Raw genomic sequence first — 57,671 nt, 5'->3', positions numbered from 1 at the left:
TCACAACAATGAAAACCTAGAGCCAAAGTCCTAACTCCATCTTCGCTGCACCATAAAAAAAGCTGCAACAAAAGTGGTTGCAGCCAAGTCCAGTCATACATTAAATAATACTGATCATCTATCCAAGAGAGCCAATAATGGTTTATCAGTGCTACCAGAAACCGGGCAGCCACAGCACTATACCTGGAAGCAGGGTGTAGAGCCCCACCGCACCCAGCAATATCAGCCAATAAGGTAAAGACGCCCAGGCCGCCGATGTCAGGCTGACCTCATTCTTGGTAATTGAGGTCAAAACGAAGAGGTTGAGGCCTACTGGCGGTGTAATCATACCGATCTCCATCAACAGGGTGACGATGATGCCAAACCAGATCGGATCAAACCCCAATGCCATCATCATGGGAAATGTAATTGGTAGGGTCATCAGCAGTAGCGAGATACCATCAAAGAAACACCCAAGTATGATGTAGACCATAATAACCATGACTAGGATGCCATAGCGATTGAAGCCCAGATCAGCGATAAAGGCTACAGCCTCTCTTGGCAATGCCAACAGGCTGACTGCCTGAGAAAGAATCGCCGTACCCAGCATGATAAATGCGATGGCGCTGAACATAATAGTGGCATTGACAAAGGCAGACCAGAGCTTCGATAAAGTTAGATCACCCCAGGTAAAACCCATGAAAACACTGGCAATCACACCCAGTGAAGCCGCTTCCGTGGGGGTGGCGACTCCCATATAGATGGTGCCCAGAACGAAGAAGATCAGAATCGGCAGCGGCCAGACCTGAAGCAACCCTCTTAATATCTCGGACCGTGAGACGGGCTCTTGCTCATCTGGCACCACAACACTACCAACTTTGGAACGAATCATGATCCAGATGGAGAAAGTAGCGGAAATCATCAGGCCTGGAACGATACCCGCCAGAAACAGCTGGCCGATTGACACGTTCTGAGTAGCCCCATAGATGATCAGCGCAAGGCTGGGAGGGATTAACAAGCCCAAGGTACCCCCCGCTGCCAAAGTACCGACCACCATACTGGGTGAGTAGCCACGATTCTTCAGTTCAGGATATCCGATCGACCCAATGGCGGCAGCCGTGGCCGAACTAGAACCACTAACGGCGCTAAACAGTGTGCAGACGGCAATATTAGTATGTAGCAGCCTGCCAGGAACGCGCCGGAACAGGGGGGTCAGGCCATTATAGACCTTGGTTGACACCCCGCTGGAAAGCAGAATATCACCGAGAAAAATGAAAAGTGGTACCGCAGTGAGAGAGAAGCCAGTCAACAGATTCCAAGCCGAATTGATGGCGAGCGACGAAGACCCACCCGCCTGGAAGTGAAGCAAGATGAAGCCAATTAGCCCCAGAGCGGCGCCCAGCACGGCCCCGCTGCTCAGCAAGGTGAACAACCCCACGCTCAGGATGACCCAATTCATGAGGTCACCTCCGCCGGTACCGTATTGCTCTTGCTGAGCTCGGGTGACCTCAGCCCGTGACGGATCTGCACCAGAATGCAGAGTGTGAAGGAGAGTGGCATCAGGATCATCCACGGCCAAAGCAGTATGCCGCTAATATCCGAGCGTGCATCGATCATCAGCGAGAACCGCATGAAATCCCACGACTCATAGATAAAGATCAAAGAAAAGGCGATCAGCACAAAGCTTGAAAAAAGACCCGTCACTCGCTTCATTGGAGGTCGGAGAGAATTGACCGCCAAATCAATACGGATATGCCGTCCAATGTTCAATACATGGGGAATGGTCAAGAAGGTCAGCGACAGGAAAAGCAGGCCAGCCAGCTCATTGGAAAAATAGATGGGTCTCCCTATCACATAGCGCAGCACAGTACTGACGAAGACCAGCAGCGTCATGCCGATACCGCCCATTACTCCAATTAAGAAGAGGCTATAAGTCAATTTATCAATCAATTTGCCAAAAATATGCATGAGACTACCTCCAAGGAAGACAAGGCCGGCATGACACCGGCCTCTCCGTATCAGTCATGAATCTCTTGGAGATATTCGGTGACAGTGGCATAGTTTCTAGTGCCCTCGTCACCGGCCCTTTCGGCGATCCGCTGCCACGCCACCATGGCGGCTTCCTGGAAGCGACTGACATCCTCTTCGGAAAAATCGTCAAGTATCGTCACGCCCAGCGACTCGCGCCGCTCCCTGGCAGCCTGCTCCCGCACAGGATCCACGGCGGCATCACCGGTCTTCTCCCACATGTACTCACCGGCCTCGATCAGCACTTGGCGATGGTCATCGCTCAGCCGCCCCCAAGTCTGCTGGCTGACTCCGAACATGGCCGGCACGGCAGCCCAAGGGTGAAGATAAGCTTCATACTCGGCCACCTCATGCAGCGATACCGTTTCGGCGACGGTAGAGAGGTAATAGGCGCAATCCACGACACCTGTCTGCAACGCCATATACATGTCGTTCTGCGGGATCACCTCGGCAGAGATACTGAGTCTGTCGAAGGCGTCGACCAGTTGAGATGACCAGACCCGAATAGCCTTGCGCTCCAGCTGTGCCAGGGAATTGATCGGCTCCTTACAGTGAATGCCGACACTGAAGACCGGAGACACAATACCGCCAATGGTCTGGATGCCCCATTTGCTGAAGCCCTCCTCGTAGATCTCGCGAATGATGGGAAGGATCTCCATGTGCTGGCCGGGTTCGGTGATGGCACCCTGGGCATAGACGGCAGCCAGTGCAGGGGCGTCACGGGTATAGTACTCACCATACAGCAGCGCCATATCCACATTTCCGCGCTGCAACACACGCAACATGTCCGGCTCACTCAATCCAAGGGAGCCGGCGTGAAAGACATCGATCTTCAACTCGCCACCCGACAGTTCATCGACGTAAGCCGCGAAATCGTTCAAGTGCTGGGCCTCCGGCCGGGATTCGGCATAGCCACTGTGGAAGCGCAAGGTTGTCGTCGCCTGAGCGAATTGTGAGGCGACTGTCAGTGCGGCCAGGGACGTCACGAGTAGGCCGGTTCTGCAAGTTCGGTTCAACATCTTATCCACCCATTATCAGAGTTATGATTGATTCAGATGTGAATGGCATACCACCAGAGTGCGAATCGTTGTCGTTATACTAAGGTCTGTTCATTGTCACTAGACTGATTAAAGCCTATGCTGCGTATCAATTGCCGTCTAATGCCGTTTTTTCCTGGATTGATAACATTGTGAGCATGAATTTCCGATTCGACCTGCGCCACCTCAGGGCCTTTCTAGCTGTCGCAGAAGCCTTGCACTTCAAGCGAGCTGCCGAGACACTATGCATAACTCAGCCAGCACTCAGCCGCTTGATCAAGGGGTTGGAAGAGAGCATCGAGGCCAAACTGTTCTCTCGCACCACCCGGCAGGTAGAGCTGACCGAGGCCGGGAGGTTGTTTCTGGCGGAATGCCAGCAGGCCTTCACCCACTTCGAGCGTGGGATCCACCTTGCACAACGCGCCACGGAGGGTGACATCGGACATATTGCGGTGGCCTACAATGATTTTTCGATCAATGGCGTGCTCCCGCGGATTCTAGATCTGTTCAAAGAAAAGCACCCCGACATCTCGATCGAGCTTGTCTACATGCCATCACATGAGCAGCACAACGCCATCCAGAACCATGATATCGATGTCGGCTTCCTCATTGGCCCCCTGGCGCTCGAAGGCATCGAAACCCACCGTTCCGCAAGAGAGCGAATTGTCGTCATCCTGCCGAAGCGCCATCCCCTAGCAGAGAGGGGAAGTGTGAGGATGGAGGAGTTGGCAGATGAAAAATTCATTCTTGGAACTGAGAGCGGCTGGCGGGAGTTTCGCGACTATGTCTTCCGGATGTGCATGCAGGCGGGCTTCACTCCCAAGATCCTCCAGGAGGCCAGCACCAGCAGCGGCATCTTTGGGCTGGTCGCCGCCAACATGGGGGTCTCCCTCTACTCTGAATGCGTGGAGAAGTTCAAGCGTGAGGATATTGCGATCGTTCCCCTGGCGGAGCGAGAGCATACCATCGAGACCATAGCGGCCTGGAACACCGCCTATATCAGTCCGAGCTTCAGCTTGCTGCGCGACCTGCTGCAAAGTGAGCTGAAGATCTGACAGCGCTGGAGCTCTCAGGAACCCCAGCGCGATCATGAGCAGTAACAATTGATGCTAAATGCCTTGTCGCTCCGCCACCCGAGGACGAATCATGAGCGATACGCCGATATAGCACGTAGCCGAGACAACACACCCCGTCAATGGCCCGATCAGCCAGCCCACATCGGCGAACAGCATCATATAGCCACTAGTGAAGAAGCCCACCAGCATGGCCGTGAGGGCCCCCCAGGCACTACCCTGCCAGAAGGTGGAGATGAACACCGGCCCGATCATGCTGGCCAGCAGAGTGCCGGAACCCAGGATGCCAAGCCAGGAGAGCATGAAAGGCGGGGCGTAGAGCATCATCGTCAGGGCCACGATGCCCAGCCAGCTCGCCCCTAGCAAGCCCACGGCCTTGATCTGACTGACCAGGAAGACCAACAGCAAAAGAATGGTAAGGAAAGCCGCCACCCCCTGCAGTACTCGCCCCATGGAGCCGCCACCGTGAATCTGTGCGATGTACTCCGGAATGGTGTTGCTTTTCATCTCGATGGCCCGGCGCTGCAGAAAATGGGCGAAGTAAAGTACGGCGATCACCATGGCGGGCGCGAAAAAGAAATTACCCAGCACTTCGATGGCACCGAACTGGTAGGTTACGCCAGGCGACCCCATGAACCCCCAGCCGCTGAAACCCGTAGCCACGATAGTGCCTGCAGACACGAAGGCACCGAGGGATCGCCCCGCCACCAGGAAGCCCCCCTCGTCGCCCCTTTTCATGTAGCGAGATGAGAGGTAACCGAGGTATATCATCAGACCAAAGGTCATGAACAAAAGACCCCAGTTGAATAGCGTGTATGCATCCATGTCTATTTCCTCATTGAGCCATTAGTGGATTTTTTCTTCAGCTCTCTTCGGAAGTAGGCTGCACCAGAATGAATGATCATGTAGCAGGTCAGCACCAGAAAGGTGCTCAACACCCAGGAATTCATTTTCAGACCCTCTTGTTGTCATTGAAAGAATTGGCCTCCTGCCACTGCATTGCCTAACCTGGCACTTTCAAGGTAATTTATGGCTATTAAATCGGGCCAATTTGAAAGCCAAATACCTCCATAAGCCACAACAATAGGCATGAAATAATGAAGAATATACCGACAGACCTTCTGCGCACTTTTGTAACCATCAAGGATCTGGGCGGCTTTACAAGCGCCGGCGAGTTACTGGGACGTTCGCAGCCCGCCATCAGCTTGCAGATCAAGAAACTTGAGACGCTACTCGATACGCAAATTTTTTTAAGAGGGTCCAGCCTGGAACTTACAGAAGATGGCGAATACCTTTACCAAGTCGCAAAGCAGTTACTTGAAATAAATGATAGGATTGTTGACCGGCTCCGAGGAGACAGCGTGTCGGGTAGGGTCAGACTGGGGATTCCGAATGATTTTGAACTGGCTTTTCTCCCAAAAGCACTTCGCAATTTGTCGCGAACCTATCCTAATATCATGGTTGAAGTAGACTGTGATATCAGCAAAGTCATCTATCAACGCTTCCAGAAACACCAATACGATATTTGCCTGGTCATGGAGCCGGAAAAGGAGCATGAGGACCGGGATAGCCGGGACTACCGTCTGGATCATCTGGCCTGGGTAATGAGCCACGACAACGTATCAGACACTGGAGCCACCCCTCTAGTGGCTTACCCCCAGGGGTGCCTGTATCGCACAATGTTGGAAAGAGTCCTTGAAAAAGCCAGCCAGCCCTATCGTATCGTCTATACCAGCCCTAGCCTGACGGGCATAATGTCTGCCGTTGAAGAGGGGCTAGGCATGACTGCCATGGCTTCTTCGGTGGTTCCACCACACTTGGCCACTGCGCTCAAAACAGATCGGCTACCTCTACTCGGGTCGGTCAGCATTGGCCTTTACTACCGAGAGCAGGAGCTTAGCGTGGCAACCCGTCACGTTCTCGATTTCCTGCGTGCAGGATTAGCAAATCTTACGCCCCCACCCTCTCTGGCCACCTGTTAACCCCTACCTGATGATGTTGTGCTCAGGACCATACGGGAACCCGGTGATGTTTTCGGCTCCGTGCTCGTTGAGCACCAGAATATCATGCTCGCGATAGCCCCCGGCACCTGGGCGACCTTCTGGAATCATGATCATCGGCTCCATGGAGACCACCATGTTGGGCTCGAGCACGGTCTCGATATCTTCGCGCAGCTCGAGGCCCGCCTCGCGGCCATAGTAGTGGCTCAGGGTACCGAAGGAATGACCATAGCCAAAGGTGCGATACTGCAGTAAGTCATGTTCGGCGAAGATGGCGTTGAGTTCATGAGCAATGTCGCAGCAGCGCACGCCTGGCTTGATCAGCTCCTGCCCACGCTTATGGACCTTGCAGTTGACCTCCCAGAGTCGCAGGTGCTCGTCGGAGGCGTGCTCGCAAAACAGAGTACGTTCCAGGGCAGTGTAATACCCCGAAATCATGGGGAACGTGTTCAGGCTTAGAATGTCGCCGGGCCGCACACGACGACTGGTCACCGGATTATGCGCGCCGTCTGTGTTGATGCCGGACTGAAACCATACCCAGGTATCCATCAGTTCACTGTTCGGGAACGTCTTGGCGATCTCACGCACCATCGCGTGCTGGCCGGCCAATGCCACCTCGTACTCCGGCACACCGGCCACGATCGCATCACGCACGGCCACGCCGCCCACATCGGCAATGCGCGCCCCCTGACGAATCAGCGCAATCTCCTCGGCGGACTTGAGCATTCGCATCTTCATGGTTGGCGACCCGATATCAACCAGCTCTACGTCACCGAGGGCCGTCAGGAGCTTCTGCTGATTCTGTAGCGTCAGGTGATCGAACTCAACGCCAACGCGCTTGCGGCCTTCGCAGAGCTGCTTGACAGCCTTGAAGACGTTGTCTTTCTGCCAGTCGGTATAAACAATATTGTCGCCCAGCCGATTGCGGCGATAGGGCTGCCCACCATCGATGTTGGCGGACACTGTCGTGAACCGATCCCGGGTAACTACCAAGCCATAGTCGCGTCCGAACTTACAATAGACAAAGTCACTGAAATAATTGATGTTGTGATAGGATGTCATGACGACCGCATCGATATCGTTAGCTGCCATGTACTCCCTTAGGCCCATCAATCGTTTCCGCATCTCGTCATCCGAGAAGGTCGGCGTTACCTTCTCTCCATTGGGAATCTCGATAAGTGACGGAAGCTTCATCTTCTGTTCTCCTTTTTTATAAGCCAACGATTTTTTCCACCTATGTTGCATATCACTCCCTTTTGGTGGTGATAACGACTATGGCTAGAGATAGCTTCCTGGGCCAATGACTAGTGCAAATACCTCCATTGATGAGGGAAATGTGGATGAAGTGCCGACAATCGTGCCCCACATGTTGATCCCAGAGCCCCATCCCCCAGAGGCGCCCCACAGGGCTGCCGATCAGGTAGATCATGGCGATGAAGTTGGCCTTGTTCCGGTAGCCACGTACGCGTGATCTAGCCGCCTGGAAGAGACCGTTCATGCCTTCCAGACGAGCGTTGATCAGGCCCGAGATCCAGCGCCTTGGTGAACGTCTGCCCGATAGGGAACCCGTCGACCGTGACCTCGGCGTTAGGCAGGTTCTCGGCACAGGCGCCTGTCGGTGATCTCCAGCTGCCGGGAAACAGCCAGCACGGGCATCTCCTTGACCAGCGACATGGTGGCCTGCTCGAACAGCAGGGTGAAATCACTGCCAGGTCGCGCCCTTGCTTCGAGCGCCGACTAGCCTACCTTGTTAGTCACGATTCCCATGGAGCAAGGATGCTACGATGGCAACGCCACCCCCTGTCACATCGCCCAGGCGCTCCCTCTGGTATGCCGTGCTGGTAGGCGCCGGGGTCATGGCCGGTATCGATGAGATCCTGTTTCATCAGATCCTGCAGTGGCACCACTTCTTCGACCATGCCACGCCCGCGGTGGGCATCCTGTCCGATGGGCTGCTGCATGCCGCAGAGCTGCTGGCCATCGTTGCCGGCTTCTTTCTGCTGACGGACCTTGCCCGCCGGCGTCAGCTGGCCGTGAGCTGGGCCTGGGCCGGCGTCTTCCTCGGCATGGGTGGCTTTCAGCTCTTCGACGGCATCGTCAACCACAAACTGCTGCGTATCCACCAGATCCGTTATGGCGTCGACCTGCTGGTCTATGACCTGACCTGGAATCTGTCCGCGCTGGTATTGCTCGGGGTTGGGATCTGGCTCTATCGCCGGGCAAGCCGCCTCGAACGGAAATAACCATGCACGAACCGAACGGCACCACGGCCGATATCTCGCTGCTCGCCGTGCTGCCGCTTATCCTGCTGTTGTTCATTACGCTTGCTTATCTGAGCGCCGCCTATCGCCAGCGGCCTGCCACGGGTGGCTGGAGTGGGTGGCGCACCGGCTTCTTCATCGCCGGAAGCCTGCTGCTGGGTGTGGCATTCGCCCCGCCGATCATGGCCTGGGCCCATCACGACCTGCGCCTTCATGTGGTGCAGCATCTGCTGATCGGGATGCTCGCGCCATTGGCTTGGGTGCTGTCGGCCCCCGTCACGCTGCTGTTGCGCACGCTGCCGCCCAGGACCTCACGTCATGTCGTCATGGTGTTACGGAGCCGGCCCGTGCGGACGATCTCCCACCCACTAAGCGCGCTGCTGCTGAATATCGGCGGCATGTATCTTCTCTACCTGACGCCCCTCTACGCGGCGACTTTGCAGCACCCTGCATTGCATCATTGGATGCACCTGCACTTTCTAGTCGCCGGCTACCTGTTCTGCTGGTCGATCCTCGCCGGGCCGGATGCCGCACCTCATGCCCCCGGCATGCGCTTTCGGCTAGGCGTGCTGTTCGTATCGATGGCCACCCATGCCATCCTCGGCAAGTTGATGTACGGCTATCTATGGCCGCGGGGCACCGGGCATGACGTGGAGGAAATCCAGGCCGCCGCTCAGTTGATGTACTACGGCGGCGACCTGGCCGAGGTGTTGCTGGCCATCGTGCTGTTCACGATGTGGTTGCGCACGTCGCCCTCGCACCGGAGTGCTTTGACACCGTATCAGCCCGAGCCCCCGCCCGTGACAAAGGAGGATATGCCGACTCCTCGATCACCTCGCCATCGGTGGTCGAAGCGACTGCCGTGACAGGGACAGTCCCAGGTCGATTCGGCCGCGTTCCAGTGCACGATGCATTTCATATACGGGCAGTCGGCAGACAATTTGAGGCGTTCTGTTCGCTTGTCTACGCTGACAAGACCCCAACGGACGAAGGCCGAAGCCATGCCTTTCACCCTTTCAGGTTTCGTGGCGCTACGTATCGAACGTGGAAGAGAAGCGGACAACAGAGAAGCGGAAGTTCCCGCGGATGCGTTTACCTACCAAGAGGGCGGCATACGACTCCTCGACGATGAGCATACTCGTCATGAGGCCACCTATCGCTACACCGGCGATGCCGGGTATGACCTGGTACTGATCACCACCGCGATCAACGGCATGGCCGAGCCCACCGAACTTGCTGTCGAAGGAGAGAAAAGCGGCACCGTCCAGATCGTCCAGAATGCCATCAAGGCGGATTTCCAACACGACCCGGACCTGGACGATGAGCCGCTGACGCCCGTCTCCAGCAATTGATTCATCCGTTTTACACAAGCCAACTTTTGGCGACCGCTCTTAACAACTTTCCTGCCGTACGGCGCCTCTCTCTCGCCGTATGCCTGCTATGTTGAAAACAGCTCATCTGAGCATGGAATGCAATCGCGAAAGGGAGCAAAACATGGTTATCAAGAGTGCAAATGAGCTTTTCGTCCGCCTGCTATCCGAAACCAATAGTGCGGAAAAACAGATGACCCGCGCGTTGCCCAAGATGGCGCGAGCGGCCGACGACCCCAAGCTGTCCGATGCCTTCAAGGAGCATCTCGAGGAGACCCAAGGTCAACTGGAGCGAATCGAGAAGGCGGCAGACTCCATTCCGGACATACGAGTCAAGCGCATCAAGAGCTATGCGATGGAGAGCCTGATCGAGGAAGGACAGGAACTGATCGAGTCCACCGAGAAAGGACCCGTTCGCGACGCCGGTATGATTGGTGCGGCGCAGAAGGTGGAACACTTCGAAATCGCCACCTACGGCACCCTCTGCGAGCTGGCCGAACAGCTCGGCTATACCGAAGCCAAACAGCTCCTGGCCGAGACGCTCAAGGAAGAGAAAGCGGCTGACGACAAGCTGTCCAAGCTGGCCAAGGCTGACATCAATCGCAAGGCTGGCTGAGCCGTCCCGTCCGTGGCCGCTTGAACATCCTTGGCGATAGCCAATGTAGCCAGTCAACCCCGGCTGACGTCATCGCACACGTTCGCGCGCAGCCGGGTTTTCCCGGGCTATGCTCTCCCGGCAGATGAAGCGACACCCGCCTACGTCACGCCAAAGGCATTCTTGAGGTAGCGGACGTAGCCCTCGTCACGGCACGTGGTCTTGCCCGAGGAATCAGAAATCTTGGCCACCAGTTGCCCATTGAAGTCGTGCAGAAAGGCATCCAGGGTGATCGTATCGGTCAGCGCGATACCCAGATAGCCACGGCACTCCTGCACCCAGGCTTCCAGCACGGCACGCTGGCTGTCCTCTCGGCCTATCGATGCCGAGGCTTACGTCTTCGCCCCGGTGATAGCGCCCGATCCTGATGAGACGCCATAGCATGACGCTGTTGCCTAACTATGCATTTTGAAGCGCAGGGCGTAGTTGTTGAGCAGCGCCGGCATCGGTTCGCTGTCGAGCAGCCGATGCGAGGTCAACTCCAGATTCCTGCCCTCGATCAGCCTCGCCATCATGTTGCTGGTCAGCAGTAGCACCAGGTGACGCCCCGGGCAGATACCGGTGCCGCCACTGAACGGCACCAGAGGCCAGTCCTCATGTGTGCGTGGGCGCAGCATGCCGGTGGCAGAATCGAAGTTGGCAATGGGAGATGTCGCGCTCGATCGCATGATTCACTCCTTTCTCACGACCATGGTCAGACTCGCTGCTGACATGCTACACCTTCTAGGGAAAGGAATGTCCGAGAGGCCCTTTTGGAGAAGGGAGAATGCTATGCAACGTCTGTATTTCTTGATACCCGATAAAGAAACCACCTCCACCATTGTCAGCGAACTCAATGAGATGGGACTGACCAAGGATGACATGCACGTCATGGGCAAGGACTGGAGGCCCTTGGAGAAGGAAGGGGTGCCGACAGCCACCTTGATCCAGACCACCGATGTCGTCAATGCCTCGAAGCGAGGAGCCATCGTCGGGGCCGCACTAGGTCTAGTGTTGGGCGTGATCTCTCACTTCATCCTCATCGACACGAATATCGTCTGGATCACCCTGGGGATGATGGCCTTTGGCACGCTGGCCGGCGTCTGGACCAGCACGATGGTCGGCGTTTCAGTGCGCGACATCAAAGTCAGCAAGTTCGACAATGCGCTCAAGCGTGGCGCAACGCTACTGATCATCGACGTTCCCGACGAGAGGGAAGACACGTTCAGAACAGCGATCAAACGTCACCATCCCGAGGTAGTGATCGACAAGGTGGGCACCCTGGAAAGGAAGAAAAATGTGGGAGAGGGTCATTGACCCCCCCGCTCCGCCTGAGTGCTCGGCAAGGCGCTACAGCCACCACCTTGCCGGCTCGGTTTCCACCCGGAGCGCTCCTGCGCCAATTGTCGGCAATGGCTTACAACAAACCACGCCTTGTCGCACAGCCACTCTCATATCGCCTTACTACGCTTTCTGTGAGCACTCCTAGGGAGGGGGCGGATATGAAACGACGCACATACAACCTGTACGAAACCGATATCGAACTAGTTCTCACACGAGATCCCATCACGCTGCAATGGCTAGCCGTAGCCTGCTGGCACTTGCCCGGTGCGACCGAACCCATCATGCGCCCCATGCCGCCACTCGCCGCAACGGCAGTCGAGGAAGAAGCGTGGACGGATGCGAGCCAGTGGGCCAAGAACCTCCTGACAGCGGAGCGGGCCGACTCGGCAGGCATCAACGCCACACCGACAGGCTCCCGGTCCACGGGCTACGTTCTGCGATAACAATAAGTTAGAGATAGAGATACAGATAGGATAGAAAGCGGGGGAAGGAGGACCCTCCGTGGTCCTATGGTGCCTGAAAGGGAAGCATCAGGGGATGTAAGCCACGAGTGCCTCGTGCGCGGCTTGCTGGGCAAGCGCATGAGACGCCCAGTGACTAAACACTTCATTATTCAGGGTGACAACGATCTGTTGAGTTGGCATGATTTTTCTCCAGTCGGTTGACCACTGGGATAATGCCCCATCAATTTCGATATTTCACCCATATTACGATTATTTGCGCTTTCTTTTCTTCATGTCATCCTGCAAGAAGCCTGTGCAGCGCGATCCACACTGCTGGGCAAACCACAGATCGGACAGGAGGATGACATGCGCAAGCGACTCGTGGCCTATGGCCGCCTCAAGCCTCATCACATCGCACAACTACAGCAGGACTTCGAGCTCGATCATTTCATCCAGCTCGAATCCCTGGAAGACCCGGCCTTCCTGACGGCGCTGGCAAACGCCAATGGCCTGATCAATTCGAGCCTTAAAATTCCCGTTGCCCTGCTCGACAAGGCACCAAAGCTGGAAGCCATCGCGACCATTTCGGTTGGCTACGACAACTACCCCGTCGATGCGCTGACCCAGCGCAACATCCTGCTCTGCAATACGCCGGACGTACTCACCGAAACCACCGCCGACACCGGCTTTGCCCTGATCATGGCCACCGCACGCCGTGTGCTGGAACTGGCCGACTACATCAAGCGCGGCGAGTGGCAGGCCAGCATTGGAGAAGCGCAATTCGGCACGGACGTGCATGGCAAGACACTGGGCATGATCGGCCTCGGCCGGATCGGTGCCGCTATCGCCCGCCGCGGCGCCCTGGGCTTCGGCATGAAAGTGCTCTACTCCAATGCCGCCCCCAAGCCACACCTGGAGACCGAGCTCGGCGCCGAATACCGGGAGATGGACGCGCTGCTTGGCGAAGCGGATTTCGTTTGCGTCACGGTTCCGCTTACCCCCCAAACCAAGCACCTGATCGGCAGGCGTGAGTTCGCCCTGATGAAGCCCTCCACCATCTTCGTCAACATTGCCCGTGGCAAGGTAGTCGATGAACCCGCGCTGATCGCCGCGCTGGAAAAGGGCGAGATACAGGCCGCCGGCCTGGACGTGTTCGAGCAGGAGCCGCTGTCACCCGAATCGCCCCTGCCCCACATGGCCAACGTCGTGGCCCTGCCCCATATCGGCTCGGCAACCCATGAAACCCGCGATGCCATGACCCAGCGCGCCATCGACAACATTTGCCTGGCGCTGCAAGGCGAACGCCCCATCAGCCTGGTAAACGAAGCCGTCTGGTCACAGCGGCAAGGAACCAGCTCCCAGACGGGCTAACGCCAGGAAAAGCCGGGATCGGAACACCTTCGGGTCAAAAGCAGGTCTGTAGGCTTTCCTTCACCTGCAAGGCATCGTCGACCAGCAGCAACTGGCGCCACTTGTCGAAGGTCAGGCAAGGATGCGACGCACCGAACGCCACGATATCGCCGACGCGAATCTCATCCCACCTCTCGCCGGCCTCATGGTCGTCCATGGGCAAGCGCACGAAGGCATGCTGATCCATCAGCCTGGTGACCCGCCAGCCTTCGACGGAGAGCACCGCACCGGCGCGACCACCCTCCCGGTAGCGCCGCAACGGCTCCGGCAACTGGTCGAAGGCGATATCACGCTTGCCCAGCGCGATGACAGCAAGACCCGGCTCCGGCAGCGACTGAACCTGTGCGAATACCTCGAGGGCCGGCCTCAGCCCCCGATCGAGGTCGGGCCTGCGCGCCAGCAGGCCACGCTGGGCATCGCGATAGATGCCGTGGTCGTGCACCACGTAACAGCCGGGACGCAGCACCGGCACGAAATGCTCGCCCAGGCGGGCCTCGGCGAACACCTGGGCGATCACGTCATACCAGGCCGAGCCGGAAGCCGTGATGATCGGTGCCGGCGACTCGAACAAGCCATCGTGATCCAGCGCCTGCGCCACTTCCACCAACTGCCAGGCATAGCCGCGCACCCTCGACTCAGGGTCATTCCCATGCACGACACCCTCATACCCCTCCAGCCCGGCAAGCACCAGAGCCTGCTCGCTGTCGATCAGCTCAGCCAGCGCCATGACCTCATCATGATCGCGACAGCCGCAGCGTCCGCCTTCGACCCCCAGCTCGATCAGCACCTGCAGACGCAAACCCCGTGCCGCGAAATAGCGCCCCAGCTGGCTCACGTTGGCGATGCTATCGACCACGCAGTAGACATGGGCACCCGCCTCGATCAGCTCCGCGACAATCGCCATGTTGGCCTCGCCGATGAGCTGGTTCGCCAGCAGCAGGCGCGTCACGCCATGGGCGAAGGCGGCCCGGCACTGGGGCGCCGTGGCCAGGGTAATACCCCAGGCGCCGGCCGCCAACTGGCGGTGAAACAGCGCCGGCGCCATGGTCGTCTTGCCATGGGGCGCCAACCGCGCCCCGTGCGCCTCGGCAAAACGCTGCATCCACGCCAGGTTGTGCACCAGGGCCCCTTCGAATACCACGGCAGCCGGCAAGCTCACCCCCGAGAGCAGATCCCCGGTCAGTTCCACGCCGCCCTTCTCGCCGTGCCGGTGCTCCGGCCCCGCCTGTCTATCATCCAACCCCTTTCCTCCGCTCATCCGCTCTCCTCCCTCGCACCGTATGACCAATGGCATTGTTGGATTTTCACGATAACTTGATGACATGGCCAAAGCCGGCGCGGTGGCCACCTCCCACAACGGTCCGTCTCTCCTTGGTGGAGAATATCACTGTTGGAACGCTGGTCCTCATCGCGACTGGCGCCGCCAGGCGCCCCGGCGGAGGTCGCCCACGCCGACAACCACCGATATCTCCAATCACGGAAGGGAGGCTTCCAGTTGGGAAATGTCCTGCTCATCGATGTTGTCAGCCAGAAAATCGAGCAAGGCACGAACCGAGGGCAGCAGCCCCCGACGGGATGGGAACACGATATGCAGGATGCCGCCGCGGGGGCGCCAGCCAGGCAACACATCGATCAGGGTGCCATCATGAAGATCCCGACCGCCCACGGCCAGATCCAGCTTCACTATCCCCAGCCCTGCCCTCGCGGCCTGGTGCAGAGTCTCGGCATTGTCCGTCACCAGCCTTGGATGATGCGGCACCTTGGCGGTCACGCCGTCCGGACCGTCGAGGTCCCAGACGTGCTGCTTCTGGTCGAAGTCCAGGCTTGGCAACCCATTCAGATCGCCGGGGGAACGCGGCAGCGGGCGACGCTCGAACAGCGCCGGGGCCGCCATCAAGCGTTGCGGGCTATTCGACAGTACCTTCATGGTCAGGTCACTGTCCTCCAGCGGCGGGAAGCGAACCCGAATAGCCATATCCAATCCTTCCCTGACCACGTCGACACGGCGGCTGGTGGCCTCGACCTGAATCTCCACCTCCGGGCACTGCGCCAGGAAGCGCACCAGCAAAGGCGAAATCAGGTAATGCAGCAGGCTGGGCGGACAGCTCAGCCGCACGGTGCCGCGGGGTTCGGCCAGGTTACGCTTGATCAACTCATCGGCCGCCTCGGCCTCCACCAGCATCGCCACGCAGTGGCGGTAATACGCCCGCCCCAGTTCGGTAATGGAAATGTGCCGTGTCGAACGATTGATCAGTCGAGTCTCCAACCGCTGCTCCAGTTGGGCAATACGTCGGCTCAACTTCGATTTGGGAACGCCAAGGGCACGCCCCGCCGACGCGAATCCGCCGTGATCGACCACCTGAACGAAGTAGTAGAGGTCATTGAGATCCTGCATACAATCGTCTCATGAGTAGAACGATGAGTCCGGATTATACCCCCTACTGCTCTCCGCGTTCCTTATCTAGGCTTCACATATCAGGGCCTTGTGCCCTCTCGATAAAGCAGGAGCCTCGACATGAAGACACTCAAGGGGGTATACAGCGCGGCACGTGGCCACTGGGTCGGCAATGGCTTCCCAGTCCGCTCGCTTTTTACCTACGACCGCCTGGGCGCCGAGCATCTCAGCCCGTTTCTGATGCTCGACTACGCCGCACCCTTCGACTTTTCCGCTGGCGGTCAACCGCGCGGGGTAGGACAGCACCCCCACCGCGGGTTCGAAACGGTGACGCTGGTCTACCAGGGCGAACTGGAGCATCGCGACTCCACCGGTAGCGGCGGGCTCATCGGCGAAGGTGACGTACAGTGGATGACGGCGGGCGCCGGCATCGTGCACGAGGAATTCCACTCCCGGGACTTCACCGAACAGGGCGGAACCCTGGAGATAGCGCAGCTGTGGGTCAACCTGCCCGCGCGCGACAAGTCCGCGCCGCCGGCCTACCAAACCCTGCTGGCGGATGCGATTCCCGAGGTGACCTTGCCCGACCACGTGGGCCGAGTACGCGTGGTGGCGGGCAACTACGCCGGGCATCAGGGCCCCGCGCATACCTTTACCCCGATCAATGTCTGGGACGTGCGCCTGCAACCGAAGGGGGTCGCACGACTTCCCGTGCCCAGCGGCCACACCACACTGCTGGTGGTGCTGAGCGGAACCGTGCTGGTCAACGGGGTCGAACTGATCCGCGAGCCGAGCCTGGTGTGCTTCTCGCGTGACGGCGACGAACTGCAGGTAGAAGCCAACAACGAAGCCAAGCTGCTGCTGCTCAGCGGCGAGCCCATCGACGAGCCGGTGGTCGGCCATGGCCCCTTCGTCATGAACAGCGTGGAGGAGATCCAGCACGCCTTCACCGACTTCCAGCGTGGCAAGTACGGCGCCCTGAACGACACAAGGAGCACCCCATGAGCAATCTCGTCAACGATGGCGACTTGTCATCCTCACTGGACTGCCCGGTCATCGAGGGCAAACGCCAGATTCAACGCGTATCGCCACGCACGGCTGATGTCGGCGGCATTCCCGTCAACCGCGTCCTGCCCTCACGACAGCGCCGACTGGTCGGCGCCTGGTGCTTCCTCGACCATGCCGGACCCGCAATCTTCAAGGGAGACAGCAGCGGCCTACAGGTTGGACCTCACCCCCACATCGGCCTGCAAACCTTCACCTGGATGATCGAAGGCGAAGTCCTGCACCGGGATAGCCTGGGCAGCGAGCAGGTAATTCGCCCTGGCCAGGTCAACCTCATGACGGCCGGGCGGGGTATCAGCCATACCGAAGAGTCGGTCGAAGGCGAGCGTCACCTGCATGCCGCGCAGCTGTGGATCGCCTTGCCCGAGGCGCACCGCAACACCGCACCCCGTTTCGACCACTACCCCGAATTGCCCCGCTGGCAAGCCCAAGGGGCCGAACTGACGCTGCTGGTCGGCGAGCATGCCGGCTACCGCGCCCCAACCCTCACGTTCTCCCCTCTGCTGGGTATCGATATTGCCGCTGGTGAGAATACGACCCTCAGCCTCCCGTTGCGGGAAGACTTCGAGTACGCCCTGCTGCCACTCGAAGGGGAACTCTCCATCGATGGCGAACGCTTCGCCACCAACGAGCTGGCCTACCTGGGCCGGGGACGCGACACGCTCGAAGCGACCCTGCCGGCCGGTGGACGGGCGATGCTGGTCGGCGGCGAACCCCTGGGCGAGAAAATCCTCATCTGGTGGAATTTCGTCGGCCATGGCAAAGCGGAGATCGCCGAGGCCCAGCGTGACTGGGAAGCGGGAAGCGAACGCTTCGGCACCATTCCGGCCTATCGGGGAAAACGCATGATGCCCCCACCGCTGCCCTGGAAAATCTGAGCCCATCGATATACTGGGGTCGCCATCGAGGCGCCTGACGGCGCCAGTCGCGATGGGGACCAGCGCTCCGACAGGGTGGTAAAAGCAGGTTGTGGGAGATAGCGTCAGCTCGCGACCGCGGTGCCATCAGCGTTGGCGATGATCTGAGCTGAATAATGCTCAAAAATCTTCTCAAGGTAATTTTCTGAGCATTATTATTCTCAAAAAAGCAGTTATCGCCTATGATGTGAGCAGAATAGTTCACATGGCAACGAATCAATGGAGCTAACCCTACAGATCTATCACGGCCAATGCTGGCACGATGCCGCCTTGCTGGAGGTGCCTCAACCGGAGCAAGGCACTCACGGGCCAGCCCGGCTAGCCTATCTGCAGACGTATGCGCTGGACTGGATGTTTCGAGACGATGAGCATGCCTGCAGCCTGACGCTACCCGTTGAGCTGATGCTGAAGCAGCATGGCCAGCGCTGGTTCGGCTTCATGGAAGACATCATGCCTGCTGGCGCCAGCCGTCGTTACTGGATCGAACATCTCGGATTGCAAGGCATGCCGACAGGCCAGCAGGACAGTGCACTGCTGCAACACGGCACCATAGCCCCAGTCGGCAACCTTCGCATCAAGGAAGCCGTACCGGCACGACCGGCCGGCACACGATTGCACGAGCGCCGCTTCACCCTCGATGACGTCATCGAGCGCCATGGCGACTTTCTCGAATACGCCCAGCAGATGGGAGCGGCCAGCGGTGGCGCCACCGGCGCAGGAGGCGAAGCGCCAAAACTCTTGCTGCGCTGTAGCCCGGACGATGCCATCTGGATCGACACCTGGCAGGACGACCCCTACAACAGCGATACCCACTACCTGGTGAAGTTTCCTCGAGGCAGACGCAACCAGGACGACTGCGACATACTCCGCACCGAATATCACTATTACCACGAGCTGGCCGCCCTGGGCATCGACACCATCGATACGGCCACCATGCGGCTGGTCGAAGGCCAACGATACCCCTCGCTTTGGCTGCCCCGCTTCGACGTTGAAATGCGCCCCGAAGGCCTGGCCCGCTTCGGACTCGAATCCGTCTATGCCCTGCTCGGTGCCGCTCCTGGCACCCACCTGGATCATTTCCAGGTCATCCGCCGTCTGGTCGAACTCCTCGAGCACCAGCACCGAGTCGTGGAACTCGAAGAAACGTTCGATCGCGAAGCCTTCGTCGTGGAATGGATCAGGCGCGACTTGCTCAATGTCGCGTTCGGAAACTCGGACAACCATGGCCGAAACGCCGCCCTGCTCAAGCGCCCGGCAGGGATCTGGCACGCCCCCGTCTATGACTTCGCCCCCATGAAGGCCGACCCCGAGGGCGTAACGCGCACAACGCGCTGGGGCTCGCCTTTCGAAGAGGGTGGCGACTTCGACTGGGCCGCCATAGCCCACGCACTGAACGACCTGGCACCGGCTGAACGCATCATGAAGGATCTGCAAGCCCTAGCCGAACGCCTGACCGGGCTACAAGAACGGCTGCGTAACCGCGGCATACCCGATCGCATCCTCACCATGCCCGCCGTCGGACTCGGGTCGCTGGATGCCAGGCTCAAACGCTGGGGGTTGATATGAAGCAACGCGAACTCACCCCGGATGAGCGTGAACGGAAGCTCATCGAGGCCGCCCGAAAACTGCTCACCGGCGAGATCAGTGAAGGCCAGCTCCTGCGCACCTTACGGCGTGACGCGCTGGGGCTCTCGCAAGAAGACTACGCCCGCCTGGCTGGCGTCAGCCGACGCACGCTGTCGGATATGGAAGGCGACAAAGGCAATATCTCGTTCACCGTCATGAATCGCGTCTACCGCCCCCTTGGATTCAAGGTCGGACTCATACCACGCCAACCCGCCCTGCTGGAACAGGCGCTGCAACCGCAGGAGTGAGATAGCGACTATCGCAACCCCGCGGTCGCGAGCTGAAGCTATCTTCAACAGCGGCTTGCTCCGCCTGGGTGGAGAGTATCGCTGTGGGAGCGCTGGTCCCCATCGCGACTGGCGCCGTCAGGCGCCTTGGCGGGGCCGCTGCGCTGGCTGATGTGCATGGTGCGGTCCACCGAGGACTGGAACTCCCGCAGGATGTAGAGGAACACTCGCTGCGCCACGCCTTGCCAGTGGATCTCCACCGACCAGACGACATCCTCGAACTTCTCCTCGAACAGCGGGGTGATGTAGTTGCCGCTGTAGCCCTCCACGAACTCCTGCCTCAGAATTCTGAGGCGGGAGTTCGTGGATCTGGCTGGCCTTGTGTGTCGGCAGCCGTTCCAGTACGTCCTTCAGGTAGGCATAGGGATCGTGGCCGTTGAGATGCGGTTACCCGGCAAGTTTCCCAGCACACGGTTCAACCATGCCAATACAGCGAACAGTTGATACCGGCAGGGATGTCATCCTCGGGATTATCGAGTACCAGGCCAACTCCAAAGGTACCGCTCGAGACATCGATCACGCCGTCGATACGCTCGACATCGGCCCCCACGTCACGTTCAGCGGGCGCATGTAGCCTGACGCCGAGCGTATCGCCCACCGCCAGTCGCCCATAGGCCGTTAACGGCAGCACGGCTTCGATCCGCAGCGGATCGAGCTGCACCAGATCGAGCACCGGGGTAGCGTCGATGTATTCACCCTCCTCAGCGTACAGGCGCGTTACCAGGCCACTGAAGGGGGCAGTGGTGCTACGCTGCCCAAGCTGAGCATTGGCCAGATTGACTTGCATGCGTGCCAGGCGCAGTTCGGTATCGAGTTCATCGCGCTCGCTATCGCTGAGCATCCCCTGCTCGATCAGCCGCTGATTGCGCTGTAGACGGCGCCCGGCATACTCCGCGCGCGCGCCCTCGAGGGACATGCTGGCCCGCTCGACGTCCTGCGCCTGACGGAACAGTTCCTGCCCGGCCTCCACGTCGTCTCCGGCCCTGACCAGCAGTTCGGCGATGACGCCGGGAATTTGCGTGGAGAGCGTGGCCTGGCGGCCCGGCTCGACCAGGCAACTGATCTCACCAAAGCCCAGGGCGACCGAATCCGGCTCCTCGGCGCCGCCGGGGCTCACCAATAGCAGAACACCAAGCGCGGTGGCTAGAGGATAGATGGGATGCATGATGGCTCCTGTAATGCCGAGGTGCGTCTCAGGCGATATTACTCACCCTGACCGCTGAAACCGAGTAGCTCACCCTCACGCCAGTCAGCGGCCAGTAAACGCGCCCGTTCCCGTGCATGGCGCGCCTCCCGGATGGCCTGGGCGCGATGCAGCCGCGCCGGCAGCTTGCCCATGTGCCGGTGCCAGCCGTCGAGTTCCTCGAGCAGGAGTTCATCGTCGGCGACCACGAACTCCACGCTACCGGGGTCTCCTTGGCGGGCGCTGCGCCCGGCGATCTGGCGGTCGACCCGCGAGGCGTCGTGGTGGCCGGCGATGATCACATGTAACCCACCCGCCGCCGTGGCGGTATCGTCGAGGGCGATATCGGTGCCTCGCCCAGCCATGCTGGTGGCCACGGTGATCGCGCCGGCGGTGCCCGCACGGGCGATCACCTCGGCTTCTTCGGCATCCTGCCGGGCACTGAGCATGGCGTGCTCGATACCGTCGGCACGCATCGCGTCAGATAGTGCCTCGGCATCGGCCAGCGTCACCGTGGCCACCAGTACCGCACGCTGCTCGGCGGCCAGTTGGGCGGCACGCCGGGAGATCAAGCGCCACTTCGCTTCGCGATCGGCCACACAGGTGGTACCCAGATACTGGCGCTTGCCGGGGCGGTGCGGGGGAATCGCGACGACCCGCCGACGGTAGGTGACCCATAGCTCCTGGCGTACTTCGCGGGCGGTACCGGTCATGCCGGCCAGATGATGGTAACGCCGAAAGAAGCGCTGATACGTCAGGCGCGCCAGAGTGACGTTGGGGTCACTTGGCTCACAGCCTTCCAGGCGCTCGATCATCTGCTGCAGGCCCTTCTCCCAACTACGGTCGGCCATCACCCGTCCGGTGTGCTCATCGATGATCTGCACCTTGCCGTCACGCACCAGATAGTGCTGATCACGCTGGAAATGGTGGTGCGCCACCAGCGCCTGCTGGATCAACCATTCACGCCGCGAGCGCCCCACCCAGCCGCTGCCGGCCCCCTGGCCTTGCATCAGTTGCTCGCTCTGCTCGGCCAGCCGAGTCTTGCCAGCCTCAGTGAGATGCAATTGGCTACGTTCCTTGACGAAGTGAACGCCTTCGACGAAGGTGCCCGCCAGGGCGATGGCCTGATCGATAAGCTCGACATCGAAGGCCTCATGCGGTGCCGGCCCGGAGAGAATCAGCGGCGTGCGGGCCTCGTCGAGCATCACACTGTCGGCCTCATCGACAATCGCGAAATGCAGGCCACGCAGCAATAGCTGCTGATGCTGCAGGTCGCCGCGCAGGCGAGCGGCGTGGGCGAGCATGGGCTGACGAAAGCGCCCCAGTACCTGGCTGTCGCGCAGGTAGTCGAATACCAGTTCCTTGTTGGTGCAGTAGACCACGTCGGCGGCATAGGCCTGGCGCCGCTCATCGGGTGTCATCTCATGCACGATGGCGGCGACGTTGAGGCCCAGCCGCACATAGACCGGTGTCATCAACTCGGCATCCCGCGCGGCGAGATAGTCGTTGACGGTGATCACATGCACCGGCGTGCCGGCCAGGGCCGCTGCGGCGGCCGGCAAGGTAGCCGTGAGGGTCTTGCCCTCGCCGGTTTGCATCTCGGCGATATGCCCGTCCAGCATGGCCAGGCCGCCCATCAGTTGCACGTCGTGGTGGCGCATGCCAAGCTCGCGACCCGCCGCTTCGCGCACTGCGGCCAGGGTCTTCAGCAGCAACGCACGTGTCAGGCCACGGTGAATCAAGGCTTGACGCAGGGTCATCACCTCGGCGTCGAAGCGTGCGTCGTCGAGGTTCGCCCACCAGCGAGCATGGCGATGGATGCGTCCCAGCGCCAGCCCCATGGCCAGCCGTCTCACCCGTGCCGGGCGCGTGACCCGAGCACGCAGCCAGTGCCAGGGCTTCTCGAGACTGGTCGGTGCCTCGAGCCGGCGTTCGGGCCGCGCCATCACATCACGCGGTAGCTTTAGCGTGGTCATACATCGAACAGCCGGAGAAAGGAGCGCCGCGTATCGCGCCATAACCGGAACCCCGCCGGTTCGGGTGCATGCGCCACTCGCACGTGAACCCGTTGCCCCAGCCGTACCGAACGCTCGCCGGCAATCAGTGCAGCGGCATCGAAATCGGCCAGGTAGTGGCGCCGAAAGGCGGTCAGCGGTGCCTCGGCCTGAGGGTCGAGGGCTATGCTACCGCCCCCTTCCACACTTAACACGTCGCTGGGAATCTCATAGGACGAACTCGGCGCCATCCAGGCCAGTCGCGAGCTTACGCTGTCGTCTGCCCCTGGCAGGCGCAGGGCCACCGACTGGGCGTCGTCACGCACACGATCGGCACGATGGGTAGGCACCAGCGTGCGCACCCGTAGGTCTTCAGGCCTGACGACCACGGCCAGCGCCGTGCCACGCTCCACGAAGCGGCCCAGCAACGGTGTCCCTTCCGGCATCAACAGCAGGCCGTCACGAGGGCTATTGAGCACGGTGGCCGCAGCGCGTTGGCGGGCATCGTCGAGGCGCTGCCCGGTCAACGCCAGGGTCTCACGCAGCAGGCTGGCTGCCTGGGCGTTACGCACGCTGGCCAGCAATTGCTGCTCGATCTCGCGTACCTCGGCTTCCAGCAATTGTACCTCGGTGGCAAGCTCCGGTGCCTCGAGCCTCAGCAAGGGCTCACCGGCCGCCACCTCGCTGCCGTCCTCGACCCATAGCTCAGCCAGAGTGCCGCTGGCGCCGACACGCAGTTGCGCCGGCTCGCGGCTATCGACCACCCCATGCAGCGTCGTGGCATAGGGTATGGGCATGGCGAACAGCAGCACGCCGACAAGCCCCGTCGCCGTAACGAACCACCCCCAGGCTTTGGCGCGAGAGCCTTCCAGTGCGTCATCCATGGTCATCGCCTTGAACATTTTCGCCAGTGGAAGTAGCAGGGTCATGCTCACCGACCAAAGGGCAAGGAGGATCCCTACGAACAGGTAACGGGTTGCGACGAACACGGCGATCGCCACCATGATCATCAAGCGATAGCAGAACGAGGTGACCGCGTAGCCGACCAGCCAGCAGGCTTCACGCCTGGACCCGGCATGCGAGGTTACCTCGCGACGGCCCAGCAGGTAGCGCTTGACCACATAGCCGACCTGCTGGTTGGCACGACTGAACAGGTTGGGGATTTCCAGAAAATCGGCCAACACGTAGTAGGCATCGAAACGCAGCAGCGGGTTGCCGTTGAACAGCAGCGTGGACACCCCGGCAATCAGCATCACGTTGAAGGCAGCGGCCCTGATCAGGCCCGGCTCCGCCATCACCCAGACCAGCATTGCCAGCGAGGCAAGAAACAGCTCGACCATGATGCCTGCTGCGCCGACCAGCATGCGCCGATACTTGTCGGGACAGGCGGCAGCGGCACTGGCGTCCACATAGGGCACCGGGAAGAACACCAGCAGCATGATGCCGACCTCGTGGACTTCGCCCCCGGCGTCCTTGGTAGCCCAGGCATGCCCTAGTTCGTGCAGTGCCTTGATCAGCGGATAGATCAGCGCCAACATCACCAGATTACCCACGCCCAGCACGCGGTCGGCAAGGTTGGCGGTCAGCGATGACCAGTGAATGCCCATCAGCAGCAATGCCGAGAGCAGCGTGACCAGCCATATCAGTCCGCCCAGCGGGCCGATCAGCGGCCGTACCAACGGGTAGCTGGCGGCCACGAAGCGCTCCGGGTCGAGTAGCGGGATGCGAATGCCCAGCGGCGAGCGAATCATCTGTAGCCACTTGCTGCGCCGCTGGGTGGCCTGTCGCCGCGAGAGTTCATCGATGTCGATCTCGCCCTGTCCGGCCAGCACGTTGGCATTATGCAGCCGGCCGATCAGCTCAATGAGCTCCTGCTGGGTGGGCATGGCATCGCCCAGCGAGGCGCTGACCTGATCCCATATCTCGCGCACGCTACGCTTGCCATCCAACCGACCGATGACCTGATAGGCTTCTGGAGTGAAGCGATGCACCTGACCGGTGAGGCCGTCATGAAGCACATACCAGGGCTCACCGCGATATTCATGGCGATGCAGGCTGGCGTGGCCGCGTAGCCGCAGGCGTAGCTCGGCCACGCGGTGCCAGTGCTGGCTGAACAGCGGTCCCGCCATACGCTAGCCCCACCAGCGCCAGGCCGACAGCCGCAACCAGTCGACGAGTTCGCGCGTCCAGATCTCGAGCCGGCGGCGCTCGCCGATCTCGATACGCCCAACGCCCTGCATACCGGGCCGCAGCACTTGAATGCGCTCTCCCAGCGCCGCCTCGTCGAGACTCGCCTCGACCACGAAGCGACTGCTGCCCTCGGCACTGCGCGTCTGCGGGGTCAGCCGCTCGATCTGCAACGGTAGCCGCGCTTCGGTCATCGCCGCCAGGACCAGTTCACCGCGCTGGCCCACGGCGATGTCGTTGATGCGTGCCTCTGGCACCTCAAGCTCGACGCGTAGCCCCTCCAGCGGCGAAATACGATAGAGCTCCTCACCGGCTTCGACGCTGCCGCCAAGCCGCTGGGTCAGATCGCCGGAGACCAGCACCCCATCGAAGGGCGCCAGCAGAGTCGCCCGCGCCAACCGCGATTCGACCAGCGCCAGGCGTGCCTCTGCCTGGTCACGCTGGGCGGCAATCACGTTCAGCGCGGCGCGGTCGCCCATGGCACGCATCTCCTGCTCCTGGCCGGCAAACTTGGCCAGTTCGCTCTGCCACTGCAGCCGCTCCAGGGCGAGATCGCGGGCATCCATCAACGCCAGTGGCTGACCGGCCTCGACGCGGTCGCCGGGACGCACCAGGATCTCTTCGATATAGCCGCGGAACGGCGCAGCCATGATCCGCTGTTCGCGGCTTTCGAGCGTGGCATCGGCGGCTACGCTGTCGGTGCCCGTGGCCAGGGTGCCGAAGGCTACCCCGCCTGCCAGCAGAATCAGCGCCAGCTTGACACCCAGATGCCCGGGGCCCACGACCTTGGCCAGTTGATCGCCCCCTGCGGCGAACAGCTTGACCGGTAGCGCCCGATCATTGAGCCGCTTCTCCTCCAGCGTGCGGGTACACAGCGCCATGAGGCTTTCCAGGGCAATGATCTCGTCATGGTCGATGGCCTGCTCACGCTCGATGGTGATGGCCCCCCGCGGCAGGGCCTCATCCAGGCACGGCAACGTCAGCACTGCCGCACCACCGGTCATGCTCAGCAGGTCGGCATGCGCCCGGCTGACCACGCTACCGTGACCGAGAGCCGCCTGCTGCTGGTTGTCGGGCCTCGGCAGTATCACGCTGGCACGCTGGTCAATGGCTTCGTCCATTGCCGCTTCCGTGGCACGAATGCGGTTCATCTTGCGATTGAACTGGGCGCTGTGCGACACCTGCACGACGCGGGTGGAGGTTCCTCGCCGCCAGCCCAGCGTGACTCGCTCGGCGTCCAGGCTCACCGCCAGGCGTGTCACCAATTGCATACCCGCACTGACGAACTGGCGCTCGGCGAGCACGGCGGCCAGCAGTTCGAGGTGGCCGGCCAGTTCATGCTGGGCTCGCTGTATGCGCCGGTGATGACGCTGCAGGGCATCGCGTTCGAGCACGGCCACGCCATCCTCGAGCCTTGCCATCAGGGCCATCAACGCCGGCTGCAGCACCCCTTGCGACGAAGGCTTGTCTGCCGGTAGCACCACACGCAATGCCACGGCTCCCAACAAACCACCGGCCTCCCTCTGTGCATCGCCTGAGGTGGAACGGTCGTTGCAGCCGGCATCGTCATGACTCACATCACGCACCGGGTAGCCCAGGCCGATATGCTGCTCGTCGAGCTGAGTCACCATGCCGCGCCCGGCACGACGCACGTCATCGGCCAGCGTCAGCAGCGCGCTGCCCTTGGCCTGCGCCGGCCACAGCGCCACCGGCAGCCACTGTCGCTCATGCTGCCACAGAACTACCCCTTCACCGACCCGTACACCTTCCGGGGTCGGGGCTCGCTCACAGTGGCGGGTCAGCCAGGCCTGGGCCCCATGGGTGTTTTCCTGCCATGCCTGAATCGCCAGGCTGCTGTTATCCGCCAGTTGCATTAGGCTGTGCTGCCCCCGTGATCATGGTTCGGCATCGCATTGCCTACCTTCCGTCTTCGTCACTGACGCGGCTAATACGGTGCCAGTCATCAGCGGCCCGCTCACGGCGCAGCGTCTTGAGCCGCGTATCGTCTGCGACTCGACCCGCCCTGGTCACGCCCCAGCCACTCATGCCGGCCAGTGCAATCGCCAGGCCCGCCGCGGCACCATCCTCGTCATCTTCGGCGACCGGTGCGTCGATGTCGGGCTCGGCATCCGCTTCAACACCGTTGCCGCCCCCTTCGACGTCACCCTCATCGGTATCCGCTTCCTCGGGCGCATCGACAATGGCTTCTTCCTCGTCGTCGGGCAGCATGGCGTCCAGGCCATCGCCCGTGGCGACGGCGGTGCTGGTCGTCGTGGCCTGGCCGGTGCCGCTGGCTCCCTGCTGCTGGCTGACCCAATCGTCGATCAACTGACGCAGGCCTGCCATGCCGGTGATGGCACGCTGTGGCATGTCGCGCTCGATCATATTGCTGGTGGCTCCGATGAGGCTTCCCGGGGTCATGTCGAGCCAGGCCTGGACACTACCCGCGGACTCACCCTCCTCGGTATAGAGTTCCTGCTGGGCCTGACGGATCAGGTCCAGGCGGCCTTGGGCCAGAGTGACGATCGAAATGACATTCTCGATCTCATTGTCGCCGCTGAGCATGATACGAATACGCGCATATTCACCGATCATGATGTCATGGTTGAAGTCACCGTCGAAACGATCGAAGCCCGCGCCACCGATGGCGATATCGCGCCCTGGTCCGGTGATCAGGGTGTCGTTGCCACCCTGGAAATGGTCGGTCGTCTCCACGGTGATCATCGTCGGCGTCCGGGTCACCCGCCCGAAGTCGCCGAGCAGGATGTCGTCGCCGGCACCGCCGTCGAGGTAGTCATCGCCACGGCCACCGAACATGATGTCGCGATCGCTGCCGCCGATCAGGCGGTTGCTGCCGCCGAGTCGGGGATCACCCGTTTCGGCCAGCGTGTAACGGCCCTCGGTGTCGCTGAGAATCCGCCCGACGTCACCGATGATCACGGTTTCTCCCGACACGTTGGTGATCCAGTCGCTACCGACCCCGCCGATCACCTGATCATTGCCGGTACCCAGGTGGATTTCGTCGTCGCCCCCCGTGGTCTCGCCGGTGTCCAGGCTTTCGACACTGGCTCGAATGCCATTGACGGCGGTAATGCGACCGTTATCGCCGATCACCACATTATCGCCCGCCGTGGTACGAATCACATCGTTGCCGTAACCACCGATGATCCAGTCGTTGCCCGCACCGCTCACGATCGTGTCGTTGCCGCCATGGGTGACGTGTAGCGAGGTGAAGGAAACAATGGTGCCATTGGCATCGAAGATCGCCTCCGCGTGATCACCGGCCAGCAGGTCGTTGCCATCGCCACTGACGATGACGTCATCGCCGTCGCCACCGATCACCAGATTGCCGCCATTGCCGACCGTGATGCTGTCGCTGCCCCCCCGACCGGGGTCGGTGGAAACGGCTCGCGTCAGGATACCGCGCGCATTCCACTCCAGCCTGCCCAGGTCGGCCAGCACGATACTGCGCTGGTCGCCAGTGGCAATCACGTCGTCGCCGGCACCGGCGATGATGGCATTGCGCCCGGCATTCAGCGTAATGCGGTCGTTGCCAGCCACCTGCGGCGCGGTGCTGACCATCTCGCGCAGGACACCGTTGTCGTCCCAACGCATCCGGCCATTGTCGCCCAGCAGCACATGTTCGCTACTGACGGAGGCATGGGTGATCTCAAGGGTGTCGTCGCCTGCACCGCCGATGAACAGCACATCCCCCGATTCGATAGTGACGGTGTCGTCACCGCCCAGGGCGTGATCGATGCTATCGGCGGCGATCAGCACGCCAGCGTCGTTCCAGCGCAGTTCGCCACGATCACCCAGCACGATCTGACGAGAAGCGTGGCCACCCTGGAGGATCTCGATATCGTCGCTACCGACACCGCCGATCACCAGGTTGTTGCCCCCCTTGAGGCGTATGGTGTCGTTGCCGCCACGCGCCGCCAGAGTTTCGTCGCCGGGCGGATCACCGGCGTCCACCGCGAGCCGCGACGTGGCTTGCACCAGTACGCCGGCGGGGTTCCAGACCAGGGTGCCATGGTCGCCCAGTACGATGGTGTCGAGCGGCGACGGGTCGGCTTGCTGGTCGACATCGCCATCGGGACCGGCGGTGATCAGATCGTCGCCTTCGCCACCGACCAGTACGTTGCGGCCGTCGCCGCCATGCAATTCGTCGTTGCCGCCGCGCCCACTGGGCAGGGTACGCAGCTCGCGTAGCTGGCCATCGACGAAAATCAGCTCGGCAAAGTCGCCAATCAGGATGTCGTTCCCGGAATCGTCGCCACTGTCGGCGGTACCGCCGTAGAGGATATCGCTGCCACCCCCGCCGAGCAGGATGTCGTCGCCGCTGCCACCTTCGAGGATGTCGTTGCCGTCATAGCCCTCGTCGCGCACGATGATACGCGCCACGTCCCGGAAATCGTTGGTGCTGGCGAAAATCACGTCGCCATGGTCACCGATCAGGATGTCGTCGCCGCTGCCACCCATCAGGCGATCATCGCCGCTACCGCCGATCAGGATATTATTGCCGCCACTCACCGACAGGTGGTTGCTGCCGAAGGAACCCGGGTCCGTGCTGCGCACGGCAACGACACGCTGGCTGTTGAGCAGCCGCAGGTTGTCGCTGCCCCCGGCCTCGGCCAACTCGATCACACCGTGATCGCCGATCAGGATGTCGTTGCCGTCGCCACCGACCAGGATGTTGTCGCCGGCCTCCAGGCGATCGCCGGTGGCATGATCGACATCGCCGGTGGCCGAATGGAGCGTCATCACGGCATCGGCCAGGCTCAGGCGCGTGGAGATGTCGACATCGATGCTACCGTTGCCGTACAGGTGGTTGTTGCCGCCGAGGCTGGCGTCCAGCAGGTTGTTGCCGCCACCGCCGAACAGTTGGTCGTCGCCAGTTCCGCCATAGAGCTTGTCATTACCCTTGCCACCGACCAATACCACACCGCCGACCGCACCGCTGGCGTCGAGGATGTTGTTGCCGTGTTCGGTGAAGGGTTGGCCGTGCCGATTCGGCAGCCCGCCCGAGGCGCTGTAGCGCTCGCCATTTCTGGACGTATCGCCAAACACGATCAGCGGGACCTGGGCCTCGTAACCGCCGCTGATGACGATATGATCGTCACCACCGCCGCCGTGGACCACGGTCAACGGCATTTCGCGGATCACCTCGTGCCGCCCGCCCTCCCACAGCGGCAATACATCGGCCTTGGGTCGGTCGAGCAGCATGCCCCCATCGCCGATGAACCCGGCGATCAGGAAGCGTTCGCCACCGATCAGCAGACTGTCACCACGGCGGAAACCGTCATCGCGCCAACTGCCGCCATCGGAGCGTTGCAAAGCGGCCTGGCCATCGATCTCGTCGAGCGTCCAGTCGCCGGCATAGTGGATCGGGTCGAGGTCGATCTCCAGGAAGTCGTCGCCGCTGCCCAGCAACAGTTCGACCACCTCGAAACCATGAAAGTGGATGCCCCGCTCGGTTACGATCGTGCCATCGTGGCCGTCATCCTGTTCCAGCGTACCCTCGCCCAGGCCCAGGCCGGTGATGTGGTTGGCGGTCAGCTTGCCGACCAGGTCGGCAACGCTGGCGTCGGCGTGCAGGATCAAGGTGTCGGTATCCTCGGTCTCATCGCCGCTCCCCAGGACCGAATCGATCTCGCCGTCGCCGTCCTTGTCGAGGTAGGCCGAACGTTCGCCGGGCAGCATGATGGCGGCGTTGATCGAGCGGTCGATGTCGCCTACGCCACCTTCGAGGATCAGCGGCCCCTGGATGCGATCCAGTGCGTTGGGCTGCGGCGCGAAGACCATGTCGTCGATGCTGTTTTCGGCGGCCACGTAGTGAACGTCGGCAGCGACCACGATCTCCACCGGCTGGTGCCAGTTGCCGGCATCGAAGGTCACCGCCGGCGTGCCGACATGGGTCAGGATCAGTTCGCCCTCGGGCAGGTCGGCGGCGGCGGTGAGATGCAGCCGGCCATCGGCATCGACGTTGTTGACCTTGAAGGTGCCGTCGAGCTCGTTGCCGGCGCCATCGGTCAGGGTCAGCAGCATGCCGACGGTGACGCCGAGCTCCTGCCAACTGCCGTCGGTGAGCTGCAACACGGTTCCGGCATGCTCGGCGGGCAGCGCCATGACGCTCATGCTGCCGCTGAACACCTCGTCGAGAAAGACCCGTTCGCCGAGCCGGAAGTCGGTGAAGCCATCGGTGTTGAGGCGCACGGTGACCGGTGCCTCGGGCTGCTGGGTGAGCCGCAGGGTATAGCTGTCGGTACCACCTTCGGTAGTGACTCGGGTTCCACCGTCGCTCTGCACCACCAGCGAGGCACTGTCATTGTCGTACACCGTGACCCGCACCATGCCAGGCTCGGCATCGGCGTAGACCGAATCCCCATGGTCACTTTCGATGGTGAAGCCGAGCATCGCATCGAGGCGGTTCTCGACCCGGTCGTTGTCGACCGCCGTCAGCGTCACGGTCTGGGCCTGATCCCAGTTATCCGCTGTGAACGTCAACATTGTTTCACTCGCGACCACCCGGTCGCCGAAGGCCGATAGATCGAGCGTGACCGTCACGGTTTCCCCCGCCAGGGGCGGAGACGAGAGGCGCACGTCGAAGCTGCCGTCCTGGCCGGTTTCCGCGTCACCCTCGATGAGCTGAAGCCTGTCGTTGGGTACATCGAGCACCAGATCGCCGAGGTCGTTGTCGTAGACGGTGATCATGGTGTTGTTGATCGACTGGTCGAGCAGTGCCGCCAGCGCATCGGGCAGCTCGCCGTCATGCCCTGCCGGCATCTGCACCTGGGCCAGATAGCTGATGGTGACCTCTCGAGTGCCCTGCACCACGTCATCGTCCGGCGCCTTGACGAAGATCTCCTGCGCTGGTGTCCATTCACCATCCTGGAACACGAAGTCGACGGTGATCGCCTGGGCGTAGTCGCCATGCTCGTCCAGCGACAGCAGCACGGTTTCCGCGCTGCGCCCACCACTGGGCGTGCGGTTGCGGTCGTTGGTGGACGCCATCGCCGCCGAGACGGTCAGGGTGACCATGGCACCGTCGGCGATGCCGTCGGTCGACAGCGCCAGCGACAGGAAGTAGGCGCTGGCGCTGCCACCCTCCACTACGCGGGTCTGCCCACCTGGCTGGTCGACCACCACCGCACCGCGGCTCTCGTCGGCAATGCTGATCGGCAGGCCGTCGGCCAGCAGGTTGGCGTAGGCTTCGTCCTCGGAGGCGACCCCATGGGTCACCAGGCTGCTGCGCCCTTCCGGGTCGACTGCCACCACTCGCCCGGTGACGTCGCCACCGATGATGAAGGTGTCGCTGCCCACGCCGCCGATCAGTTCGGTGACCACGTCGAAGCGCGTGCTGAGCACGAAGAAGGTGTCGTCGCCCTCCAGGCCGTCGACGCGCACCCGCTGGATGTTGTTGAAACCGATGTTGAGGCCGGCGCCGAACACGCCATCCTCGGTAATCACGAAGTTGTCGTTGGCCTCCGTGCCCAGCACGGTGACGGTGTTGTAACCACTGCCGCCATCGATACTGACCGGCGCATTGATGTTGTATTCAATGAAGTCGTCGCCGCCACCGCCGAACACCTCGATTTCGTCGCCGGCGACGAAGGCGCGAATCACGAAGTTGTCGTTACCGCCCTCACCCTCCAGGCGCAGCAGCGCCCTGTTGCTGTAGACGATGAAGTCGTCGTCACCATCGCCGCCGTAGATCACCATGGCCTCGCTGTTGCCGTAGCTGAGGTAACCCAGGGTCGTCTGGGTAACGCGGATCTCATCGCCCACACGTACGCCGGACGCGTACACCCCATCCACCGCCGTGCCTTCGGGATTGGGGTGATCCTCGAAGATCTGCCCGACCTGGAAACGGTCGTCGCCGTTGCCACCGTCGAGGGTCATCAATGCCGAGGTGTCGTCGACGATGAACACGTCGTCGCCGTCGTGGCCATTGACCGTGACACGCCCGTTGATGTCGGCGCCATAGTTGATGCGTTCGACGTTGTTGCCCGTCACCCCGGCACCGGCATCGCCGTCCAGGCGTGCAATGAAGTTCTTGCGCACAAGGAACAGGTCGCTTGTGTTGCCGTCAACGTAGTCGCTCAATCCACGCTCGAGCACGTTGGTGTAATCGTCGAAGCCGCGCCCTTCGATGAACAGGAAGTCGACGCCGTCGTTGATCGCGCCGCTGTCGGCCACGGTGATCTCGTAGTTGGCGTTCCCGCCCTGGTGAGTGACGATGCGGTAGGTATCGCTGCCTGCTCCGCCGTCCAGCGTCAACAGGTCGTCGCGGCTGTTGAGCTCGACCACGGTGATCAGGTCGTCGCCCTCGCCGCCGAGCACGACGATCTCGCCGATCAACTCGTCGGCATGCAGCATCAGGTCGTCGTCGCCGGCGGCGCCATCGAACAGCATGCCATCGGCGGCATGAAGGGTACCGTGCACGCGCAGGGTGTCGTCGCCGTCGCCGAGCCCGACCTCCAGGCGGCCCAGGCCGTGAATGCCGTCGAAGGTGACATGGTCGTCGCCCGCACCGCCCTGAACCCGAACGTGGTCGGCCTCGATCTCGCCGGACAGCCACAATACGTCACCACCATTGCCACCGTTGAGTTCGACATCGTTGCCCTGGATCCGGCCCTGCAGCTCGAAGCGATTATCCCCATCGCCTGTATCCAGTTGCACGGCAGTGGCGATGAGCAGGGCGTCGTCATCGATCAGCCAGTCCTGGCCTTTCTCGTTGCCACCGACCATATGAAGGGTATCGCCGGCTTCCAGGGTGCCACGCAATATGCTGGTGGCACGGGCGTCATCGAGCAGAATCCCCAGAAGCGTGGTTTCCCACGTTTCCACGCGCAGATGGATGTCGTTGGCGGCCTTGAGCACTACTTGGTCATCGTCGATGACGATACCGTCGGCGGCAAAAACGAAGATACTGCCCTGCTGCGCCTCGACCCGCACGCCATTGGTGAACGTCACGATGTCGCCGGGGTCAAGACTCTCCATGGCATAGAAGTAGACGTTACCCGATACTGACATCACGTCCTCGCGCACGGTCAGTGGGCTGTTGGTGGTGATCTCGATGTCACCGGCGGCGGTGAGGCCCAGGCCATCGATGATCAAATGGCCGCTGTTGTCGAGGAACACTTGACCCTCGCGGGATTCACCCTGCAACACTCCGGTGGCGGTGGTGATCACCTTGTCCTGCCGCCCGATGTTGTGCTGAGCGACGAGATAGACGCCGTAGGAGAGGATGTTGACCTCGCCCTCATCCAGGGCGTTGAGGATATTGCCCACCTCCGAGAAGAGCAGCGCCAGGGTGTCATCGCTGCCGGCGCTGACCTGGCCCAGGCGCAAGTCACCGGTGCGATTCAGGTCGGCGCTTCCCAGCACCTCGCGCACGAAGACCGTATCGGCGCTGTCGATGTCCAGCCGTCCCTCATCGTCGTCGGTCATGATCGCCAGCAGGCGATCGGCCTGACCGATACCGCCGATACGGGTCTCCAGCCGCAGCGTCTTGGTCAGGATATCGCCCGCCAGCTCATTGGCCTGGGTGCCGATGATGTCCAGCAGCGCACGCAGATGCGTGTGCCCGCCGGCCTCGATGAAGCCGACTCTCAGATGACCATCGACGCCATCCAGATAGATGTCGTTCCCCGCCGTGGCCGTGACGATACCGCCACCGGGGGCACCGGCCCGGGTCGCCAGCTCGAGGAAGTTGCCCGCGCTGCCGATGCTGTCACCGGCAATCAGCGTGACGTTATTGGCCAGCATGTTGAGCAGGTCGTGGTTGAGCCCGTCGGTAATGCTGCCCGCCGCCTCGAGCCAGATATCCCCGCTCTGGGAGAACATCGTCGAAACGTTGAGATCGCCCCCGATCTCGTGCAGGAAGATCGACCCCCAGGCCCGGGCGGTGACGTTGGCGTCCTCGCGCAGATTCAGCTGCAACGGCGCCTCCTCGCCGCTGCCGATCTGGCCATTGGCCGCCTCCAGCACCAGGTCGTTGCTGCGGATCACCAGGTCGCCCGCCACATCGGCCGCCAAGATGCTGCCCGATACCCGGATTCGGGCATCGCCGCCGGCCTCCAGCCGTGCCAGGCTAAGGTCGACGTTTTGCCCTTCGGCATCGGCACCGAGATAGATCGATCCTCCCGCCTCCACGTAGACATCGCCGCCATTGGCGATGTTGAAATCCTCCACCTGGCTGATGGCGATGTAGCGAATGACATTGCCTTCACTGACCTCCGCCTGCGGATCGAGCACCACCGTAGCCATCTCGACCAGGATACCGGCTTCCGCCACCGCATCGAGTCGGGTTTCGAGCTGGAGCCGGGTGCCGTCACCCTCGATGCCCACGATCTCGTAGTACAGCCCGCCCTCGGTGCCGTTGAGGGTCGCTCCGGCGATATCGAGCCACTCACCCACGCTGAAGTGATCGGTATCCCATACGCCGCCGTCGCTGAGCTCCAGTACCAGCGTGGTCACACCGTCTTCACGCTCGACGCTGGTGAAATTCACCCTCGCCTCGACAGGTTCGTGCTTGAGATAGCTGACGTCCTGACGCTCGGCGGCGGAAAGCAGCACCCGTTCCTCGTCGCTGAGTCCGGCAAGCCCGCCGCTCATGTCGAGCACTTCGCGCCCGCTGGCAACACCGACGTTGCCGCCGGCGATCAGGGTGATATCGCCCGCGGCCACGATATTGGGAGCCTGGATATCGGGACGGGTATTGGTGGTTTCCTGCAGCAGGCCGGAACCAATCAGGGAAAGTAGTTCCTGCTCGGTCCATATCTTGATACTGCCTTCGATATTGGCGATCTCCGCTGCCGTCAACTGCGCCTGGAAATCGAGATCCCTCAAGAAGGCGGCGTCACCGTTGCCGTCCACGCCATAGCTGTCGTGCATGCGCTGATAGACCGTGTTGCGGTCGGCCTCGATCCCGTCGATGCGATCTTCCAGTTCCGTATCGGAGATATCCGGATCGAGCTGGCGCAACGCCTCGGCATAGGCGGCGCGCTCCCGTTCGGTGAGGATGACGCCAAGATTCTCGTCGTACTCGACGACACGGCGGTAGGTCAGCGCCTGGCCAACGACGGCCAAGCCGGTACCGGCGATGCCACCCTCGTCGGTCACCTGCAGGAGGCTGTCGATCGTGATGAACGTCTCGCCACCGGTATAGAAACGATGCTCGGCGCGGGGCTCGTCGGCTTCGATATCGGGCGCCTGGATGGTGACGGTATAGATTTCATCGCCCTGCCGGACCCCGAGCAGGATGCTGCCGTCCTCCCGTACCTCCAGCACTTCGTAGACGTCGCCATCGGCCAGCCCACCCAACACATCCTCACTGGTGGAGAGGCGATAGTTCCAGTAGGTGTCGTACTCGTTGTTCTTGCGCGCCTCCAACTCGCGCTTGGCGTCTTCGATACGGTTTTCGTCGGTCAGCCCCATCTGATGCCAGACACCGTCGCGCAGTTGCTCGAAGGTACGCTCATCGCGGCGACTGTCGTCATTACGGTCAACCAGATCGCCTTCGACGCTGATCCACACGCTGCCGGCCTCGCTCGCCACTCTTTCGATGCCCAGGTCACCGCTGACCTGACGCAGGGCGATATCACCCCCAGCCTCGGCATTGAGGCGGCCTTCATCCGCCTGTTGCAGCAGCAGCGGCGTATCAATGGTGCCAATCGCGCCCCCCGCCCGCAGCGTGACATTGTCCGCCTCGATGTGAGAGCTCTCCCCGCCCGTCAGGGTACCGGCCAGCAAGTCACCCTGCGCGACCAGCCGCACGTCGCCGAACTCGGTATGAGCGCGGTCGACGATCAGGTCACCGTTGAGCTGGCCGATGTTGATATCGCCGCGCACGGTCACCGCATCCAGTCGCATCGGCGGCGCCTGCGCGGCATCCGGTCCCAGCCGGTTGTACAGGTCGATGGAGCGACCGGCGCCAATGCCATTCTCGGCACGCAGCACGACATCCGCCCCGCTGATGCGAATGTCGCGGCGCTGATCGTCCGCCTGGAGAATCTCACCATCGGTGCGCACCGTACTGGTGCCGTTATGGTTGGCGAGATCGCCGATCAGCACCACATCGCCGCGGGAGTCGATATTGATGGTGCCGGTATCGTTACCGATGAAGCGGATCAGGACGTCGTGATTGGCCTCCACCGAATGGGTATGCAGAATGACGCTCTCGCGCTCCTGCACGTACTTGCCGTAGTTGGTCTTCTTGCCATACCAGGTACTGGTGGACCACTTGTCCACCAGTTTAGCCTCGATGTCGTTCCAATCCGGCAGCTCTTCTTCGTCGCCCGCACCTACCTGTGTTTCGCCGTATTGGTAGCCGCTCTCATTGCCGACGTAAAAATAGGAAAGCGCCTCCTGCAGCTTGCCGGGGCTGTGTTCGACGTCCCCCCAGTTCAGCGTTCTCGGGTCGGCGGCCAGTGCATCGATGCCCAGCCAGCTACTCGAGCCCTTCTGCGCATAGCGCCGCTCGGTGCTGTCCTGGGCCACGCTGAAGCCATAGCGAACATCCTCCCGGGGCTTGAAGGTGTAGGTGTTGTCGCCGTTCGAGTCGTAGGTGTATTCATGCAGCCCGGTGAATTTGTCATTGATACGCAGAATGCCCTGGCCCGGGCGGCTGACGTCCAGCCCGCCCACGGCAAGGGTATACTGGGTCTCGTTGACCACCTCGATGGTACCGTAGCCCCCCAGCACCTCCAGCAAACCATTGCCCGTATTGACCACATGGCCGGTGATATCGAGACGACCGCCCTCGATGGCGATGTTCTGTACTTCGATCTGCCCGGTACGCGGGTTGAAGATGGCCAGCGCAGTCCCGCTGGACGCCGGCAGCACGATGCTGCTGGTGCTGCCGCTGCGGATGTGATCAGCGATACGTTGGGCATCGGCATCACCCAGCACCAGGCGATAACTGTCCTCACCGGCACGAATATAACCGTTGAGGTTGACATACTCGGCATCGATCACGATCACGCCAGCGGAAAGATCCGGCGAATCGCCGCGACTGTTGCGAATCGCCTCCAGTGCCTCCGCACTGAGCTGGCCGACACCATTATCGTCGTGGGCATCCACGGCCTGAGCATCGGGATTGCCGCCTGGATTGAACTGGGAAAGCCCGCGCACGGAAATCTCTCCCGCCGAGGAAAGCACCAGGCTCTCGGCGCGCATCTCACCCTCGATCTCCAGCGAACCCGCCGCGTAGGCAATGATCTCACCGGATACGTTGCGCGTGGTGCCCGTGAGCGCAAACAACACGCTGGGCGGCGGCGCACTGCCATAGTCCGTGCCGTCGTAAAGAAAAGCGTCGCGCTGCGTGTCGCTGAGCCCTTCCAGTTGCAAGCCCCGCACCAGGGCATCGAGCACCTGCCCCTGGGTGCCATCGTTGGGATCAAAGGAGACACCGTGGCTGTTGACGATGGTGATGCGCGGCGTCGCCTCCTCGCTACCCGCCGGGTTGAGACCCGAAAGCGTCGTGGTCAGGCTCGCATTGAGCAGGTTGATGGCTTCGTAGCTGTCCACTTCGGTGAGGTTGAAGTAGAGTCCGCCGACCACCTGAGGAATCTCGGTGCTGCCCAGCACCATGCGCGACGGCGCTGTATTGAGAATGGTGACGCTGGCATCCCCGGGGGCATCCACCTCCCCGCTACCGGTGAGATCGTTGGCGAAGACGTAGACGGTACCCGCCTGGGCCCAGATATCATCGATGTAGACGGTGAGCTGGTCGACCTCGTTGATCAGGATGTCGTCGCCGACCCGCTCGGCGAAACCCTCGTCGAGCAGCCGCTGTTCGATACGCTCGATCTCGTTTTCATAGAATTCGACCAATAGCTCGTTACCAGAACTGCGGTAGAGCGTAAAGCGCTCCCTGAGGCTGCGAAGCTCGTCGACCAGCTCGGACTGACCTCGGGTATAGCCCACGCTGAAGCCGATATCGTCGTATCCCTCCCGCGCGACGAGGAAGTCGCCCGCATTGCCCACGAACAGATCGTCCAGCTCGGCTTCCTTGGCGTCGATCTCGACCTGCTTGGCATTGATCTCGGCCTGCTTGGTAGCGATCTGATCCTGTGTGGAGGCGATTTCGCTCTCCCTGCTGGCGATCACCTGCTCCGTGTCTGCGATCTCGACGTTCCTGGCAGTAATGGCGGCCTGCTTGGCCTCGATCTCATCCTCCTTGGCCTCGATCTCGTCTTGCTTGTCCGCGATTTCGGCCTCGAGACGAGCGATCTCCTCGTCATCCTCGTCCGCTTGAGCGGCCTCGAGCGCGGTATTGAGATCAGCGAGTTCATCTTCCAGCTCGTCGAGCTCGCCCTCGAGTTCGGCCCTGTCCGCTTCCAGTTCCACCAGTTTGTCGTTCAGTTCCTCCAGTTGCTCCTCGAGTAGAACCAACTGGGCTTCGAGTGCGTCGATCTGGCCAAGCAGCGTCAAGATCTCGGGTTCATTGGCACCTCGAATGGCCAGCAGATCGTCACGCAGAGAATCCAGCGCCTGGTTAATGTCGTGCGCCTGTGCTTCGATGTCGGCCATTTCCAGCACCAGACGCTGGTGCCGGTCGATACCGGTGCGAACCGTGCCGTCGATATTGACGCGACCGTCCGAGAGCGTGACCACGTCACCGTCAAGAATCTCGGTCCCACCGCCACCGCCCAGAGCGGCGTCGATGGCACTACCAATCGCCGAGAGCCAATTCACTCCCTTGGCCTGGGCATTCATGTCGCTGTAGCCGAAGCGTTCGGTGAACAGGGTAATATCCCGCGCGCCCACCAGTTCGGCACCGCTGCGGATATCGATCAGATGCGACTGGTCCATCTCGGCCCGGGCGTTGAGGTCGGTGATGGGGATCAAGCTGCCGGCGAAGCTATCGAGCGTGGCGCTCAATGCATACTCATCGCGGTTGCCACGGATATCGCCCCCCGCCGCGAAGTTGATGTCGCCATAGGCCGTGGCGTGGGCGCCTTCGGCCATCACGATGCGATTGGTGGGGCTCAGGATCACGCGTACGTCGCCCACACCCACGGTGGCGGCGCCATAGGTATCCATCAGCAGCACGGAACTCAGGTCACCCGTGCCCCGGGCGGTGGCCACCAGCTCACCGGCGCTGTACAGCACGGCGTTGTCGTGGATCAACACACTGGCGGCCATGTCATCGTCGCGAATGTGCGAGGTGATGCCCGCCCCCGAGCCCAGGCCCGCCGCGGTGAGATTGATCTGATCGTGGAAGGTGATGGCGTTGAAGGCCTCGAGGCGCATATCGCCCAGCGTGGTGGTGAGGACGGCATCGCGCCCCACCTCGACGCGCGTGTCGAGATCGAACAGCGCATCGCTACTGGCGCCGGCACCGGCGACGGCACCCCCCGCCACGCCGCGAATGGTGTCATTTCCCGCGCCAGCCAGACGCTCCCGGATGACGGTGCTGTCGGCCAGCATGTCGATGGTGTCGGCCGTGAGCACGGCCAGGTCCGCCACGCCAGCCAGCGTATTGGCCTCGATACGGAACGTGGCCTCGGCACCCGTTCCACCGAAGACCCCGCCCGCCGCGGCGAGGATTTCGCTCTCCAACTCGAAGGTTTGGTCGGCACGCAGCAGGATCTTGCCGGCGTCAGGGTCCGGCGAGGCGACGGCCGCCCTGACCTCGAGCGTCGACGCTCCCACCAGCGCTTCGGTAATGGCCGTCTGATGCAGGTGATTGCCGGCTCCGGCACCTGCCACCACGCCACCGCTACCCGCCAGGGTGTAGAGATCGGCCTGCTGGTGACCCGCGGCATCCAGCGTGACCCGATTGGCGGCGACCAGGTGGCCATCGCCCAGGCGGGCGCGACTCTGCGTGTTCTGACGGACGTCGACCACCGCGGCACCGGCGGCGACGAGCCCGCCGACGACACTCAGCGCACGGCCTTCTAGATGCGTGACCAGGTCGGTGGTGAGCAGCAAATGGCCCGAGAGGGAGAGATTATGCTCCCCGTCCCCGGCATTGCCCGGTGCGCCACGCCGCTGCTGCGTATCGGCAATCAGCGCCTGAGCGGAGCTGGTGTCCCGCAGGGTGACCACCGTGGCATTGAGGCCAAGCAGCGCACCGCCGGCAGAGCCGACGGCTTCGGCATACAGTGAAGGCGCGTCGCCGAGTCGCTCGACACCGGCCTTGACGATGAGATCGCGTGCGGAAAGGCTGATATCACTGTTGGCGGTTCCCGGAGTGCCGACCTGTGCCAGCACCTGGGTGCCGAGGTTGCCGACCACGACCGAGGCACCGATGCCGACACCGGCGCTGACCGCCACCCCCACCGACTCGACGCTGACACGCGGCGTGTGCAGCGCGCTGATGAGCACATCGCCCAGCGCCTCGAGGGTCACGCCATCCCCCAGCCAGGCCTGGACATCGTTGCCCAGAGTGACGGTGGAGACATTGGCCGTGCCCGCTCCACCCAACCCGGCGGCCACGGCCACCACCGTCAGGTCGATGCGATCCAGGCTGGCGGCACTCACCGTCAGCGACGCGACCTGGCTGTCAATGCCGATGCGCGCATCGTCGCCCACCCAGGCACGGGTCGCGCCATCGACCTGGACGATACCGACGGAAACCCCCGCCGCCACCGAGCCGATGGCGCCACCGGCGGCCAACAGCGAGTAGTCCCGCTCGGCACTGGCCTGCACCTGGACATGGTTCGCCGATGCAATGGTCACACCGCTGGATGGCCCGCTACCGGCCTCCAGATAGGCAAGCTGCTGAGTGCGGTCGAGCAGCGTGGCCGACTGCCCGCCCACCGCCACGTAGAGTGCCGCCGAGCCGCCGTAGGCATCGATGTCGACGTTGCTGGCCAAGTGGCTCGACAACGTGATGTCGCCACCGGCCTCGAGCGTCGAGCCGGCCCCGACGGTCGCGGTCACCGCACCGTTGAGCTCGACCACGGCGATGGAGACGCCCACGCTGGCGACACCGCTGACGGCGCCCGAGCCGGTGATGGCATGAATCTCGAGCCGCTCTTCGGCTTCGATGACGATATCGCCACCGGCCTCGAGCGCCACGTTACGCCCCACGGTAGCCGCGGTATCGCCGACGAGCTGTCCCGAATCGATATCGAACGGGTCGCTGGCCGTCAGCGTCGAGGTCAGCTCGGCCATGGCGTCGTTGGTCTTTTCGCGGTTGGCCTGGTTATGGTTGCCGGCATTCGGTGGCGCATCGAAGTCATCGTCGAACCCGGCCTGCTCATCGGGATCGAGCGGATCATCGATGCCGGAATCGTCGTCTCCCGCCTCGACCTGCAGGTTGAACTCCCCGTTCTGGAAACCCGCGAAGGTGTTGCCGAGCAGGTCGTCCAGCGCCTGGACCTCTTGATAATTCTCCTCGCTCAGCCCACTGCCCAGGCTGATCACCGAAATCGCCCCGCTCAAGCTGAGCGCCGCGCTGGCGGAAAACGCCACCACGCTGGAGTTGAGCTGACGGTCGAGCTGAGCCTCGACCACGATATCGCCACCGGCATCGACCGTGGTGCCATCGCCAATCGTGGCCCGGGTCTGTTCGCGCAGCACCATCACATCCACCGAGGCCCCGGCACCAACGCCACCGACGGCGACCGTACCGACGCCCTGCAGATAATCGGCGGGCGCCTCGCGCTCGTTCATGCGCGTGGTGGTGGAAGCCATCACGCTGACATCGCCACCGGCGTTCAGCAGACCATGGCGAGTCTCGCTACTCAGTACCCTGGCCTCGGTAACGGCATCGACCATCATCACCGAGACCGACCCGGCCACGGCACCACTACCCACCGCGGCGGTGGCCACGGTAATGCCGATATCCAGACGCTGGCGCGCCTCCACCGCGATGTCATGGGTAGCGATGAGCGTCGCCCCCACCACGTCGGCGATGGCGGTCGGGTTGAGCAGACCCACGGCCAGCGAGGCGCCGATGCCAACGCCACCACTGCCGGCCGCCGCGCCGACGATGTAACGGCCGTCCACCCGGTTATCGGCACCCACCTGGATGCTGGCGGCGGAGATCGTGACATCGCGGACATAGGCCAGGGTGTTGATCGACAGATCGACCGCGCTGGCCGAGCCCGCAGCGGCCGTTCCGCCGATGCCCACGGCGGCGCCGATGACCACCGAAACGAAGCTGATATCGGCGCGAGCGTCGACATCGACCACACCGCCGCTCACCATCGGGCCATCGTCGTTATAGTCGCCGCCATCGATCCAGGCATGGGTCTGGTGGCCCAGCAGCGAGACGTCGACGCCAGCGGCAAAGGCAGCCGTCATGTCGATGGCCGCCGCGCCGCCGCCGCTGTCGGCATCGCTACGATGCAGCGCACGCACTACCACGTCACGTTCGCTGGTAACGCTGGCGTTGTCGATATAGGCATGGGTATGGCCGTTGATGCCGTCGACAGTGACATTGGCGGCAAGGGCCCCGGTCGCTCCGCCCGCCACGGTAAGCGCCAGGCTCAGGAACTCCATGCGGCTGGTGGCCAGTACCACCACACCATGGCGACTCTCGCTGGCCCAATCGCCATCGCCCCACCGGGTGGCGATATTCAGGGCCGCGCCATTGCCTGCGGCATGCACCACGGCACCGCCACCGATCCACGCCTCGGTGGTACTGCCCATCAGGTCGACACCGACGCCACCGCCCACCGCCACGGCGCCGACCGCGACCGTACCGAGCGTGATGGTGCTGGTATCGAAGCTGTCGGCATGTACCAGCAGGCTGCCATCGGCGGTCGCACTGCCACCGTCGATACGCGCCTGGGTGGCATTGTTGATCAAGGAACTGCCGGCATTGCCGGCCCCGGCACCGAAGGTGCCGTAGGTCACCCCGGCGATCACGATCAGGTTCTCGGAGCGCGAATCGGCGGTGATCAGGATATCGCCGCCATCGCTGCTGGTCAGGTCAGACCCCTGGCTACCAGCCACGATGCTGTTCTGAATATCGTGATAGGAGACCGAGATTCCTGCCGCGCCCCCCTTCACCGCGACGTTGACCTGGGCGCTGGCCGAGGTGATCCTGCTGGTGTCGGCGGCGGCGATGGCGATATCGCCAGCGGCGCTTACCTGCGAACCGCCCAGCACGTCGGCCCTGATATCCTTGCGAGTGAAATTGAGCGAGGTGGTACCGCTGAGCGCGGCGAAGCCGGCCACGGCGCCACCCAGCGCATAGGCGTTGATACGCGAGTCGGAGAGTGCCGACAGCATTACGCTGCCGCCGGTGCTGGTCACACTGGCGCCATTCTTGATCAGCGCCTGTATTCGGTTGGCGGCGTCGCTGGTGGGATCGTCAGGATCGCCACCGATATAGTTGTAGGCCATGTAACCGGCCATGGCGAAGGCACCGGCCCCCGCGCCAGCAGCGGTGAAGGCGTTGAGCCCCAGATCGTCGCTGGCCTGCAGGGTAATATCGCCGCCTGCGGTCAGCGTGGCGGCATCGACGACCGCTTCGACATTGGTGCGCAGCCAGTTGAGCGACAGCGCCCCTGCCACGGCCACCTTGCCGGCCCCCGCGCCGCTCAGCGCGAAGCTCCATATCTGGTCTCCCTGCTCCGGCAACGCCGGACGGTCCTCGTCCTCCTCCTCGTCGGCGATCAGATCGCCGCCGATACCGATCGTCGGTACATCGGTGACCCGGATCAGCTCGGCTACGACGCGGATATCGCCACCCGCCGTGAGCACGGTATCGGCACCCTCTATCCGAGCGCTGACGATGGACGCCATATCGTTGGTGGCCGAGGCACCGGCCAGGCCCACGGCACCGGCTCCCGCCGCCGCGCCCGCCACGTTGATCATGATCGGCGCCACCGAGGCGCTGACCGTGATGTCGCCGTCCGTCGCCTCGACCTCGGCGCCGTTGCGCACCGTGGCCAGCAGGTCGTGCTGCATGAAGTTGATGGCAATAGAGCCCGCAAGTGCCACCTTGCCGGCCCCGGCACCGCCGGCGGTGATATTGAGCAGTTGTGCCGTGGCTGCGGCAGCGACCGTGACATCACCCGCTTCGGCCGTCACCGTGGCATCATCGATGACGGCGGCGACCTGGCCGACACGATAGTCGAAGGTATTGCCGCCGCCCTCGAGGATCAGCATGTCCTCTGAGGCGTCCACGTCATCGTCACTGGTATTGTCGACGGTACGCGAGGGATCGGTGGGATCTCCGCCGATATAGTTGAAGGCGATCGCCGCCCCACCGGCCACTTTGCCGGCCCCGGCCACACCGAAGGCGAAATTGACCAGCCCCTTGTCGTCGGCGGCGATGACCGACACGTCCTCCCCGGCCGTCACCTCGGCGCCTCCGCTGATCTCGGCACGTACCGAACTGCGCATCCAGTTCAGGCCGACCGCGGCCGCCCCCGAAGCGGCCCCGGCCCCCGCGCCGGCGATGCTGATATTGATCACGCCAGCGGTCCAATCCACATTGCCCAGATCCCGCGCGGCGATATCCGGTTCGTCCTCGTCGGGGTCCTCGTCCGGCGCCAGCTCAGTGCCTTCTGTCTCCGGGTTGACGCCGATCAGGGCTTGCAGATCGAATGCCTCGCGGGCGTCATCGTCGGCCAGACCGGCCCAGACGTTGACATTCTCGGCCTCGAGCCTTCCGCCCTCGACCAGTGCGACAATGGCGTTATCGGTCTGCACCGTGGTGCTGCTGATACCGCCGGCGACCTTGCCGGCCCCCGCCGCCCCGATGGCGATCACCACCAGTTGTGCACTGTCAGTGGCCTGTACCTGAATATCGCCGCCTGCGGTAATGTCGCTGTTCTGCAGGTGTGCGACGGTCTGACCCGAAACGAGGTTGACGGTGATCGCGCCGGCCAGGCCGACCTTGCCGGCCCCGGCTCCGCCTAACGCCACCGACACCACCAAGGCCTCGGACGCGGCATCCACCAGCACGTTTCCACCCGCCTCCACCTGGCTGGAGATGATCGAGGCCGCCGTGTCATTGTCGATCATGTTGACAGAGACGCTGCCGGCCAGCGCCACCTTGCCGGAACCGGCGGCGGCACCGCTGATGGCGATCAGTTGCGAACGGTCGAGCGCCATCACCGACACGTCGCCTGCGACCTCGAGGGCGGCGTCCTTCACGCCGGCATGGAGCGTATTGAAAATCATGTTGGCCGACACGCTGCCCGCCCCGGCGACTTTCTTGCTTGCCCCGACCCCGATGGTCAACGAGCGCAGCAAACCGGTATTGGTGGCCAGCACCGCGACGCTGGCGGCGCCTTCAATGGTACCGCCCTCGATCAGCGCCGAGGTCTCGTTGGCGATGCGGTTGACGGCGATGCCCGCACCGAAGCCGGCCGAGCCACCGACTCCCACGGCGCCAGAGAGAGACCAGATGCTGCTCTCGTCTTGCGCACTTACCACCACGCTCGGCAGGCTATCGCCGCTGCCCCCGCCTTCCGCCGCCGGTGCTGTCAGATAGGCATCCTCGAGCAGTGCACCCGTGGAGTTGCCGATCAGGTTCACCGCGACGGTACCGGCCAGCCCTACCCCCTTGGCACTGGCACCAATACCCGCCGAACCCGCCACGCTGACGATCAGCGCACGACTTTCGGCGGCGACGGCCATGCCCTCGACGACCACGGCCGATGCCTCGCTGCCCAGTGCTTCGCCGTGTGCCGTGACCTGATGGGCCATATCCGCATAGGCGGCCGCACCACCGATGCCTGCCCGGCCACCGCCCGCCACCGCACCGGCGACCAGCACGGTATTCGCCGCATCACGTGCCGTGACGCTCACGTCGCCCAGCTGACCTTCGCCAATGTTCCGAAGCCTGGCATCCACGCTACGCTCGGATACCAACACGCTCGCCGATCCGGCAAAACCAAAGCCCTTCTGTCCCCTGGCGATGGCCAGACCTGCCGAGGCCACCACGCTCCAGCCACTGCGGAGGGCTTCGACAATCACCCCCTGACTATCGAGACGAGCGACATGATCGATGCGCGCGCGGGTGATGCCATCCTGGAAGGCCAGCGCTGCCGCACCGGCCACTGCGACCTGCGGCCCATCGCTGCCCAGTGCCAGCGATGCCCCCCCGGCCAGGATACCGAGGTGCGTATCGTCGTTGGCGCTCACTCGGGTATGACCGATGACCTCGAGCACATCGAGTCCTTGGATCAACGCCTGGGTATTGTCGTTGCCGATGTGGACAACGACCGATCCGGAAACCCCTACGCCATAGCTATTCTGGGTGTCACCGCCGCCGCCGCTACCGCCGCCCTGGCCCAGCTTGCCGGTCAACTCAGCCAGCACGTTGTCGTAGTTGCTCTGATTGTTCGGCCACTTGTTGGGGTCGTCCTCGCCACTACCGCCGGACGTGCCGCCGTCAGAGGTCACACCGCTGCTCGATTTGCCCCCAGCCTTGGCCCCTGCCAGTGCAAGGTCGACCACCACACCAGACGTATTGGCCTCGACCAGGACATCACCGCCAACGTGGATATTGCCCGAGTAACCCAAGTCGTTGGCCAGGCTGCCGATCACCGCCGTGGTATCGCGCGAGACGACCGATACCGCCACGGATATCCCGACCCCGACGCTATTCCCCGAAGCCACGCTGCCGGCAATACCGAAAGCGTAGGTAGTGTCGTTGGCGCTGACACGCAGCGACGGGCCATCGTCTTCGCCCGCGACGCTGCCGTTGCCGATACGCAGTTGCACACCGTCTTCTATCTGCGCCAGGGTGGTATTCTCGACCACATTGGCCACGGCCGTGGCATTGAAGGCCACGTTGTCGGCCTTGCCGCCGGAGGCACCGAGCCCCAGCAGCACGGTATCGTTGCTGGCAGAAACGTCGAGGCTATCGGCCACCATGGCCACGCCGCTCTCGACCATCGCTGACGTGTTGCCGCCGAGCAGATGCACGCCCACCGCGGCGCCGATGGCACTGCCTTCCGACTTGACGCCGGCAAACCCGGACTTGATCTTGTCGATATCGCTCTTGAAGGCTTTTTTCCATGCTTCCCCGGTGGCTTCATTGGCACCGGCGAACTTGGGCAGGCTGATATTGCCGATCATCGACAGCAGGTGGTTGTCGGTATGCGCGACGACACTGACAGCCTGCCCCTCCAGCGGAGCTTCGGCGGCGGCGATATCGCTGGCACCTCCCAGGTTGATGGTGGCACCGGAGCGGATGCGCGCATCGCTGTCCTGGTTGATCAGGAAGACATTGGCAGCACCGGCGATAGCCAACTTGCTGCCTTCTGCCGTGGCCACGGTCCAGCTGTCGAAGCTGCCCGGCAACCCCAGGTTGCCCGAGGTATAGCCGTCGAGGGTGTCGATGAACTCCTGGATGCGCAACTCGAGTGGCGTGCCCAGCTGCTCCCAACGTGACTCATCGTCGAAATCCTCCTGGGCGAGGTCGACCGGCGATTCCTCGTCGTCGCCGACGAACTTGTAGACGTTGCCGCCCACACCGCCGGCCTGGTGGCCATCCCCGACCAGCACCGTGCCACCCGCGGACAGTTCACTCGGCGTATCGTGACTGGTGTGGTCATAGGTGCCTTCCAGGTCGTCGAACGCCTTGGCCGCGGTGTAGAGATTCATGCCCCACAGGCTGTCGGTGTCGACAGCGTTGAGGCTTTGCGCCTCGACGCGAATCGCCTTGCCGGCGTCCAGATCGACGTTGCCTTCGATCGAGGCGTTGGCCACGTTGTCCAACTTGCCGACACTCACTGCCCCCGCCACGCCAACCTTGGCGGCATCCTTTCCGGCGATCTTGTTGGCGTTGTCCTCTTTCTTCTGCGTCTCCGCCGAGTCGTTACCCTTGACGGCGCTGTCTTTCGGTTTGGCCAGTGCCTTGGCGAGCAGTGTGTTGCCGAGTACCTGATCCTGGAAGCTGCTGTCATCTTTCTTGTTGGGGTCCACACCGGAGGCAGACCCACTCGCACTGACGGCAGGCCGATGCTCGCTCAACGCCTCGACCACCACCTCGCCATCGAGCACACGAATGACGCTGCGCTCATCGTGCATGTCCAACGCGTCGCCGTCACGGTTGACCGTGGTACCCAAGCGAGCCTCGGCGATATTGAGATCGACCGAGACGGCGATCGCCGCGGCCACATCGAAGGTGTTTTTCTTCTCGCCCGAGTCCTTGAACAGGTCGCCAATGAAACCGGGTGCCTTGTCGGCAATCTGCGCTTTGACCTTGTCCCCGATGGCTTTGGTAACCGCCTCCTGAGTATTGCCGATGACCGCCGTGGGCGAGAGGTCCTTGGCCGAAGACTCCACCCCATCGATCAGGCTGCTGGGGCCCTTCGGCTTGGCGGTGCCAGCACTCGCCGAGACGGCGCCACTGTCGCTCGCCTGGCGCGTCTCGGCCATGACCACGAGATCCCCGCCCACGGTCACATCACCGGCGAGCTGGGCTTCGGTACGGCTACTCTCGACGTTGATGGCCAAGGCGATGCCCACCTTGCCCTTGTCGGGGGCCGAGGCTGCCTTGGTGGTATTGTTTTCAACGGTAGTGGCGGCCACCGTCAGGTCGTTGCCGGCTTTCAGCGTGGCGTCATTCCATACCATCACCCGCGAGTCACTGACCAGCACGCTGACCGCCACCGCCCCTGCCACGCCGCCCAGGCCATCGGGTTCGGCCGCGACGGACTGGGTGGTGGTCACGCTGCTGCTGAGGTGAATATCGTTGGCGGCGTCCAGCGAGCCGTGGACATGCACGTTGGAGCGGGTGATCAAGGTACTGACCGATACCCCGATACCCCACGCCTTGCTGGGCGAAGCCTCGGCGGTGATGTCGATCTCGGAGGCGATGGTGATGTCACCTTCGGTGGCGACGATCACCGCCTGTGGGCCGATATCGATGGTGACATCGGCGATCAGCGTAGAAATGCTGCCGAACAGCGAGATGCCTTGCAGAAAGTCGAGCGCAGCATCGATTCCCTTGTCGATGAAGCTCGTCCCGGTGCGCTGGTTGAACCAGTCACGGTCGGGGTCGACCAGCCTGGCGTCGACGATCACATCGCCGCCGCTCAGCGTGGCGTCATCGATATTGATCGAGAGGTCGAACAGCCCCACGTCGACGAAGCTGTTGACCGGCGCCAACACGGTGGGCGGCAACTGGGCACTCAGGTGCAGGGTGCCACCCTCGGCGGTCAGTTCACTGCCTCCATCGATGACCAGTTGACGCGCCGACAGCGTCAGGTCGCCGCCATCGGTGGCAAGGATGGCACCCTCCAGGGTCAGGCGGCCATTGGCGCGCAGTTCGGTGTTGCTGGTGAAAGTGACGTCGACGTCATCACCGAGCGTGCTATCGCCAGTCCAGTAACCCACCAGAGTGACGTTGTCGCTGACATTGACACTCTCGAGGCCCGCCAGGCTGTCGGCGGCCAAATCGACCACCACTTCATCGTCGTCATTCGCCTCGACATCGACGTCACCGACGCCAATGGCGAGACGGAAATGGGTCTGCCCGGAGAAGTCCGTGCTATCCAGGGTCACGCCATCGCCGCTGGAAAGGCGCAGTTCGGCACGCTGGATATTGGCCAGCGCCTCCGTCGCGACACTGCCCATGGTGAGTCGATCGTCGGACAGGGTGATATCGCCCCCGGCGTGCTCCGCCACCAGCGTATTGATACCGTCGCCGCCATCGATATCGTGCTGGCCCGCCACCACGATAAAGCGATCGTCGCCACGGCTGCCCCGCAGCGTGTTGTTGCCACCTTGGGTAGCATCGATCATCACGCCCTGGGCCGCCAGCGGTTGGCTGCGCCACTCTCCGCCCTCCATCGCCATGCCCAGCGCGGCGCTGAGAATGCCGGCGGTATCGTCGGCATCGATCGAGAAGCCGCCTTCGCCACTGGTCGTGTCGCTGACCACCAAACGCCCTGCGGCGGTGTCGAATTCGGCTTCCAGCCCCTCGATGGTTTCCAGCAGCAGGATCAGGTCTTCGAGGCTGCGCGCATCGGCGATATTGAGCCAATGCTCACTGCCATCGGCCAGTGCCACCGTGAGCATTGCTCCGGCGTCTTCCAGGCCGCTGCCCTCGATATAAGTGGCCAGGTAGGCCTCGTAGGCCTCCTGACTCTCGAATTCGTGGGCCTCGGGCAGCACCGCCCCCAGTGCGGCCAGGAACGTGTCGACCTCCTCCTGGGTGGCGCCGCCCTGCTGCATCAGCTCGATCAGCGAGGTGTACTCGCCCACGCCGTGCCAGCCACTGGCGTCGAGGGTGTTATCGTCGCCATTACCGATCAGGGTAAGCTGGTCAACGCTACGATAGCTCGAGCTCGTACCGTCGACCGCGAAGGTGTCGCCCGCCACATTGACGGCAGTCTGGCCCGGCGCCAGCGTAATGATCAGGTGGTCGTGGCCGACACCGCCGATGATATCGTTCTCGCCGCTGCCGGCATGCAGGACGTTATCTCCCGCCACGGTGACGAATTGGGTGAAGCCCTGGCCGCCATGCATGACGTCGTTGCCGGAGCCACCCTGCAGATAGGCATCGCCGGCAAAGCCACTGGCATCCAGTACGGTATTGCCGAACTCGGCCTGCAGCATGCCGTGCTGAACGTTGGTGAGGGTATCGATGCCCGCTTCACGCGCACGGTTCTGGGTCGAGGAGATGACTGCGCCACCCGCCGCACCCACCAAAGCCACCCCGAGAGAGTCGCCGTCGAGCGCCGTGGTAAAACTGCCGCTGTCATCGACGGCCATGAAGTCGCCGACAAAGCGTATCGTCCAACGCACTTCGTCGTCATCGACTTCCCGCGCGACCTGAACATTGCCGGCGCCGATGCCCTCCAACTGCTCCAGCGCATGCTGGATTTCCAGCGCCTCGGCGTCCAGCCCCAGCGCGATGGTCCGTTCGCCATCATAGTGGAATTCAACCGTATCACCCGCCGCGCGATCCCAGACCAGCAGGTGCTCTTCGGCGAAATCACCACGTACCAGCGTGCCATCGCCCTCGTCGCCGAACAGCCGCAGGTAGTGCGAGGTGGTGCCCAGCACCGAGTTGGTGCCCGCCCCACCATCGATGACGTTATTGCCACGATTGCCGAACAGCACGTCGTCGCCGGCGCCACCATACAGAGAGTCGTTGCCGATGCCGCCGATCAGGATGGCATCACCGCCGCCGGCACGCAGGGTGTTGTCACCGGCGATGGCCTCCAGACGCACCGACCCCGAGAAGCCACTGGCATCGAGCACGTTGTCGCTCTCTCCGCCCACCAAGTGAGCGAGGGAGATGCCACTCAGATCCCACTGCGCCCAGCCATCCACGGCCAAGTCGTCATCGGTGAGCAGCATATTGGCATCGGCCTGTGCCTCGATCAGATTCTCTTCGCCGTCGTTGCCGGTCACCTCGCCGCCGCCGGCGCCGAGAATGAAGCGGTCGTCCTGATCGCTGCCGATCATGCGGGTATTGGTGGCGATATCACGGGCCTGGAAGGTCACGCCGCCCAGCGCATAGCCACTGGCATCCAGCGTCTGGCCGTCGCCGGCGGCGGCCAGCACGATCTCGACGGGCTGGTGGGTAAAGCTCAGGATGCCATTGACGGTGGCCACCCCATCCTCGCTGCCCAGGATGATATCGCCACCGGTGCGCTCGATGACATACGTCAACTCGGCTTCTTCCGGCGTGAAGTCGTCGCCCAGGCTGTCGCTCAGGGCGAAGATGTCGTCGCCGGCACGCGAGATCAGCGTGCTTTGCCCGGCACCCGCCTTGAGGGTGTCGTTGCCACCGCCACCGATGATCAGGTTGTCGCCGTTGCGACCGTCCAGCACCACCGACTGGGTGCTGTCGATATCGCCGATCAGGATATCGTCGCCGTTGGTGCCGATCACATGGCCGAAGCCTTCCACCCGTTGGAAGCCGGTGCCGGTTCTTTCCCCGAGATCGACCTCCACCGACGTGGCGTACTCGGAGTAGTCGAGGATATGGCCGTGCAGGCCGGTCAGAATGTCGATACCCTCGAAGTCGATACCGCCCAGCGACAGGCTACGTTCGTCATACAGCGACCATTGCGCCTCAGCCATGGTGGTCGAGAGCGAGTGCGTGAAGACGTCCTCGACGCCCTCTTCGTCATCGAGGTAGAACGCCGCATCAATGGTCGTCACGCCACTGAAACTGAGCCAGCCGCTCTCATCGGACCAAGTGGCTTCGCCCTGCCCCTCGCCACTCAGCGACCATTGAGTATCGGCCTCGAGGCCATTGATCCGGTCATCCCCGTCGCCCCCCACGAAGTTGATGATCAGTCCCTGGCTATTGGCCAGGTCGAGAGTGTCATCACCATCTCCGCCATGGAAGTTGATCACCAGGCCAGACAGCGCTGAATGGTTCAACAAGCTCTCATCGAAGCGCAGGCTGTCATCGTCATCACTGCCCTGAATCGTGATGTCGCCATCCTCCAGCGCGTCGAGGTCGAAACGATGAATCACCTGCTCCGCACCATCGACGGTGTCCACCAGTTCGAGCGCTTGCTCTTCCGCTCCCATGCGCAGCACCATGTCGCTGCCGGCGGCCACCACCGCCGTCAGCGGATCGGCGGAGAGCAGCATGCGCGGCTCGAGCCCTTCGAAGACGAACTTCGAACGCTCGGCCTGGGCGCGCGTGGCACGGCGCTCGCGCGTCAGCTTGCCGACCAACTCGGTAAGCGGCTTCCGGAGGGGGCGGAAGGGGTGATTCATGGCATCTCTCCTGCGTCGTCAGGGTCGCTCAGGGGCAGCCTGCTCAATGCACCGGGGCGGTGGTGTCGCCAGTATCCTCTGTCTCGCCCGCCACGGACTCTTCGGCGGGGTCACCCTTTTGCTGGGAGCCGACTCGGGCACCACCGCGCGACAAACGGCTGAGGCGATTGAAATTGCGCATCGACTGCAGGTGGATATACAGCAGTTCCAGCTCATCGCTACCGAGCATGGTCTTGAGTGTCTCGTCCGGCAGCGCCTTGAGCTTCTGACGGTTGACGGCCTTGAAACCGGTCAGGGTGCGCTTGCCACCCTCGGGCAGACCGATCTGGGCCTCCACGGCCTCCAGTAGTTCGAGTTCGACCAATCGCTGGCAGAAGGCCCGCGTACGCTGGAAATGCGCCTGGTAGTCCTGCAGGAAGTCGAGCACCTTGGCGAGGTATTGCGTGCGTTCGCCGTCGGCGTCGAAGAACCGTTCGCCGCGCCCTTCGCCATTCAGTCCCGCATAGGCTTCGTCAACGCACAGCGTGAAGGTCTTGCCATCGGCGCTGGAAGCAAACACGAAGGGATAGCGACGCAGGAAGGCCGGCACATATTCGCCCCGCCACTGGCCTTCGCTATCCACCATCAGGTTGGCATCCTGGTCGATGCCTAGCACTGCCACGGGCAGCACGCCATCATCGGCATCGGTAAACACGATGGGTAGATCACTGGCAGCGGTGGGAAACTCAGCGGCCATCAGCGGCACCGAGTTGATGTCTTTGGCAAAGCCGAAATCCTTGCCCACCTTGAGTGACAGTTCGCCGTGCTTGTCACGGGTAATCGGCTGTACGTCGCGGTAAATAAGCAGCTGTGTCGCCATGGGAGCCTTCTTAACGTGTCGGAGATAGGTTGTCGTTTGGCACGGAGCGCCGTTGCCCTGCGAGCCGTTGCCCTGCGTAGTAGCAGGTGAAGAATGGCTGGCGATCACCGCCGAGCCCGAAGGAAACATTGCCCAGCATCTGATTGCCATGCTGCACCATCCATTGCACCAGCGTGTCCCGCGGGGCACTTTGCCAATCGCGAGCCAAGGCCATCAGCAACCCGGCAATCGTACCGAGCGGCAGTCGAGACTGATGCATATGCAGATTGATCGAATCGCGTGGCGTGGCATTGCCCGCCTGGGCTTCTTCGATGCGTACCGTCATCGGTGGCCAAGGGTGCTGCATCAGCGCGGTACTGATCTCGAGTTGCTCGACAAGATCCGCCACCAACGGTGGCAATAGCTCGAGCTGCTGGCGAATCGCGCCCCGCGCCGACGTGGCCGTCGGCAACAGGACATACTCGGATTGGGCGGCGCGTGTCTGTCCGGGTCGCCATTTCCAGGCGCGATACTGGACATGGCGCTCCCCCGCTTCAGCCGCCGACGAAGGTAGCGGATACTCCCAGTAGACCTTGCAACGGTCGCCCTCCAGGCCCAGGTGCAGATAGTGAAGCGGCTGCTTGCCAGCAGCGTCATCATCGGGGCCTGACAACACCTGCTGCTGGTCAACCGCCGGCATCTGCCACTGCGTCAACAAGGCCTCCAACCGCTCGGTCAGCACGCGCGACGGCTGTCGTGAGAGCGGCACGCTGTACAACACCCGTTGTTCGCCCCAGTATGATGGTCTCAGCTTGACCGACTGCTCATGCAAGCACGGTGTCTCCAGGGCATCGACGGCGTCGCGCAGTATGGTCAGCGCCGCCAGGTACCCCTGCATGGCCGTCATCAGATGGACGCCCCCCGCCGGATGACCACCGATTCACCGAGGAACCCATCGATCTCGGCCAGGTCGTCTGCGTTGAGGATGCCTGCGGCATGCTTGAGACGCAGCACGCTCAGTAAATAGTCGTAGCGCGCATTCGCCAGTTCGCTGCGCGCCAGAAACAGGTCACGCTCGGCGTCGAGCAGATCCAGAAGCGGGACCAAACCGGATTCGAAGCCCAACTGGCGAGACTCGGCAATACGTTCACTGGCACGCAGCGACTCCCTCAGCGCCTCCTCACGGGCCATGGCGGTGATGATGCCCTGATAGCCGGCCTGGGCCTGACGATCGATATCCCGGCGAACCTGCTCTTGCGTCGAACGGCTGACATTGATCAACTGCTCTCCTTGTCGCACCTGCGAAGCAACCAGGCCACCGCGGTAGATGGGGATATTGACGTTCACGCGAATGGTCTGCGTCTCGACCTCACTGCCCCCACCAAACAGCGAGCCTTCGGTGTCGTCGTTTTCATAGTTGAGGCTCAAGTCCACCGTGGGGAAGTGGCCGCCGCGACGGACACGGACATCCTGCATGGCCACTTCGCCGGCCAGTTCGACCGCTTTCAGCCTGGGGCTACGCTGCAGAGCCAGCTCGGTCCAGGCCGACTCGACATCGGGGTCGGGACGCTGCAGTTGCAGGTCATCGCGCACTAGTCGCAAGGTGTCCGGCGCCAGGCCAGTCACCTCCTCCAGGCCGTTGAGGGCGTCGCGCAGGCGGTTTTCGAGATCCAGCTCACGCGCCTGAACCTGAAGAAAGCGGGCTTCGGCGTCGAGCAAGTCGATTTCGCGGGCCAGACCATCCTGGTAGCGGGCACGAACATGAAGCAGATTGGCTCCGACCTCCTCCTTTTCAGCGGCTAGAAACCCGAGGTTTTCGTGCAGGGCCAAAACATCGAAGTAGCGCTCGGACACCCTCAGCAGCAGATCCTGGCGTGCCACCTCCAGCTCCGAGGCCGCCTGCTGCGTTTCGAGGTCAGCCTGACGAAAGGCTGCCCAGCGCGAGTAGTCGTAGACCGACTGCGTCAGCGAAATGCCATAGATGGTGGTGGGGTAACTGGTGCTGCCGCTATCAAAGACTTCATTATCGGTACTGACGATATCCTGGCTGATTTCACTGCGGCTGACGTTGGCGCTGATTTGAGGCAGCAATGCCGAACGGGCCTGGTAATAGCGCTCATCGGTGGCTTGCTTGCTGAAGAAGTCGGCCTGAAACTGCGGGTCGTTGTCCCGCGCCAGGTCATAGACTTCCAGCAAACCGGATGCCAGCACATGTTGGGCACTAGCCAGCATGCCCAGCACACCCAAAAGACCCAGGCCCTGCCTGGAGAGAACCCTGATCATTATTATTTTCCCCTGCGTGGCGCCGCTGTATCGCAGCTGCCTAGCCCTGTCGCCGCCTTACCATATGGCAACGTTTGTTAAATTATTATTACACAAAAAGCCTCGTGCGGGCATCGACTCATCAATATCTCGTTAGCCGTCGCATCAAAAAACCCATCCCATAGGGCTTAGCGAGCTAATTCTCATGCTTGAGTGTAGCCCATTGTTTATGGCCGACACGTCACTCTGTCTCCATAAAGAGCCACCTCTTAATAAAATTTTGTTATACCGGAGGAATCCCTTAAAATCAAATGCGTCAGGCGCCTCCCCTAGAACTGGCGACAACAGCGGTTTGCTCCGCCTGGGTGGAAAATATCGCTGTGGGAGCGCTGGTCCCCATCGCGACTGGCGCCGCCAGGCGCCTTGGTGGAGGCCGCCATCGTGGCGATGATTGCCAGCCTGGGCAACTCCTCGGTCGCGAGCTGAAGCTGGCTCCAACAGCGGCTTGCTCCGCCTGGGTGTAAAATATCGCTATTGGAGCGCTGGTCCCCCATCGCGACTGGCGCCGCCAGGCGCCCTGGCGAAGGCCGCCGCCGTGCGATGATTGCCAGCCTGGGCAACTCCTCGGTCGCGAGCTAAAGCTGGCTCCAACAGCGGTTTGCTCCGCCTGGGTGGAGAATATCACTGTTGGAGCGCTGGTCCCCATCGCGACTGGCGC

Annotated in this window: 31 protein-coding genes and 3 pseudogenes; 13 read left to right on the top strand and 21 right to left on the bottom strand. The window is 62.4% G+C overall.

From position 1 onward, the window contains the following. Positions 1 to 151 precede the first annotated feature (151 nt). From C1H69_RS20055 to dctP, 3 genes are read right to left on the bottom strand one after another with little or no spacing between them, the layout of a single operon-like run. Positions 152 to 1,438 (bottom strand): TRAP transporter large permease, encoded by a 1,287-nt coding sequence (locus C1H69_RS20055; protein ID WP_102655163.1) that lies wholly within the window; start codon positions 1,436 to 1,438, stop codon positions 152 to 154. Then, the gene (locus C1H69_RS20050; protein ID WP_102655162.1) at positions 1,435 to 1,947 is read right to left on the bottom strand and encodes a TRAP transporter small permease; all 513 of its coding nucleotides are present in this window, start codon (positions 1,945 to 1,947) and stop codon (positions 1,435 to 1,437) included. Before C1H69_RS20050 ends, C1H69_RS20055 begins: the two co-directional genes overlap by 4 nt. Positions 1,948 to 1,997: 50 nt before the next feature. Further along, a complete protein-coding gene (gene dctP, locus C1H69_RS20045; RefSeq protein ID WP_240610026.1) occupies positions 1,998 to 2,936 on the bottom strand; it encodes a TRAP transporter substrate-binding protein DctP in 939 nt (312 codons plus the stop codon). Positions 2,937 to 3,202: 266 nt separating this feature from the next. On the opposite strand from dctP, the gene C1H69_RS20040 reads away from it, so the two are divergent. Further along, a complete protein-coding gene (locus C1H69_RS20040; protein ID WP_205738566.1) occupies positions 3,203 to 4,099 on the top strand; it encodes a LysR family transcriptional regulator in 897 nt (298 codons plus the stop codon). 54 nt (positions 4,100 to 4,153) lie between these two features. On the opposite strand, the gene C1H69_RS20035 is transcribed toward C1H69_RS20040, so the two are convergent. Beyond that, positions 4,154 to 4,942, bottom strand: coding sequence for a sodium:solute symporter family transporter (locus C1H69_RS20035; protein ID WP_102655159.1), 789 nt, complete (start codon positions 4,940 to 4,942; stop codon positions 4,154 to 4,156). A gap of 272 nt (positions 4,943 to 5,214) precedes the next feature. Here C1H69_RS20035 and C1H69_RS20030 point away from each other — a divergent pair, with 272 nt between their 5' ends. After that, positions 5,215 to 6,099 (top strand): LysR family transcriptional regulator, encoded by an 885-nt coding sequence (locus tag C1H69_RS20030; RefSeq protein WP_102655158.1) that lies wholly within the window; start codon positions 5,215 to 5,217, stop codon positions 6,097 to 6,099. 3 nt (positions 6,100 to 6,102) lie between these two features. On the opposite strand, the gene C1H69_RS20025 is transcribed toward C1H69_RS20030, so the two are convergent. The 3 genes and pseudogenes from C1H69_RS20025 to C1H69_RS24660 all read right to left on the bottom strand — a co-directional run. Next, positions 6,103 to 7,311: a M24 family metallopeptidase gene (locus C1H69_RS20025; protein WP_102655157.1), complete on the bottom strand. Its 1,209-nt coding sequence runs from the start codon at positions 7,309 to 7,311 to the stop codon at positions 6,103 to 6,105. 199 nt (positions 7,312 to 7,510) lie between these two features. Then, positions 7,511 to 7,657, bottom strand: a pseudogene (locus C1H69_RS20020) (transposase); the annotation flags it as partial. Positions 7,658 to 7,716: 59 nt separating this feature from the next. Beyond that, positions 7,717 to 7,836, bottom strand: a pseudogene (locus tag C1H69_RS24660) (transposase family protein); the annotation flags it as partial. 65 nt (positions 7,837 to 7,901) lie between these two features. Between C1H69_RS24660 and C1H69_RS20010 the strand changes: the two are divergent. The 4 genes from C1H69_RS20010 (at position 7,902) to C1H69_RS19990 (ending at position 10,364) form a co-directional block, all read left to right on the top strand. Then, positions 7,902 to 8,360: a DUF2243 domain-containing protein gene (locus C1H69_RS20010; RefSeq protein WP_102655155.1), complete on the top strand. Its 459-nt coding sequence runs from the start codon at positions 7,902 to 7,904 to the stop codon at positions 8,358 to 8,360. A 2-nt stretch (positions 8,361 to 8,362) separates the two neighbouring features. Beyond that, positions 8,363 to 9,244 carry a cytochrome c oxidase assembly protein gene (locus C1H69_RS20005; protein WP_102655154.1) on the top strand — a complete coding sequence of 294 codons (882 nt, stop codon included), beginning with the start codon at positions 8,363 to 8,365 and terminating at the stop codon, positions 9,242 to 9,244. 135 nt (positions 9,245 to 9,379) lie between these two features. Further along, on the top strand, positions 9,380 to 9,730 hold the full coding sequence (locus tag C1H69_RS19995; RefSeq protein WP_102655152.1) for a hypothetical protein: 351 nt from the start codon (positions 9,380 to 9,382) through the stop codon (positions 9,728 to 9,730). An 88-nt stretch (positions 9,731 to 9,818) separates the two neighbouring features. Continuing rightward, positions 9,819 to 10,364: a YciE/YciF ferroxidase family protein gene (locus tag C1H69_RS19990; protein ID WP_422666915.1), complete on the top strand. Its 546-nt coding sequence runs from the start codon at positions 9,819 to 9,821 to the stop codon at positions 10,362 to 10,364. Positions 10,365 to 10,504: 140 nt separating this feature from the next. On the opposite strand, the gene C1H69_RS19985 is transcribed toward C1H69_RS19990, so the two are convergent. Next, complete coding sequence (locus C1H69_RS19985; RefSeq protein ID WP_422666917.1) at positions 10,505 to 10,723, bottom strand: hypothetical protein; 219 nt, start codon at positions 10,721 to 10,723, stop codon at positions 10,505 to 10,507. Between the two features lie 75 nt (positions 10,724 to 10,798). Continuing rightward, the gene (locus C1H69_RS19980; protein ID WP_102655150.1) at positions 10,799 to 11,071 is read right to left on the bottom strand and encodes a cytochrome P450 family protein; all 273 of its coding nucleotides are present in this window, start codon (positions 11,069 to 11,071) and stop codon (positions 10,799 to 10,801) included. A gap of 103 nt (positions 11,072 to 11,174) precedes the next feature. Between C1H69_RS19980 and C1H69_RS19975 the strand changes: the two genes are divergently transcribed. The 3 genes from C1H69_RS19975 (at position 11,175) to C1H69_RS19965 (ending at position 13,540) form a co-directional block, all read left to right on the top strand. Next, complete coding sequence (locus tag C1H69_RS19975; RefSeq protein WP_102655196.1) at positions 11,175 to 11,699, top strand: DUF1269 domain-containing protein; 525 nt, start codon at positions 11,175 to 11,177, stop codon at positions 11,697 to 11,699. A gap of 185 nt (positions 11,700 to 11,884) precedes the next feature. Then, on the top strand, positions 11,885 to 12,169 hold the full coding sequence (locus C1H69_RS19970; RefSeq protein WP_102655149.1) for a hypothetical protein: 285 nt from the start codon (positions 11,885 to 11,887) through the stop codon (positions 12,167 to 12,169). Between the two features lie 366 nt (positions 12,170 to 12,535). Further along, complete coding sequence (locus C1H69_RS19965) at positions 12,536 to 13,540, top strand: 2-hydroxyacid dehydrogenase (protein ID WP_102655148.1); 1,005 nt, start codon at positions 12,536 to 12,538, stop codon at positions 13,538 to 13,540. 34 nt (positions 13,541 to 13,574) lie between these two features. On the opposite strand, the gene C1H69_RS19960 is transcribed toward C1H69_RS19965, so the two are convergent. Beyond that, positions 13,575 to 14,819, bottom strand: coding sequence for an amino acid deaminase (locus tag C1H69_RS19960; protein ID WP_240610024.1), 1,245 nt, complete (start codon positions 14,817 to 14,819; stop codon positions 13,575 to 13,577). Positions 14,820 to 15,053: 234 nt separating this feature from the next. Next, positions 15,054 to 15,974: a LysR substrate-binding domain-containing protein gene (locus tag C1H69_RS19955; protein ID WP_102655146.1), complete on the bottom strand. Its 921-nt coding sequence runs from the start codon at positions 15,972 to 15,974 to the stop codon at positions 15,054 to 15,056. A 120-nt stretch (positions 15,975 to 16,094) separates the two neighbouring features. Between C1H69_RS19955 and C1H69_RS19950 the strand changes: the two genes are divergently transcribed. From C1H69_RS19950 to C1H69_RS19935, 4 genes are all read left to right on the top strand, one after another. Beyond that, a complete protein-coding gene (locus tag C1H69_RS19950) occupies positions 16,095 to 16,979 on the top strand; it encodes a pirin family protein (protein ID WP_102655145.1) in 885 nt (294 codons plus the stop codon). Beyond that, on the top strand, positions 16,976 to 17,917 hold the full coding sequence (locus C1H69_RS19945) for a pirin family protein (protein WP_102655144.1): 942 nt from the start codon (positions 16,976 to 16,978) through the stop codon (positions 17,915 to 17,917). The genes C1H69_RS19950 and C1H69_RS19945 overlap by 4 nt, the downstream gene beginning before the upstream one ends. 258 nt (positions 17,918 to 18,175) lie before the next feature. After that, positions 18,176 to 19,522, top strand: a complete 1,347-nt coding sequence (locus C1H69_RS19940; RefSeq protein ID WP_102655143.1) for a type II toxin-antitoxin system HipA family toxin — start codon at positions 18,176 to 18,178, stop codon at positions 19,520 to 19,522. Then, entirely contained in the window at positions 19,519 to 19,830 is a 312-nt protein-coding gene (locus tag C1H69_RS19935) for a helix-turn-helix domain-containing protein (RefSeq protein WP_102655142.1), read from the top strand. The genes C1H69_RS19940 and C1H69_RS19935 overlap by 4 nt, the downstream gene beginning before the upstream one ends. 44 nt (positions 19,831 to 19,874) lie before the next feature. On the opposite strand, the gene C1H69_RS19930 is transcribed toward C1H69_RS19935, so the two are convergent. From C1H69_RS19930 to C1H69_RS19885, 10 genes and pseudogenes are all read right to left on the bottom strand, one after another. After that, positions 19,875 to 20,138 carry a hypothetical protein gene (locus C1H69_RS19930; RefSeq protein ID WP_102655141.1) on the bottom strand — a complete coding sequence of 88 codons (264 nt, stop codon included), beginning with the start codon at positions 20,136 to 20,138 and terminating at the stop codon, positions 19,875 to 19,877. 22 nt (positions 20,139 to 20,160) lie between these two features. Further along, positions 20,161 to 20,250 (bottom strand): annotated as a pseudogene (locus C1H69_RS19925) (transposase domain-containing protein); the annotation flags it as partial. Positions 20,251 to 20,284: 34 nt separating this feature from the next. Beyond that, positions 20,285 to 21,034 carry an efflux RND transporter periplasmic adaptor subunit gene (locus tag C1H69_RS19920; RefSeq protein ID WP_102655140.1) on the bottom strand — a complete coding sequence of 250 codons (750 nt, stop codon included), beginning with the start codon at positions 21,032 to 21,034 and terminating at the stop codon, positions 20,285 to 20,287. A 38-nt stretch (positions 21,035 to 21,072) separates the two neighbouring features. Further along, positions 21,073 to 23,028, bottom strand: coding sequence for a preprotein translocase subunit SecA (locus C1H69_RS19915; RefSeq protein WP_102655139.1), 1,956 nt, complete (start codon positions 23,026 to 23,028; stop codon positions 21,073 to 21,075). Continuing rightward, entirely contained in the window at positions 23,025 to 25,175 is a 2,151-nt protein-coding gene (locus C1H69_RS19910) for an HlyD family efflux transporter periplasmic adaptor subunit (protein ID WP_102655138.1), read from the bottom strand. The genes C1H69_RS19915 and C1H69_RS19910 overlap by 4 nt, the downstream gene beginning before the upstream one ends. Positions 25,176 to 25,178: 3 nt before the next feature. Then, positions 25,179 to 27,107, bottom strand: coding sequence for an efflux RND transporter periplasmic adaptor subunit (locus C1H69_RS19905; protein ID WP_102655137.1), 1,929 nt, complete (start codon positions 27,105 to 27,107; stop codon positions 25,179 to 25,181). A 43-nt stretch (positions 27,108 to 27,150) separates the two neighbouring features. Beyond that, positions 27,151 to 53,853: an LEPR-XLL domain-containing protein gene (locus C1H69_RS19900; protein ID WP_102655136.1), complete on the bottom strand. Its 26,703-nt coding sequence runs from the start codon at positions 53,851 to 53,853 to the stop codon at positions 27,151 to 27,153. Positions 53,854 to 53,896: 43 nt separating this feature from the next. After that, entirely contained in the window at positions 53,897 to 54,712 is an 816-nt protein-coding gene (locus C1H69_RS19895) for a SapC family protein (protein WP_102655135.1), read from the bottom strand. A 10-nt stretch (positions 54,713 to 54,722) separates the two neighbouring features. Beyond that, the gene (locus C1H69_RS19890) at positions 54,723 to 55,598 is read right to left on the bottom strand and encodes a hypothetical protein (RefSeq protein WP_102655134.1); all 876 of its coding nucleotides are present in this window, start codon (positions 55,596 to 55,598) and stop codon (positions 54,723 to 54,725) included. After that, positions 55,598 to 56,974, bottom strand: a complete 1,377-nt coding sequence (locus C1H69_RS19885) for a TolC family outer membrane protein (protein WP_102655133.1) — start codon at positions 56,972 to 56,974, stop codon at positions 55,598 to 55,600. Before C1H69_RS19885 ends, C1H69_RS19890 begins: the two co-directional genes overlap by 1 nt. Positions 56,975 to 57,671: the final 697 nt, after the last annotated feature.

Source organism: Billgrantia endophytica (assembly GCF_002879615.1).
Taxonomy (GTDB): Bacteria; Pseudomonadota; Gammaproteobacteria; order Pseudomonadales; family Halomonadaceae; genus Halomonas; species Halomonas endophytica.
This window is presented reverse-complemented; position numbering and strand designations above follow the sequence as displayed.

Coding starts and splice junctions, on each gene's coding strand:
- C1H69_RS20055 (WP_102655163.1), bottom strand. CDS start 1,438: ATGAATTGGGTCATCCTGAGCGTGGGGTTGTTCACCTTGCTGAGCAGC.
- C1H69_RS20050 (WP_102655162.1), bottom strand. CDS start 1,947: ATGCATATTTTTGGCAAATTGATTGATAAATTGACTTATAGCCTCTTC.
- C1H69_RS20040 (WP_205738566.1), top strand. CDS start 3,203: ATGAATTTCCGATTCGACCTGCGCCACCTCAGGGCCTTTCTAGCTGTC.
- C1H69_RS20035 (WP_102655159.1), bottom strand. CDS start 4,942: ATGGATGCATACACGCTATTCAACTGGGGTCTTTTGTTCATGACCTTT.
- C1H69_RS20030 (WP_102655158.1), top strand. CDS start 5,215: ATGAAGAATATACCGACAGACCTTCTGCGCACTTTTGTAACCATCAAG.
- C1H69_RS20025 (WP_102655157.1), bottom strand. CDS start 7,311: ATGAAGCTTCCGTCACTTATCGAGATTCCCAATGGAGAGAAGGTAACG.
- C1H69_RS20010 (WP_102655155.1), top strand. CDS start 7,902: ATGGCAACGCCACCCCCTGTCACATCGCCCAGGCGCTCCCTCTGGTAT.
- C1H69_RS20005 (WP_102655154.1), top strand. CDS start 8,363: ATGCACGAACCGAACGGCACCACGGCCGATATCTCGCTGCTCGCCGTG.
- C1H69_RS19995 (WP_102655152.1), top strand. CDS start 9,380: ATGCCTTTCACCCTTTCAGGTTTCGTGGCGCTACGTATCGAACGTGGA.
- C1H69_RS19990 (WP_422666915.1), top strand. CDS start 9,819: ATGTTGAAAACAGCTCATCTGAGCATGGAATGCAATCGCGAAAGGGAG.
- C1H69_RS19980 (WP_102655150.1), bottom strand. CDS start 11,071: ATGCGATCGAGCGCGACATCTCCCATTGCCAACTTCGATTCTGCCACC.
- C1H69_RS19975 (WP_102655196.1), top strand. CDS start 11,175: ATGCAACGTCTGTATTTCTTGATACCCGATAAAGAAACCACCTCCACC.
- C1H69_RS19970 (WP_102655149.1), top strand. CDS start 11,885: ATGAAACGACGCACATACAACCTGTACGAAACCGATATCGAACTAGTT.
- C1H69_RS19965 (WP_102655148.1), top strand. CDS start 12,536: ATGCGCAAGCGACTCGTGGCCTATGGCCGCCTCAAGCCTCATCACATC.
- C1H69_RS19955 (WP_102655146.1), bottom strand. CDS start 15,974: ATGCAGGATCTCAATGACCTCTACTACTTCGTTCAGGTGGTCGATCAC.
- C1H69_RS19950 (WP_102655145.1), top strand. CDS start 16,095: ATGAAGACACTCAAGGGGGTATACAGCGCGGCACGTGGCCACTGGGTC.
- C1H69_RS19945 (WP_102655144.1), top strand. CDS start 16,976: ATGAGCAATCTCGTCAACGATGGCGACTTGTCATCCTCACTGGACTGC.
- C1H69_RS19940 (WP_102655143.1), top strand. CDS start 18,176: ATGGAGCTAACCCTACAGATCTATCACGGCCAATGCTGGCACGATGCC.
- C1H69_RS19935 (WP_102655142.1), top strand. CDS start 19,519: ATGAAGCAACGCGAACTCACCCCGGATGAGCGTGAACGGAAGCTCATC.
- C1H69_RS19920 (WP_102655140.1), bottom strand. CDS start 21,034: ATGCATCCCATCTATCCTCTAGCCACCGCGCTTGGTGTTCTGCTATTG.
- C1H69_RS19915 (WP_102655139.1), bottom strand. CDS start 23,028: ATGACCACGCTAAAGCTACCGCGTGATGTGATGGCGCGGCCCGAACGC.
- C1H69_RS19910 (WP_102655138.1), bottom strand. CDS start 25,175: ATGGCGGGACCGCTGTTCAGCCAGCACTGGCACCGCGTGGCCGAGCTA.
- C1H69_RS19905 (WP_102655137.1), bottom strand. CDS start 27,107: ATGCAACTGGCGGATAACAGCAGCCTGGCGATTCAGGCATGGCAGGAA.
- C1H69_RS19900 (WP_102655136.1), bottom strand. CDS start 53,853: ATGAATCACCCCTTCCGCCCCCTCCGGAAGCCGCTTACCGAGTTGGTC.
- C1H69_RS19895 (WP_102655135.1), bottom strand. CDS start 54,712: ATGGCGACACAGCTGCTTATTTACCGCGACGTACAGCCGATTACCCGT.
- C1H69_RS19890 (WP_102655134.1), bottom strand. CDS start 55,598: ATGACGGCCATGCAGGGGTACCTGGCGGCGCTGACCATACTGCGCGAC.
- C1H69_RS19885 (WP_102655133.1), bottom strand. CDS start 56,974: ATGATCAGGGTTCTCTCCAGGCAGGGCCTGGGTCTTTTGGGTGTGCTG.